Genomic DNA, 57,671 nt, shown 5'->3' with positions numbered 1-57,671 from the left:
GACCGACTCGCCGGGGACCTCGACGACTATCACGCCTTCCATGCCGCCCGCGCCGATCTGCTGCGGCGACTGTCGCGCAGCGGAGAGTCGCGGGCGGCGTACGACCGGGCGATCCGGCTCACCGGCAACTCAGCGGAGCGGTCCTACCTCACCCGACGACGCGACCAACTGGCCGACTGACCGAGGCGTTCATATGGTCAGGTTCGGTGTACGTCTCGCCGCGAGCCTTGGACGCCCGCATCACGGGGGTTAGTCCTTGTCCGCCTTGGACACCATCGCGAAGGCGTCGATCCACAGCCGCAGTCGTTCCGGCGGTTGGCCGATGAGATAGGTCGCCCGCAGCTTCGCCGGGAGATGCCGCAACAACCGGGCGACCTCATCGATGTGCTGCCGCAGTTGCGATACCTCGGAGTTGGCGAAGATCTGATGCACCACATCGGAATCGCCGTTGCCTTCGGTCTCGGATCGGGCCGAGGCGAGCTTCGACTCCCAGGCGTCCACATTGGCGGCCAGCTCGTGAATACCGATGTGGCGCTGGTCCGCCAGTCGAGCCTCCAATCCGGACAACGAGACGGGTGCGTATTCGCCTTCACCCAAATAGATCAGACCCATCTCCAACGGTTCCTCGGCCAGATGGAGTTTGATCAGCCGCTCGAGGGTGCGCTTGCTGATCCATTCGCGTCCCTCGTCGTCGATGTCGTTCTTCCACCATTCCAGGACCGTCTCGGCGACCCGACCGTAGGTGTCGATCAACCATTGATTCGCGGGAATGTCCTCCGGCCCCACCTCATAGGACACCGTGAACCGGCTCGCCTGTGCGATGTTGTTGCTGCTGACCAGCAGTTTGCGACCGAGGTGGTACGGCGGATTCTGGATGGCGATCTGGGCGCGGAGATTGTGGATCGGCCGTCCGGCCAGCGACCATTCCTGCGTCACCTCCATCAACTTGGCGAAGGTCGCCTTGTCCTTGGGGCGGTTGTACTCGTCCCAGATCAGCACCTTCGGCTCGGACCCCAGGAGCGCTCGTGAGAACAACACGTCCAGGGTGCCGTCGGATGAGGGAACCGGCACACAGAGGTCCTCCAGATTCGTTACCGGCAACGAGAAGTAGACCGGTGGCCGCCCGACTTCCTCGGCGGTCACTTGCTTGGCGATCTCCGTCTTGCCGCAACCGGGTGGGCCTTGCAGCAGGACCGCCCAGCGACGGCGAATGGCCGTACGCAGGAGCCGCCGCACCGGGTCGGCGACGCGGGACGGGTTCGCCGCACCGACGGACTTGGCGATACGACTCAGGATCGTCGACGTCTGGTCCTTGGCACGCTTACCATCCCCTGTGGATTCACTGAGCCTGACCCGGGAACCATTGAGCAGCGGCAGTCCCCAGATGAGCGGAAGCCCCTCTTGCGCACAGTCGAGGATGTGCTGCATGGTTCGGGGTGACAGGATCTGCCGCAGCGGCGGCGACAACGACGCCCAGGTGCGAAACACCTCGGTCAGGTCCCAGTCTGGATACCGCTGGGCGAGCTTCCGACGCCAACCGGTGTCGTTCGCGGTGATCCTGATGGTCACCATCCGGTCCAGGACCGCGAGATCACTGCGCCGCGCGCTGGTCTCGATCACCGACTCGTTGTCGGTCAGGAACACCCCGACGCAGCCCAGGGAACGCAGGTCATGCTCGCCCAGCGTCCAGTTGCAGGCGATCTGCATGAGCTGGGACTGGATGAGGTCGCCCGCCTGCAGCGAATCGTCGATCAGCAGGACGAAGGGACTGCCGGGCCGCAGTTGACGCATGATGAGTTGCCGAAGCGCGAGTTCGCCCGACTCGGTGCGCACCGGTGCGTTCACCAGCAGGTCGTCGGGGGTCAGGTTCGCCGCGGGAACGAGCACCACCTCGGTGCCGGGGTGCCGTTCGGGAATGTGGGACAGGAACGTGGCGGTCTTGCCGATGCCGTGTTCCCCGAAGACCTGACCGGTCTGTCCCATCGAGATCATCGCGTCGATGAACCGTTCGAGTCGCGGAGCCTGAAGATCCTCCGGCGGCACCGGGTACGTCGCGGTCGGGGTCCACCTTGGTTCGCCGCTGACGACGGACTGCGCTGAGGTCGAATCGGTGACGGTCACTGCTGTGTTCTCCACTGGGTCGAGGCGGCTGGTCATGTGTGGTGGGAAATCCGGTGGCAGGCCATCGGGGGTAGTTGGCGTTCGGGCCAGTCGTCGCCGCCCTCGGTGATCAACCAGATCCACCGGTCGGGGTCGCGAGGCTTGACGATCGGGGCGTAGCCGTCGGTCACCATGATCGCGGCGTCGAAACGCGTGTCGAAGAGTTCTCCGTCGATCGCGTACCGGCCCTCGGCGTAGTCGACGACGTTCTGGAAGCTGGTACCGCCGCCACCGAGGACCGGCTGTCCGGGTACGAACGGCATGACCGTACCGTCAAAACTCAGCCAGTGAGTCTCCACGCCGTCGGTCTGCCCGACCAGGGTGGTCAACCATTGGACGACCTCATCGGGCATGGATCCGGAGGTGTCGATCGCGATCAGCACCACTTTGACGCGTTCGCGGCCCCGCCTCGACAACATCGGTTCCATGCCGAGGGACAACATCACCGCGCCGAGCTTCTTCGGGTAGACCAGCCGTTCGCCGTCCCGCAGCTTCGAGGCCAGAGTGTCGATGAGCCAACGCTTCCACCATTCCACCTTGCGGGTGGCGGGTGTCTCGCCGCGCAACGCCGCCAGGCCGAGACTGCCCCACAGACGCCGCAGGCGGTCGCCACCGCCCTCGGTGCGGTCGGCCATTTCCAGCAGTTCCTCCCTGGCGAAGGTGTTGCCGTTGCGCGCCTGTCGCATCACCTCGGCGAGCACGTCCGCGCCCAGTCGGCCGACCGTCTCGTCGTCCAAGGGAACCCCCTCGCCATCGCAGTCCTCGCCCATGTGAATACAAAGGACCGGTGGGATCGGGGGGTTCGTCATCCTTCGAAGCTCGGCGTACACCGACATGTCGGTGTCCACGAATTCGCGGTAGGCCAAGGGTTCCAGACCCTGCTCCTGGAGATCCGACACATACATGCCGTGAATCGTCCGTGGATCGATGCCGACCTGCTCGGAGGAATCCGTCATGTCGGCGTCGCGATGCACCGGAAGGCCGGTGCGTCCCAGCCTGGTCAGCACCACGTGGTTGATCGTCACCTCGGTGGCCACGGTGAATATCGGGTCACTCCGCAGCTCCTTCTCCACGTAGAGGTGACGCTGGATCAGATGGCGGGCTTCGTGGTACAGGATGAACTTGACGCCTTCGGGGCCCAACGCGACGAAGAAGTCCGGGTTGTACAGCAACATGCAGGTGCCGTCACCGGTGGCGGCGACCGCGGCGGTGGGGATCGCGGTGGTCGGTATCTGGTAGTGGCACTTGGAGTACAGCCACGATGCCACGGCGCTGTCGGCGATCCCGAAGTCCAGCAGCACGGTCTCCTTGATCCGGCGGGCCTCCTCCACCACCTCGGGAGCGGCCGGGTCGTGCGCTTGGAGTGCTTTGCGGTCGGTCAGGTCGATACGTGGTCGGGAGGGTCTCACGGTGGCCTTCACAGTGGTATTCATGATCGGGACCTCAGCTCGCGGCCGCTGCGGTCGTCAAGAGTTCGGCGACGCTGCCGGGGAAGTCCGGCACCATGCGGGCCGCCAGTATCCACGCCTGAGGGTCGTCGCCGATGGTGGCCGCCATCAACGGCGCCAGCCGCTCCGGGGGCGTCATCCTCAGGACGGCGCTGACCGGGTGGGCGTGTTGAAACACGTCGTCCCAGGTGATCCGGCCCGCATCGAGCGCCACCCGGATCCACCGGCGGCCCTTGCTGTCGGAGGAGTCCGCGGGGTTGTCCTTGAGGACCTTGGCGACGTCCACTCCGGCCATCAGCTTCGTGTACGCCCGGTGGATCCGGCTCGGCAGGATGGTCTCCGCCTCCTTCACCAGCGAAGCGGGACAGTGCTGCGCCCGGCTGAGTCGCCACACCGCGTCCGGCGAGAACGGCGTCCGGCGATGCGCGGCTTCCAGCGCCGCCCAATCCCAGTCGTAGGTCTCCTTCGACAGTTCCGCCAGATCCGTTCGGGTGCGCCACGCGTTCGTCTGTCCGTCGGGACCGGTCTCCCACTCGACTTCGGCACGAAGCTCCTCGAGGGCGGCGTCGAGGTCCTCGCGGTTCAACAATTCCAGGACCTGTGCTCGGCTCTGGGTGTAGAAGGCTCTCACCGGTTTGAGCTCGGTCGTTTCCCGAACCGCGGTCGCACCGAAGCGTTGCCAGACGTCCAGGAACACGCGTAGCTGCGGAACCCGGCCGCGCACCACGATCTCGTAGGAGTACCCGTCGCCGGTCAGCATCAGCTTCCGGTGCTGTTCGGCCGTTTCGCAGGCGGCGAGTCGTTGCACCGGACCGGGTGCGGGGCCCGTCGACTCGCGCACGGCGATCCAGGCGTCCTGGGCTCGCCCCGGAACGTCGGTGTGGGCCCGCCACGTGTCCCGGTGGTGTCCTCGGTGGAACAGGTCGCGCAGGGTCTGCTCGTCGAGCAGCGGTATCAGTCGACTGTGGGCACTGTCCGGGGCGGCGTTGAGCAGGCATATCAGGGCGGCTCGTCGACCGCTGAGTGTGCCGGAGATCTTGGGCGCGCCCTTGACCGCGGGCCAGGTCGCGTCGCCTTCTCCATCGCGGGTGTCGGCCGCCTCGCCGAGCAGTTCGCCTATGGTGCCGCCGAAGCGTGCCATTCTGGAGGCCACGGTGAGCCAGGCATTCGGGCTGTCGCCGAGGTGCCGGCCGACTAGATCGGCCAGCGCCGTTTGGAACTCCTGCCACGACGGCCCATAGGAGTCGCGTGTGGATAGTGTGATCTCCAGTGCCGCGATGGCCGGTTTCGCGGTGTGGAGCACGTCCTCGGCGCTGACGCCCACGCCGAGTCCGTGTTTGACCAGTGCTCGGGTGATCTTGGCGCGACTTCTGGACGGCCAGTCGGCGGTCAGCAGGGAGGCGTCGACGGGGGAACCGTGCTTGGCGACCGCCTCCGGGTGTCGACCCAGCAGCGCGAGCCGAAAGTCCTCCGGAATGTCCTTCATGGAGGCTAGTGCGGCGGCGGCGAGCTCTCCGAAGGGGCGGGTTCGGTCGGCCTCGCGGAGGAGCTCCCAGTCGAGGTCTTCGCGGACGTCCAGGGTGTCGCGGTGGGCGCGTAGTCGCTTGACCGGCCCGGATTCCCAACCGTCGTCGAGGATCGGTTCATGGAGTTCCTCGATCGCGCCACGGGTGCCTTCCGCTTCGGCGAGCGCGCGCCGAAGATCGGTGTCGTCATCGGTGGTGATCAGCTGCGCGGCGATCTCGGACACCGTCGGTTCCAAGCCGCTCCGGTCGAGCGCGGTGAGGTCGCCGTGTTCGTGGATCGACAGCAGGCCGCGCAACTGTTCGGCGCGGGTGAGCTTGACGCTCGGGTGCGTCAAGATCCGCGACACCTGTTGCGGGAACGGCGAATACACCAGGGCATTGGAGGTCTGACGGTGGGAGGTGACCTCCGCTTCGCTCGCCGCCGCGGCGATCCGGCGAAGCCGCAAGTCCAAGCGCGTATAGCCGCCGAACATGCTGCGAAGCACCGCCACACGTCCACTCGCCGCCAGTCGTTCTCGCACGTCGCTGCGCGCTATCAGTGTCCCGTTGGCCAACAGACGATCGATGATCTTGTCATCGAGATTGGACAGTGCGGCGTCGACGAGCAGATCACCGATCAGGGGATCCTTGCCGATCTCCTGATTCGCCAGCAGATCGAGCAGCAGCTCGGGTCGTTCGCCACCGAGCACGGCCTTGATGAGGGAGATCGGCAGGACTCTCGCGGTCTCCAGTGGGCCTCGATACGAGTCGGTCAGCAGATCCGCGTGTCCGTCGAGGACGCGACTCCAATCCGTGATGACGGCCGATCCGAGCAGCGGGACTATGACGTCGTTGTTCATCTGGGGGGTTTCCTCGCGGTGTGTCGAGTCGGCTGCGACGCCGTGATGCGATGGGCCGCCGAACGCGGCCGGTCGGTCAGCCCGTGGCCGCGGCGGCGGTGGTGAGCAGCTCGGTGACGGTGCCGGTGAAGTCGGGCAGCATTCGCACCGCCAGAATCCAGGCGTCGGGGTCGTCTCCGATCGTCTGGCTCATGAGTGCGGCGAGCGCGGCCCGTCCCTCGTCCGCCCCTTTCACCTTGAGCTGGGCCAGGACCGGTCGGGCCGGATGGGCGTGTTGGAGCGCTTGCGCCCAACTGAGCTTCCCGGCGGCGATCGCCACCGGTATCCACTCGTCGAGATTGCGGTCGACATCGTCGGCGGGGTTGTTCTTGAACACTGTGGACACCTTGGTGTCTGTCATCAGCTGGGTGTAGGCGCGGTGGAGGCGGCTGGGCAGGATCGCGCTCGCCTCGGCTTTGAGCTCCTGCGGACAATATGCCAGCTGCGCCATCCGCCAGACCGCGTCATGATGGAACGGTTCCCGGCGATGAGCCGACAAGAGGGCGTCCCAGTGCCAGTCGTGATCCTCGTCGGCCAGGCCCGCGCGGTCGGTTCTGGTGCGCCAGGACTGAATCTGGAACTCCGCGGTTCCGCCATTGTCGACGATGTTCTGCAACTCCCGCAGTGCCCCATCGACATCGGTGCGTTCCAGCAGCTCTTCAAGAGTCCTGCGCGCTTCCTGATAGGACTCGAAGGTCAACGGTTCGTACGGCAGCAGGTCGAACACCGTTTCCGGGCCGTGAGCCTTCCACACGTCCAGGAACAGTTTTAGTTGTGGAATCCTGCCTTGTGTGGCCTTGAACAGGTAGCGGACCTTGCGTCCGATATGGTCGGTGACGAGCTGGGCGTCGCAATGTCGCAGATCGGTGATCCGCCAGTGTTGCGGTCCCGTGTACTGGACCGCCTGCCGCACGACGTCGGTGTTCCGCAACCAGGACTTCCGTTGCGCCTCAGTCGAGGCGGGTTGCGTCAACAACTCCCGCAATAGCCCGGGAGTCAAACGGGTGAACCTGTCGATGGCCTCGACATCCAACACACCGCCGCCGACATACCACAGCTCGGCGTCGGGATCGTCCGAAGCGAGCACCATGTCGATCCACTCCGGCCGCCAGCGGCAGTGGTTGAGCAGGTCCAGTCGGGTCATGTAGGACATGTGCGGGAACATGGCGGCGTGCGCGGCGCTGTCGGCGACGTCCAGCAGTGCCACGAAGGCCTTGTCCGCGCGGGTGGGTTCGAAGTTGTCCAGGCCTTCTCTGGGCCTGCTGGGAAACGCGCCCGACGGCGTTTCCGAGGCGGAAGCAGCGGCCTCCAACAGCTCCGGAACCGTGCCGTCGAAGTGGGGGAGCAGTTCTCTCACCGCTCGCCATGGCCGCAGTTCCGTGCCGAGGTGCTTCGACACCAGCTCGGCCACCATTTCGGAGAATTCCCCGGCCGCGGCCTTGTGGGCGTCGCTGTGCGATTCGCGAGGGGGCACGCTCTCCAGCACCGCCATCGCGGGCCGACCCTGCCGCAACGCCTCGGTCGCGGAAATGCGTCGCCCGAGCTCATCGACGATCAGCTCTCGGGTGGCCTTCGCGCGGCTGCGTTTGGGGCAGGGCTGGATCAGGAGGGCGGCGTCCAGGCGGGCGGCGTTCTCGATCACGACCGAGGGGTGTCGGGTGAAGAGCAGATCCCGCAGTTCGTCGGGGCAGTCATCGCGCTTCACCAGCACATGGCTCGCTCCTTTGGTGAAGGGCTTGCGGCGCCCCGCCGCGACCAACACGTCCCAGTTCAGCGGCTCGTGAAGTTCCAGCAGTTCGGCGTGTCCGGTCAGCTTCGTGTCGTACAGCTCCTCCAGGAGGCCCTCGTCGCCTTCGGCGACGGCGATGGCGTCATCGAGTCTGCCCAGTTCGCCATCGGTGGTGATTTCGTTGAGCAGCTTGGCGACGTTCGGCCGAAGGCAGGACACGTCGAGCGTCGACAACGCGGCGATTCCACCGTCGTTCTCGGCAAGGGATCTCGCGGCGAGCAGCTGCTCCGCGGTGGTCAACCCGGTTCCCAGCTTGAGAATCGCCTCTCGGACCATGGCCGGTACCGGGCTCACGACGGCGGCGCGCAACCGTTCCAAGTCTCGGTTGATCTGTCGCATTCGGACGGAGAAGTCCTCCGTCGACGCTGCCATCACCATGCGGCGCAGCCGCAGGTCCCAATCGTTGGACGTGTACGGAATGCACGTGCGTTCCAGCACCCGGGCATGCCCGGTGGCGGCGAGGCGTTCCCTCACATCCCGGCGTCCGCCCAGATGGCTGTTGCCCATTATCGCGTCGACGACGACGCCGTCCAAGTTGGCGAAAGCCGCGTCCAGCAGTGGTCGGGCGGACTCGGGCCTCAGGGTGACCGCTGTGTTGCCCAGCAGTTTGGCGAGCAGGCCTCGATCCCCACAGTCGAGGACCGCCTCGATGAGGTGCTCGGGCAGGTGCCTGCAGGACGGCAGCGCGTCGGCGAAGTTCTCGCCGAGGCCGACGGCCACCCGCTTCACATCGGTGAACTGTGAATTCTCCACCATCGCCAACAGGGCGAAGAGCTCGTTGTTGGACCGTGACATGGGTGCCGCTTTCGTCGAGTGACCTGAATCAGAATGCATGCTAGGGGCGTGGTGCGACAAGACGACCGCGCGGGACCCAGCATGCCGAACCGCCGATCTTCCGTCGCCGTAGGCACACTGGTATCCGAAGCGCCACATTGGAGTACATTGTGGTGCCGGTGCCGCCGATGTCCCTGCCGTTCGCTCAGCGCCCCACACGATTCCATTGGACCGCCATGGTGAACGCTCGGCGGGATCGACCGACCGGCGGTCGGTGTTCGAATCCGCCATCGATGGCGGGCGTTGCGGCTGGCCGAACACGTCGATATTCCCACGTCATCGCTCCGCGACTCCCATATCGGTGCGGCCGTCAGTCGACATGTGAGGGCCGGGCGGACGCGAGTGCTTCCACGTTCGACGTTGGTCGCTGTGTCGCACGAGACTCCTATACTTTCGCCGACCCCAACCCCCGCGGAACGCTGGAGCCGACGTGACCGAAGAACGCACATACCTCGAACTGTCCGAAGACGCCGGTTCGGCGCACAAGTTCTACGAGGTCGTCGTATCCGGCCTGAACGTCAGTGTCTCCTTCGGACGCATCGGTGCCCCTGGGCAGGAGCGAGTGTCGTCCTTCGACACGCCGCAGAAGGCCCGTGCGGCGGCCCAGCAGAAGATCAATCAGAAGCTGCGCAAGGGTTATGAACCCGCTCAACGCGGTGTGCGGCAGGCGCGTTCGATTTCGCGTCGAACCATGACGAGCGCCCGTTCCGGCGCGAAGCAGGCTCCCGTCCTGTGGAGGTTCGACAGCGGCGCCGCGGCCTTCGGCATCCACATCGACGACGATCGCTGCATGGTCGGCAACGAGCGCGGCGACATCTACACGGTGACCCACACCGGTGAGGTCGTCGGTCAGTTCCGGCTTCCGGACGGCGTGAAGTGCCTGGTCTCCGACGACTTCTGGCTGTACGCGGGCTGCGATGACGGCCGGGTGTACGACCTGTCGGGCAAGGTTCCCCGCGTCGCCTACGAGATCTCGGCCGATGTGGACATCTTCTGGCTCGATGTGGACGACGCGATTCTCGGTGTCTCCGACCGAAAGGGCCGCGTAACCGCCATCGACCACGAGGACGAGTTCCAGTGGGCGCGCGACGTCAACGGCAACGACGCGTGGATGGTGCGTTGCGACGCCGACGCGGTCTACCACGGCCATTCCAAGGGCGTCGCCCGTTACCGGGCCACTGACGGGACACCGATGTGGAAGACCGACGTTCACGGAAACGTCCTGTTCGGCTGGCAGGAGAGCGAGAGCGTCTACGCCGGAACCGGGGCCGGGGATGTCATTCGACTGGCCAAGGCTGACGGCATGATCCAGGCACGTTATCGCTGCGATTCCAGTGTGTACTCGTGCGCGACCTCACCGGAGGGCAAGTTCGTCTTCGCCGGAGACGATCGCTCGTCCATCTACTGCTTCGACGAGCACGGCGAGCGCCTCTGGAAGCTCGGCACCGGCTGCGGTTCCGCCTTCTCCATGCAGTACCACGACGAACGTGTCTACATTGTCACCACCAGCGGTGCCCTGGCCTGCATCGACGCGAGCCCGACCGCGATCAAGGCGGCCCAGTCCGGACAGGTGCCGACCGCGAACACCGTCAAGGCGCCGCCGACGCTCGCCCCGGTCGCGCCCAGCGTCGAGCTGGAAGTCACCTCGGACTCCAGCGGGGGCGTCGTCGTCGAATGCGTCCAGGAAGGACTGAAACTGCGGGTGCGCGCCGTGAGCACGGGGTACGAGTCCAGCTGGAACGTCCAGTTCCCCAAGGAAGTGCGTGAACCTGGAGCCCGTTACCTCGTCGACGGTCTGCGCTCGAGCGGTCGTGGCGGTTTCTACCGTTCCTATGGGGAGATTCGCCGACTGCGGTAGGCCATGAGCGAGAACGCGTTGTGGGCGCGGCGCGTTCTCACACCCCTTGGCTTCCGGCGTCGCCGACCGAAACCAGCGAGCTCGGTGGTCGTTATGGCTCGTAGCAGACCAGGAAGTCATCGTACTGATGTTCTCCAGGGCGGCCGTCGAGCTCCTTGAGGGCGTCGCGCAGGGAGCGCAGTTGCGTGACCGTCATCTGCAATGGCGGCTCGTCGGGCTGATATGTCGTTCCACGGGGGTACTCGTCTCCCGGCGTCGTCGTCATCTCGATGTGGCAGCCCAGGATGTGCCGCACGGGATGACTGTCGCAGAACGCGATCAACCGCTCGATGGTCTCGCGATACGCGTCCCAGTCGCGGATGTACAGCATCCCCGGGAGGAAGTTGTCGCCCGTCAGCAGCAGTTCCGAGGATCGGTCGTAGAAGACCGTGGCCGACGCGTGGTGCCCCGGACCTGGGATGACGTCGATGACCCGGCCGCCCAGGTCGAGCTCCCGGTTCGTCGTCGGCCAGTCGTCGAAACCGTAGAACTCCACGACCTCCTCCAGGCTGGTGCCGACCACTGTGGTGTTCGATCGCGAGGCGAACTGTCCGTCGGCCGCGCGATGGTCGCCGTGGCCGTGAGTGTGGGCGACGACCAATTCATACGACTCGCGGGGATGCCGTGCCAACCACTCCTCGATGAGCCGATCCACGACGTTCCGCAATGGAAAGTACTCGGGTTCCGGGGTGGCGCCGGTGTCGATGAGCATCGCGCGGGCGTTCCCGAACAGCAGGAACATGAACGGAGCCTCGAAGTGGACCGACATGTTCTGCCGCAGGATGATCGTGTGCGGATCGTACGCGTGGACCTGGATCTCGGGGGCGGGGTCGTGTTTGGCGGAGGACCAGCCCGCGTGCCAATGAACGTCCAGGCCATGCGGAACAACGGCGTGATCCATGAAGTTGATCATCGGCAGATCGTATAGCGAGCGCCGCATTCGTCAATCGATTTACGTTGATGGCAAGTTTCGCCGGTCGCCAAAGCGTGTTTCGTCACCTCAGGTCGTGCGAGGCGCGCGTCAGCGCGTCACTCGGCGAGGCGGAGTTACTGCATGCCGGTTTTCCACGCCTCTGGCGTGCCGAGCACGGCGGAGGAACGTCTCGCTGCGGAGCCCGGGCCACCACTGTGGGCGCCGAGATGGGTGTCCGTCCGAATCAGGCGGTCAGCCGTTCTCGGATCGCCAGTCCGGGGCCAAGACCGCCCACTCCTGCTTGTTGTATCGCCGACCCTCGTACGGCCAGCATTCCCGGGACTCGCCTTCGAGGGTCATGCCCAGGCGTTTCGCGACCGCCGCGCTGCGCTCGTTGTCGGCACGGCACTTCCATTCGGCGCGGTGCATGCCCCGCACTCGAAACGACCATTCCAACAGCGTCTCGCAGCCGGCGGTGATCAGACCGCGGCCTTCTGCGGAGGGCTCCAGCCAACAACCGACCTCGAAGTTTCCCCAGTCGGCGTTGAACGACACGAACAGCACGCCGCCGACCAGGCGACCGCCAAGCCAGATGCCGAACAGGCCGCCCTCGTCGGCGGCTCGCCGATCCGCATAGCGGCGCAGCAGGTTCCGGGCGGCGTCCACGTCCTTGGTGACGAAGGCCGCTCCCACCCAGGGGCGAATGTGATCCCGAGCGCGGTCCATGTGCTCCGCGAACTCCTCCGCGTGCCACACGTCCAGCGGGCGAAGCTCGGCGTCTTCTCGCAACGAAACAGCGAACACGGATTCTCCTGTTGACGGTGGTCGAAGCCGGGTGATCGTGGCCCGGTCGGGAACCTCGCCAGCATAACCGCACTCGCGTGGGACCCGCCAGAACCGGGAACGCCGCAGCCGGCGCTGATCCACAAGCGACCCTCGATTAGCGGTGGGTGTTCACCGGCCACGGGCCGCTTCAGCAGCTGTTGCGCATGTTCACATGTCGGCCCACATCGATATGAGGGCTCGGGTTCGCTAGTCTCCTGGGATGTCTGGAGAGTCTGAGGCCATCGCTCGCGTGCGCGAGATCTACACGCCCGAACGGTTCGCCACCATCGAGTATTCGCCCGATCTGGACGGGTTCGCCGATCCGGGTGAGGTCGTCTGGTCGTGGGTGCCCTTTGAGGAGGACCCGTCCCAGGGCAAGGACCGCCCGCTTCTCGTCGTCGGCAGGTACGGCAAGCGGCTCCTTGGGATGATGCTGTCCAGCAAGGGCGAGGACGACCACCCCGACTGGCTGCCGCTCGGCGCGGGCGCCTGGGATCGCAACGAACGTCCGTCCTATGTGCGCCTCGACCGGGTGTTCGCGTTCGACGAGGACGACATTCGTCGCGAGGGTTCCGTGCTCGACGCGGAACGCTTCGTCCACGTCGCGGCCGCGCTGATCCGTCTGCACGGCTGGGAGCCGGTCCGCCCGCGCTGATCGGGCGCCGATCGTTCGTCGAGTTCGCCCCGGGTGACGGTCCGCCGGGGTGAACTCGTCGGTCCTCGATTCGGACGTGGGGGCGAACCGTCAGCGCTCGGCCCGCTGTTCGAGCCTGTCGAGCAGACGCACCGCGCCCTCGTACTTCGCGCGCAACCGCGCTCGTAGCGGGCCCGGCAGCGCGGCGAGTCGGTTCGGGTCGGAGTTGTGGGCGATGTCGGCCCGTTTGATGAGGGCCGCTCCGGGCACTCGCGCGAGCCGGGTCAGGTAGTCCTCATGGGACTCGTCTCGGCGCTTCGTCATGGCGTCGACGAGTACGAGTACGGGGGCGGGCACGCCGTCGGCGCCCAGCGTGGACAGGGACGCCTCGGTGTCCTCGACGACGTCGTGCAGCAGCGCGGCCATCTGCTGGTGGACCGAGCCGCCGTCGGCGGCGACGCGTGCCGCGACGGCGCGCGGATGCCCGATGTAGGGGCGACCGGCCTTGTCGACCTGCCGGCGGTGTAGGCGGGCGGCGAGCCGTTCCACCTCGGTCAGCGACGGCTCGGGCGGGGATGCGGGCATGTCCTTCTCCTAGTCTCGACGCGATTCTACGGTGATCCGCCACTTCACGCCTAATATGTAGGCAGCCTAGTACTTGACAGGCCCATGCAAGTACCTGTTGGCTGTGCGGGTGAGTGTTCAGGACCACCGCGCCCTCGTCGCCGATCTCCGGCAGCTGTTGCGGGTACGGCTCATCGACCCGCTGGACATCGTCGCCGGAGAGGCGGTTCCCGACGCGTTCGCCACGATCGCGTCGGCGGCCGACGTCCAAGCGGAGGTCTGGGCCGTCCAACTGCTCGACGGCGGGTCCGTGATCGCGCGCCATGCCGCCGCGCGGATCGTCGCCGTCCTCTACCCCGGGGACGACGTCTTCGATCCGGCGGCGTCGTGGTGGGAGACGCCGCTGGGTCGGGCTATCGCGACGCGGGTCGGCCACCCTGGTGCCGAGGTCGTCTCGACGGCCACCGCCGCCGCGATGCTCGGCATCTCCCGGCAGGGGGTCGCCGATCTGCTTCGCCGTGGCAAGCTCAGCGCTCACCCCGACGGCGGGGTCGTCTCGGCCTCCGTCGCCCATCGACTGTCCACATTTGATCAACAAAGGAGCCCCCGTGCCCGAACCGACCGAGTTCACCGTTGACGCCAATGGAATCCCCGTCGTCGTCCGCGACTACGGTGGCGACGGCCCCGCCCTGATGCTCTTGCACGGAGGCGGCGGCCACATGGATCACTGGCTGCCTGTGGTGCCGTACCTGGCCGAGGAGTACCGGATCGTGACGCCGGAACTGCGCGGTCATGGCCGATCCGGCGACGGTCCGATAGCACTCGACGGCTTCCTCGCCGACCTCGAGGTGGTCCGTGATCACCTGGGACTCAACGATTTCGCGGTCGTCGGCCACTCGCTCGGCGGCATGCTGGCCGCGCAGTGGGCGTCGACGGGAAGCGGAATCGCCGCCGTTGTCAGTGTGGACGGACACCGTCCGGTTCAGACGGACGCGGCCCACTACCACGGACTCCCGGACGAGGTCGTGGCCGAGCTCCTGGCGGCTTTGAGCGCCGTCTTCGACGCCCAGGCGAGTTCGCTGGCGGACCCGGTTCCCGCCGAGATCGTCGCGATGGTCGGCGATCGCGGCTTCGTTCAACGCGACGGCGAGTGGTACTCCCGATTCAGCCTGGCGGACGCCACCGCCTTGCGTCATCAGCCCTGGTTCGTCGACTCGGTTCCCGCTTTCGGCCGGGTCAAGGTCCCGACGCGGGTGCTGATGGCGCGACAGAACCCGCCCGGCATGCCCGAGGAGTTCGTGCCCCTGATGGACGCGTTCCGAGCCGGTCTTCGGGACGACCTCGTGGCCGCGCGTCAGACGAACCCGCTTCTGTCCGCGATGGAGGTCGACGCCGGACACGACATGGTCATGGCGGAGCCCGCCGCGATCGCGGCGGGTGTCTCGGCCTTCCTGCGAGAGAACGGCATCGGCGGCGACCGCTGACGTCGTCACCGTGGAACCCGGCGACCGCGCCGTCGATTCGGCGGAGGTCGTCGGGCCTTGGTCATCGGTCACGCGTCCGGTTCGGACGCCGAGCCGGTGTTCACGTACCGCTCGAGTGCCCGCCACTTCTCGGCCTCGAACTCCTCTGCGGTGAGCTCGTTGTCGCGGCGGCGATCGACGACGCGATCCAGGGCCCACATCAGTGACACCCCGGGGTCCCTGCTGTACGCGTCCTCCCACAGGCTCTCATCGCCCGGCGCGGGAAGTTCTCTCTTGAGGGATTCCCACAGCCCGGAGCGCTGGTCTTCCGGCACATAGGGCACTCCGATGTGGAGTTTATCGGGATCCGACGGGTCATTCGGGTCGTAGATCGCCAGCAGCGGGCGGTGGCGAAGCTCGTGGTCCAGAGGCGAGCGGAGGTCGTGACGGACGCCGGTGTGATCTTGGAACGCGATCATCGCGGCCTGCCCGCCGTCGTCCGTCCAGTTGTGCGGGCGGGCGACGGCGATGAGCAGCCCGGGATGGGCGCGGTGGGGGAAGCCGTATCGGCGCCACAGGGTCATGACGCTGTCGACCAGGAGGGCCGCGCTGATCACCATCGTGGCCGCCATGGCGATGATCCAGACGACGACGTCCTCGACCGGGACCTGATAGGCGTCGATCGAGTGGTACCAGCCGAGTCCTGCGGCGGTAGCCGCGACGCCGATCCACAGGTAATGGGCACTGTGCCGGATCGCGTCCCACGTGATCCAGACGAAGGCGACCGCGACGACAGCCGCCGCCGGCCACAGTAGCGACTGCCAGTCGTCGGTGGAGCCGCCCCAACCGTCCTCGTTGGATGACCAGGTTATCGAGGACTCCTGATAGGCGGCGTGGTAGCACGACATCCACAGTAGGCACATCAGGCTCACGCCCACAGTGGTCCACAACGCGAGTCGCGGTCGGCGCAACGGTTCCATGGTGCCAGCCTTGGGGTCGATCAGCGAGAGAGTCCGCCTCATGCTAAGGCATATTTGACTATTCGGCTGTGTGATCGATACGGTGACCTGGCCGACGGTCGCACACGACTCCGATCCAGGGCGACCGGTCCCGGTGCATCGTCACCGCGCCGGGGCACGAGACCCGAGGCGGGTCGGTCGCTTCGTCGGGCGAGGAACGGCCGCACGGCGGGCTCGGGCCGACGGCCGACGCCGGAAGGATGGGATGTGCCATGAGTCGACGAACTGGGCGCCGTCGCGGCCCGACGTCCGGGTTCTTCGTGGCGGGACTGGTGTTGTTCGTCGTCGGTCTGATCTCGATTCGGTTGTTCGCTCCGAACCCGAACGACCTGGCGCCCGCCTTCCTCGCATTGGCGCTCTGGGTTCCGGCGGCGTGGACCGCGTTCTTCGGAGGACCGCGAAAACCCACGGTCGACGAGTGGGACCTCTATGGAGTCGACGCCATGGCTCGGATCGGTCCGCTTGAGGCCGATGGTTGCGACGAGTACGGCGCTCAGCTGTATCGAGCCTCGGCTCGCCTGTCGAACGGCGTCCGAGTTCGGGTCGAGACGGTCGGCTATTCACAGCACCAAGAGGAACAGTTGAAGGCCCTCGAGACCCTGCCCATTCGATACCTGCCGCAGACGAAGCGGGCGAGGATCCGATGGGACTTGGTGGAGATGCTCGTGGCGCGCGTCGATCCGATCGCGTCCGGGCGTCGGCGCTGAGGCCGGTCCAGCCGGAGGCGTTGCCGGCGGGATTCGATCCATCCATTGTGTTCGAGGTCTGATCTACTGAGTCGTTCGGATCGCTTTGCGATCGTTCCTGTGCGTTCTGGGGCGATTTCGTGCAGTTTTGGCAAACCCTGAGGGAAGGCGTGGGCGATCCGGCCAGGGTGCGTTCCGAAAAGGCGGGACAAGCGGGGTGAGCCCCCACGTCGGTCGCTATCGTGTGATTGACAACCTACTCAGCGTGACTAATCGGTCGCAATCCAACGCACGACCGTCAAGCGCACACGCGGATTGACGGTCGTTCCGTGCGGTCACCCATCCACAAAGGATATAGCGTGCGATACGCTCCGTTCGATCCATACCTGTTCCCCGTGCCGCCGGAAATCCACGCGTCGCCGGCCTACGTCGCGGCGCAACGTCCCGATCTGGCCCACGTCAGCGCGGACGGCCCGCCCGGTCCCACGGCACACCCGGGCGGCTCCACATGAGTCAAACGACCGACATCGGCGCACGCGCCGGACACCTCGTCTCGCTCCTGCCGGGTAAACGCGACTTCACCGAGATGCGCCGCGAGCCACGCACCAACCTGCTCGCCGGCCTCACCGTCGCGATCGTCGCGCTGCCACTCGCGCTCGGCTTCGGCGTCTCATCGGGACTCGGCGCCGCCGCGGGCATCACCACCGCGATCATCGCCGGTGCGCTCGCCGCCTTCTTCGGCGGCTCCAACCTGCAGGTCTCCGGCCCGACCGGAGCGATGACCGTCGTCCTCATCCCGATCGTGGCCGCCCACGGCGCGACCGGCGTCCTCACCGTCGGACTGCTCGCCGGAATCATCCTCGTGCTGCTCGCCGTCGCCAAGGCCGGTCAGTACATGAGGTTCGTTCCCGCGCCGGTCATCGAGGGATTCACCGTCGGTATCGCCGCGATCATCTTTCTCCAGCAGATACCCGCGGCCCTCGGCGTCACCGCCGACGGCGAACGCGTCATCGCCATCGCCTGGGACGCCGTCGCGTCGTTCTCCCGCGAGGTCAACTGGATCGAACCGATCATGGCCGCGGCCGTCGCGATACTCATGCTCGTCGGAGCCCGCTGGAAACCCACGATCCCGTTCTCGCTGCTGGCCGTGACGGCCGCGACGTTCGTCGCCGTCGTCTTCGACCACTCGATCCCACAGATCGGCGAACTGCCCGCGACACTGCCCGCGCCGAGTCTCGGGTTCATCGACCTGTCCGCCATTCCGGGCCTGCTCGGCGCCGCGCTCGCTGTCGCGGCACTCGCGGCCCTCGAAAGCCTGTTGTCGGCCACCGTCGCCGACGGCATGAGCGTCGGACAGCGCCACGATCCCGATCGCGAACTGTTCGGCCAGGGCATCGCCAACCTCGTCACGCCGCTATTCGGCGGCGTGCCCGCGACCGCCGCGATCGCTCGCACCGCCGTCAACGTCCGTTCCGGGGCCAGTTCCCGCCTCGCCGCGATGTCCCACGCGATCATCCTGGCGATCATCGTCCTCGTCGCCGCGCCACTTGTCGGGCACGTCCCGTTGGCGGCGCTGGCCGGGGTCCTCATCGCCACGTCGATCCGCATGGTCGAGGTCGGCTCGCTCCTGGCCCTGGCGCGATCGACCCGATCGGACGCCGTCGTCATGGTGCTCACCGCCGTCGCGACGATCGCGCTCGACCTCGTCATGGCCGTCCTCATCGGACTCGCCGTGTCCTGTGTGCTGGCGCTGCGCACCATCTCGCGCTCGGTCCGCATCGAAGAGCTGCGGCTCGACGGCAGCGACCACCACGCCGAGGAGACCGCGCTGCTGGCGGACCACGTCGTCGCCTACCGATTCGACGGCCCGCTGTTCTTCGCGGCGGCGCACCGGTTCCTGCTCGAGTTGACCGAGGTCGCGGACGTCCGGGTCGTCGTCCTCAGGATGTCGCGCGTCAGCACGGTCGACGCCTCGGGCGCGATCGTTCTACGCGACGCGATCGAACGACTCGAACATCGACGCATCACCGTCCTGTTGTCGGGCGTCCGTCCCGAACACGAACAACCGCTGACCGCGCTCGGCGTCCTCGGGCGACTGTCTGAAATGGATAGAGTGTTCGAGCACACCAGCGACGCCATCGCCGCGGCCCGAGTGCTCGCCCTGAATCGGCGCTGACGACAGTCCCCGGCCGCTTCCGGCGGCCGGGGCCCACTCCCGACAATCCCGCCGTCCACAACGCACCGATCGATTAGCGTAGGGCGGATCCACACGGGGGAGAGGACTGTCATGTCCAGACACAACGGCAAGGCGGGATCCGACCACATATCGGTCCTGTTCGTCGCCTCGGCCGCCGCCATCGGCGGCTTCCTGTTCGGCTACGACACCGCCGTCATCAACGGCGCCGTCGGCGCGATCGAGGCCGAGTTCGGGATCGGTTCCGTCGAGCTCGGCTTCGTCGTCTCGTCGGCGCTCATCGGTTGTGCCGTCGGCGCGTGGTTCGCGGGGCAACTCGCCAACAGACTCGGACGCGTCCGCGTCATGCTCTACGCGTCGATCCTGTTCTTCATCAGCGGCGTCGGCTCCGCGCTGTCCTTCTCCACGTGGGAACTGACGATCTGGCGCGTCGTCGGCGGCCTCGCGATCGGGGCCGCCTCCGTCATCGCCCCCGCGTACATCGCCGAGATCTCGCCCGCGAACCAACGCGGCAGGCTCGGCTCACTCCAGCAGCTCGCGATCGTCACGGGCATCTTCGTCGCGCTGCTCGTCGACTACGTGCTCGCGACCGTCGCGGGCGGGGCCGGTGAATCCGTGCCCTGGGGCGGGACGGCCTGGCGGTGGATGTTCGCGTCCGCGACGATCCCGGCGATCGCCTACGCCATCATGGCGCTGCAAATCCCCGAATCACCGCGCTACCTCGTCTCCAAACACGAGATCTCCCAAGCCCGCGACGTCCTGCGTCGACTCCTCGGCGGCAACGTCGACAAGCGCATCCGCGAGATCGAACGGTCGCTCGAGAGCGACAAACCCGTCCGCGTCTCCGACCTGAAGGGACCGCGCTTCGGACTCCAGCCGATCGTCTGGGTCGGAATCCTGCTGTCGGTGTTCCAACAGTTCGTCGGCATCAACGTCATCTTCTATTACTCGTCGGTGTTGTGGCAGGCAGTCGGCTTCACCGAATCCGACTCGCTCGTCATCACCGTCATCACCTCCGTGACGAACATCGTCACGACGCTCGTAGCGATCTCCCTCGTGGACAAGATCGGCCGCAAACCGCTCCTGCTCGGTGGCGCCGCCATCATGACGATCAGCCTCGGCACGATGGCCGTCATCTTCGCCACGGCCCCGATCGAACCCGACGCCACCGGGCAGCTCGAACCGGTCCTCGGCGACATGCAGGGAACGATCGCCCTGATCGCGGCCAACGTCTTCGTCTTCGGCTTCGGCTGTTCGTGGGGTCCGGTCGTCTGGGTCCTCCTAGGGGAGATGTTCGGCAACCGCATCCGCGCGTCGGCGCTCGCGCTCGCCGCCGCCGCCCAGTGGATCGCGAACTGGACGATCTCGACGACGTTCCCGTGGCTGGCCGACATCGGTCTCGGCCTGGCGTACGGCCTGTACGCGGGATTCGCGCTCCTGGCCTTCCTGTTCGTGTGGCGGGCGGTCAAGGAGACGAAGGGCAGGGAGCTCGAGGACATGGACAGGGTGCCGAGCACCCCATTACATGCGGCGGGCGCGCACCCACCCGGTGCGCGCCCGCCGACTCCCTCCAATATGGTCTCAAGAGGCCGTGTCGTCGCCTCTACTCGTGCGAGATCGCGTTCAGCACGTTGAGCCGGTTCGCCCGGTACGCCGGGATCATCGCGGCGAGGACCCCGATGACGACGGCGGCGACCAGGTAGAACGCCATTGTTCCCCAGGGCATCGCCAGGACGTCGACGAAGTCGTCCTTGAGCGCCTGCTGGACCGCGATGCCGAGGCCCGCGCCGATGCCCAGTCCGAGCAGGGAACCGAACAGCGAGATCACCACCGACTCGACCGTCACCATTCGAGTGACCTGGCCGCGTGTCATGCCGATGGCCCGCAGCAGACCGAGTTCCCTCGTCCGTTCGAGCACCGAGAGCGTCAGCGTGTTGACGACGCCGATGATCGCGATGAAGATCGCCAGGCCGAGCAGGATCTGTACGACGAGGAGGATCACGTCGAAGATCTGGGTGATCTGGTCGGTGAAGGCGCTCATGTCGGCGGCGGACACCTCGGGGTTGCTGTCGAGGAGACCGTTGATCTCCTCGATGACGTCGCCCTTGTCCGCGCCGTCGTTCAACTGGACGAAGGCCTGCGCGGGTGAGGACAGCGTGAACGCGTCCGCGTGATCGGCGGAGACGACCGGCAGTCCGTCCATGTCGGCGTCGAGGATCACCGCGACGGTCAACGTGACGGGCTCCTCGGCGGCCGAGAAGCTCACGTCGACGGAGTCGCCGACGTCCACGCCGAACTGTTCGGCCTGCGACGGGTACAGCGCGATGTCATCGGCGCCGAAGCCGGCGACATCGCCATCGGAAACCTTGTCGCCCAACAGGTCTACATACGCGGCCAGATCGTCAACGGCGTACACCGTCATGTCCTGACCGTCGAGTCGCGTGGTGTCGGCGTAGATGCCGACCACCTGGTTCACGTCGGGGAGGTCACGGGTCTCGGTGAGCACCTCCGGGCTGAACGTCGGCGGGTGCATTCCCGTCTGTGCCCCGGCGATGAGGATGTCCGCCGACACGTTCTCGTCGAAGAACTTCGCCATGCTCGCCTGGGCGGACGACAGCAGTACCCCGACGGTCGTCACGAGCGCGATGCCGATCATCAGCGCGGACGCGGTGATGGCCGTCCGGCGCGGGTTGCGCGCCGAGTTGCGGCGTCCGAGCTTGCCCGGCAGCGAGAACGACACGAGCCGACCGATCGCCGAGACGAGTGGTTTCGCCAGCACCGGGGTGAAGATCGCCGCGCCGATGAACAGCAGCCCGGTCGCCCCGAGTATTCCGAGGAGACGGTTGTCCCCGTCGCCGAGGCCCCCGGACAGACCCGCCCACAGCAGTCCGCCACCGGCGACGAGCATCAGCCCGCCGATGATCGCGAACCAGCGCACGGGACGGACGGTCGCGGCCGCGTCGCGCAGTGCCGCTATCGGTGGAATGCGGGACGCGTTGATCGCCGGAAGGATCGCCGCGATCATCGTGACGCCGATGCCCACTCCGACGGCCGCGAGCGCGGCTGACAGCGGGATCTCCAGGGTCGCGTCGAGTGACTCACCGGCGGTGCCCGCCAGGAGGGTCGTTCCGAGGTACCCGACGCCGATCCCGAGCGCGAATCCGATCACGGCCGAGAACAGGCCGATGACGAACGCCTCCAGCAGGACCGAGCCGGTGACCTGGCCGCGAGAGGCGCCCATCGCGCGGAAGAGCGCGAGTTCGCGGGTGCGCTGGGCGACGATGATCGAGAAGGTGTTCACGATCAGGAAGACGCTGACGATCAGCGCGACGGCGCCGAAGCCCAGCAGCAGGTAGTTGAAGAACGACAGGATCGACTGGAACGCGGTGCTCTGTTCCTCGGCGAGCTCGGCGCCCGTCTGGACGGTGTAGTCGCCGCCGAGCGCGTCGGCCAGGCGGTCGCGCAGTTCGTTGACTCCGACGCCGGGGTCGGCGTCGACCATGATGTTGGTGTAGGAGTCCGGGGTCGTCATCAGAACCGACCGTGCGGTGTCCAATGTAAACCAGATTGATTGTTCGCCCGCGATGCTGCCGCGTGCTCCGGAGTAGCCGGCGATTCCGACGACCTCGTACTCGACCGGTTCGGGAGCGAGCGTCAGGATCGGGATCGTGTCACCGATCTCGTAGCCGGTGGCGTCGGCGAGGGTCTCGTTGACGACGATCTCGCCATCCGCCTCGGGGCCGCGCCCGTCGCGCAGCTCCAACGCGCCGCCGGTGCCGGTCCAGTTCTGGCCGATCGTCGGCGCCCCCATCATCGGAGGGACCTTGCCGTTCTTGCCGACGACGCGGACGAGACCGGTGCCGTCTTGGACGAGGCCCGTCGTCTCCGAGACGCCGTCGACGGCGTCGATCTCGGCGACGACGCTCTCCGGGATCGGGGCGATCTCGCCGTACGGGCTCGCGCCGTCCGCCTCGGCCGTGACCTGGACGTCGACGTCGTCGAAGACCGTGGAGAACATCGACTCGACGCTTTTGCCGAGCGACGCGTTCAGCACGAGGGACCCGGAGATGAACGTGACGCCGAGAATGACGGCGATTCCCGACAGCAGCAGTCGGGCCTTGCGGGAGAGCAGGCTCTTGAAGGTCGCGCGCAACATCAGCGGTTCTCCTCCGACGCGTGCTGCACGATCTCCTCGAAGCGCTTCAGTTCGTCCAACACGCGGTCGGCCGTCGGGTCGAACATCTCGTCGACGACCTGGCCGTCGGCCAGGAACAGCACCCGGTCGGCGTAGGACGCCGCCATCGGGTCGTGGGTGACCATGACGATCGTCTGGCCGAACTTGTCGACCGATTCGCGCAGGAACGTCAGCACGTCGGTTCCCGAGCGGGAGTCGAGGTTCCCGGTCGGCTCGTCGGCGAAGATGACCTCGGGTCGTTGGACGAGCGCCCGGGCGCACGCGACGCGCTGCTGCTGCCCGCCGGACAGTTCGGCCGGGCGGTGGTGCAGGCGGTCGGCGAGTCCGACGGTGTCGATGACCTGCCGGAACCACTCCTGGTCGGGCTTGCGCTTGCCGATGGACAGAGGCAGCAGGATGTTCTCCTCGGCCGTCAGAGTCGGCAGCAGGTTGAACTGCTGGAAGATGAAGCCGACCTTGTCACGGCGCAGCTTCGTCAATCTTTTGTCGGACAACCCGGTCACCTGAGTTTCGCCGATGTGGACGGAACCCTTGTTGGTGAAGTCGAGGCCGGCGAGGCAGTGCATGAGCGTCGACTTCCCCGAACCCGACGGCCCCATGATCGCGGTGAACTTGCCGCGCTCGAAGTTCACGCTGACGCCGCGCAAAGCGATCACCTGCGCTTCTCCGGCGCCGTAGACCTTCCAGACGTCGACCGCGCGCGCCGCGGCGTCAGCGTCGGAGATCGTAGTCGAAATGGTCACAGTGGAACCCTCCCGGTCGTGACGGACGTGCCCTGATGGACTTGCGCGCTCAACGCTATGTGCTGGTCGAGACGAAACCGTCGTACACGCGCATGATTTCGGCGTCCGCTTCGGAGGAGGTCCCGGCCCGACGTGCGACCGGGTACGGACCGGTCCTCAAGGAGGGCTGGGGAGGTCGGGTCTCCTACTTGAGGAGGAGACCATGGGTCATCGCTTGGGCTTGACGAGCCCGGTCTCGTAGGCCAGGACGACGGCCTGGACCCGATCGCGCAGGCCCAACTTCGTCAGCACGTGGCCGACGTGGGTCTTGACGGTGGTCTCGCTGACGGTCAGCTCGCGGGCGATCTCGGCGTTGGACATGCCCGCGGCGACGAGGACGAGGACTTGACGTTCCCGCTCGGTGAGGACGTCCAGGCTCGGCGGCACGGCGCCGTCCGGGTCGGGCAGCCGGTCCACGAACTTCTCCAGGAGCCGCCGCAGGATGCGCGGGGCGACGATCGCCTCGCCTCCGGCGACGGAACGGATCGCCGCCACCAGGTCGTCGGCGGGGACGTCCTTGGCGAGGAAGCCGGCCGCCCCGGCGCGCAGCGCTCCCACGACGTACTCGTCGAGGTCGAAGGTCGTGAGGATCAGGACTCGCACCGGCAGCTTCGCGGCGACGATCTCCTTCGTGGCGGCCACGCCGTCCATCCGGGGCATTCGAATGTCCATGAGCACCACGTCGGGAAGGAGCTTTCGCGCGAGCTCGATGGCCTCCTTGCCGTCCCCCGCCTCGGCGACGATGTCGATGTCCTCTTCGGAACCGAGGACCATCCGAAACCCCGTCCGGAGAAGGGGCTGATCGTCGACGAGCAACACCCGGATGGGGCGGGGGGTGTCCTCGACGCTCACGTGATGTCTCCTTGTTGATTGCCGAGCAGCTGGGTGGACGCCTCGATCGGAATCACCGTGTGGACACGGAATCCACCGCCGGGGCGTGGTCCCGTTCGTAGGGTGCCACCGTACAGGGCGACACGCTCGCGCATGCCGACCAGTCCGTGACCGACCCGTCCCGTTCCGCCGCCGTCCACGCGCGGGCCGCCGCCGTTGTCGCCGACGTCGAGCTCGATCCGATCCGATTCGTATCTGATGTGGACAGTCGCTCGGGCTTGCCCGGCGTGCTTGAGGGTGTTCGTCAGTCCCTCTTGGATGATGCGGTACACCGTCAACGCGATGCCGGGATCCAGCGGGTACGGCATTCCGTCGACGATCAGGCTCACGGGCAGGCCCGTGTCGCGGATCTGGGCGACGAGCGAGTGGACCGCGTCGAGGCCAGGCTGCGGCGTCAGCTCGTCCTCCGGCTCCTCCTCGCTGGTGCGCAACACGTCCAGCAGGCGACGCATCTCCCGCAGCGTCGCCCGGCCGGTCTGCTCGATCGTCTGAAGGGTCTCGTCGGCCTTCGCCGGGTCCTTCGCGAGCACGCGCCGCGCGCCCGTCGCGAGTACGCCCATCACGGCGACGTGGTGCGCCACGACGTCGTGCAGCTCGCGGGCGATGCGGCGGCGCTCGTCGGCGACCGCCTGCGCGGCCATCGCCGCCTGGTTCTCCTCGGCGAGGTGCGCGCGATCCTGGAGCTCGACGAGTGTGCGTCGCCTGTTGTATACCGCTCGGCCGATGCCGAAGAGGATCGACGCGGAGATGTAGTTGAAGATCAGCGCCGACGTCGCGGACATGCCGAGCTGCTGCTCCGGAATCACCGTCACGATCAGCACCGTCAAGGTTCCCCAGATCACAGCTGATCCGGCGAGGGCCTGGCGGATCGACAGATAGGCCGCGACCGTATAGGCGAGCACGAAGATCGAGTAGTTCAGCGACACCCACGCGGCATTGTCCAATGTGCCTGCCACTTGGAGGGCGGCGGTGAGGACCACCGCGAACCAGAGGTGGACTCGGCGGATCACGATCGGAATCGCCCCGGCCGACACCCACAGCGCCGTCGTCAACGACGGTTCCGGCACGCCCTCGATGTCCCCCGAGACGACGATGGTCAACCAGCTGCCCAGGGCGAAGGCCACCGCCAACAGCGTGTCCCCGACGATCGGGTGCCCGCGGAACCACGCCCACACGCGATGCGCGGGACCGGCCGCCACGGGCGTCGTCGATTCCTCTGTCGTCACGCCCGGAACCGTATAACCCGGACGGGGCGAGAACCTCACCGGTGCGGCGGATCTTCGTCTCCTTCTCAAGTCCGAGAACGGCGCCCGAAGTCCTCGGCGAACACCTCGATCGCGGCGGGATCGATGCCGTCGCCCTCGACGGATCGCGGATGCGTCAACATGTGCTCGCACACGCGAGCCCAGGCGTGACCTGCGGACTTCGCCACCACCGCGGCCGAGGCTCCCGCCGCTGCGGCGATGACGACGTTCATCACGGGGACGAGCCGACCGCTCGCCATGAGCGCCTTCCCGGCCGTCAGTTTGGCGATCTGTTTCGCGGACATCTTCACGACCGCGGCCGAGGTCGCGCCCGCCGCTCCACCGGTCACGAGCACAGCCGCCGCGAGTTTCGCGAGCTGTCGCTTCTGGATCGGAACACCGTACGCGGCGCTGATCTGCGCGAACATTCGCGTCACGGCCGCGGTGACGAGCGCCAGATCCGCGAACGGAATCGGCGTGGCCCCGGCCGCGGCCGAGGTGAGGGCGAATCGGTTGACGATGGCGCGGGCGGCGCGTCTTTTACGCTCCAAGTCGAGCCGTTGCGCCGCCGTCAACGCGTCGTGCACCTCGGTTGGCACGGCCCGGAACGTCGCGTCCAAGAGCTCCGTCAGACCGTGCGCGGGATCGCCGAGCTCCTCGTCGGCGAGCGCGTTGACGGTGAACACCTCACCCGAGGGCGTCGTCGGCAGTCCGCGCGCGCGGATGCTGTCGACGAGTTCGGTCGTCGCGCGCGTCAACGTTCCGGCGGGCGTCTTCCGAACACGGGTGAGTATCAGCATCACCGGCACGCCGAACGACGCCAGGTGCGAGACGATCGCGGCGGACGAGTCGACGAAACGGTGCCCTTGGGCGTTCTCGACGAACCAGACCACGTGGATGCGCTCGGCGATCGGACGCTTCCGATTGTCGGCGAACATCTGGGTGATCTCGCGCAGCAGCGTGCGTTCCGCGCCGCCGATCTCGAAACCCGGGGTGTCGAAGATGCCGAGGGGTTCACCCTCCCGGCCGTGGTACTGGATGTGGTCCGTGACGGAGTCGCCCGTGCCCGTCGCCGCGAGTTCGACCCCGAACACCGCGTTGAGGAGGGTGCTCTTGCCGACGCCCGTGTTGCCGAACACGGCGATGTTGACCGTGCCGAGCTCGCGGCGGGCACGCGCCAGCTCCTCGTCGAAGTGCTGTTTGACGCCGTCGAAGTCCATCGACGGTGAATCCTTCGTCATGCCCGGCCTTTCGCTGGTCGAGGTAACCCTGCCACATGGGTAACGCCCGGCGGCCGGTTTCCCTTCCTGCTCTGGACGACGGACCGTGTCAGGCGTCGTTCGGGGCGATGGTGTCGAGCGCCGCGAGGATCGCCTCGCCCGCGCGGGACGCGTCGTCGACGGTCGTCCGCCAATTGCTGAACGCGGCACGCGCCGCCGGTACGCCGTGAAGCTCCGTCGGGGTCACGAACGTCGTTCCACCCTCGTTGACCGCGTCGATCCACGCGGTCAACCTGGCCGAGGTCGGGTCGTCGGCGAGGGTGAAGCAGACGATGTTGAGACGTGGGGGCGCGAGCGTCCGCACGCGCCGGTCCGCGACCAGCCGGGCGTGCAGTTCCCGGGCGCCCGCCAGGCCTCGCTCGACGACGACCCGGTGCCCGTCGGCGCCGTAGGCGGTGAGCGTGAACCACGCGGCGAGGGCGCGGAGCCGACGCGAGGTCTCGGGCGTAAGGTGCGCGAAGTCCGGTTCCCCTCCGGCGTCGCGCAGATACGCGGCGTCGTTGCGGAAGACCCGCCGCTGCAGGTCGGGACGACGGGTGAACTGGATGGCCGAGTCGTATGGGACGTTGAGCCACTTGTGGAGGTCGACGCAGACCGAGTCGGCGGCGTCGAGGCCGGTGACCAGTTTCGCGGTGTCGGGAGCCAGGGCCGCGAACGCGCCGAAGGCCCCGTCGACGTGCAGCCAGAAGTCGTGGTCGCGTTTCAGGGCCGCGATCGCCGCCAGGTCGTCGCTGTCGCCGGTGTTGACGGTTCCGGCGTTGGCGACGACGATCGGCGGGGTGGTGCCCCCGGCCGTCTCGCGCAGCGCGATGGCGAGCGCGTCGACGTCGACGGCCTCCCGCCGAGGCAGTGTCGCGACATGCCGCAGCGCCGATCGGCCCATGCCCAATATTGACAGTGCCTTATGGATGCTGGAATGTGGACTTCCGGAGAGGACTCGGACGGGCCCGAGCGCGTGCGCCCCGTCGTCCGACAGCGTCACTCCGACTCGATCGGCCAGCCACTCCCGCCCGATCGCGAGTCCGACCAGGTTCGACATCGTCGCTCCCGACACGAAGGCGCCCGAGTGGTCGTCGCCGAGGTCGAGCAGCTGTCGCAACCACGCGACGGCCTCGCGCTCCACGGCCGCGGCGGCCGTCCCAGCTCCGCCCGGTCCCGCGTTCTGGTCGAAGACGCCCGTCAACCAGTCACCGACGAGCGCGGCCGGGGTGGTGCCGCCGGTGACGAAACCGAGATACCGGGGCCCGGCGCTGCCGGTCATCGCCGAGGCGTAGCGGGCGTCGAAGCGAGCGAGCCCCTCGATCGCGCCGATCCCGCTGCGCGGCAAGGGTTCCGGCGCCGCGCTCGCGATGGTCGGCAGTGTCGGCCGTTCAGGCAGACCGGTCAGCACCCGGGTGGCGTAGTCCGTGACTCGCTCGGAGATCTTGCTCCACTGTGCTGCATCGAGGTCGGCGAGGGTCTCGGGTGTGTCGTCCATGGTGCTCCGTTTCGTCGCCGCCGTCGAGGTGCGTGGTGGGCTCGTCTGTCACGCTACGCCGGGACGCCCGTACGACCGTCGTCGTGGCCCACGCTCCGCCCCGTTCAGTCGGTCGAACTGTCGGCGGTCTCGGGGTGGCGCCGTGCCCCGGTCAGTTGCGGGATCGGTGGGATCCGACCCAGGCGATCCGACACGCCCGCGCCCAGCGGGCCGATCACCGCGAGCACCAGCACGTAGCCGGCGATGAACGGGGCGAGTTTCGGGTTGAGTCCCGCCGTCGCGGCCATCGTCCCGAGGATCAGCGCGAACTCACCGCGCGCGAGGAGGGTCGTCGCGATCGCCATGCCCGGCTCGGGGCCCATGTGGTGCAGCCGTGCCGACAGCACTCCGGCCGCGATGTTCATCGCCATCGTGATGGCCACGGCGATCAGGACGGGAGCGGCGGCGGCGAGCAGATCGCCGGGGTCGATGGACAGCCCGAACACGAAGAAGAAGATCGCGCCGAACGCGTCGCGAAGCGGATGGACGAGCTCCCGGATACGGTCGCCGGAGCTCGTGCCGCCGAGGATCAGCCCGACCATGAACGCTCCGATCGCGTCGGCGACGCCGAGCTCCTCCGAGACCCCGGCGATCAGCACGGCCGCGCCGAGGAAGCTGATGACGAGGAGTTCGTCGTCGTCCACTTTGATCAACTTGCCGATGACCCGAGTGCCGAATCGCGCGATGAGCGCCAGGGCGAGGAGGAACCCGAACGCCTTCGCGACCTGAAGCGTCGCCTCCATGATGTCATCGGCGCCGCCGAGGATCGGTTGGATCGCCGCGAGGTACAGCGCGAGGAAGATGTCCTCCACCACGATCACGCCGAGGATCAGCCGCGTCTCCGGTCTGCCGATGCGACCCAGGTCGACGAGCAGTTTCGTCACGATGGCCGACGACGAGATGCCCACGACCCCGGCCAGCACCAACGCCTCGCGGGTTCCCCAGCCGAGCGCGAAGCCGAACGCCAGCCCCGCGCCGACGTTCAGCCCGAGATAGATGCCTCCGGCGGCGACCATGCGGCTGCCGCCCGCGCGCAGATCGTCCAGGTGGAATTCGAGGCCCAGATAGAACAACAGGAGGACCAAGCCGAGCGCCGACAGCATCTCGAAGTCGTGCGGGTCGGCGACGAGGACGATGCCCGGAGTGTGCGGCCCGAGCAGGATGCCCGCGAGGATGAACAGTGGGATCGTCGGTAGCCCGATTCGTCGACCGATGCGCGCGAGGAACGCCGCCGCCACGAAGGCTCCGCCCATGGCGAGCAAGGTGTCCGCGTGCCCCATGCCGTCCCCCCACGTGCGTTGTCCGAACGGAACCGTCGAGAGTGCACGACGTCGCTGGAGGGACCGGTGACACCGCCCCGGCGCGCGCAGAAGTCACCCGTGACCGCCCCCCGTCCACAGAGACTGAGGGATCGACCCGGTAAAAGGCGACCGCCACGCCGACGGGAGTGCGAGATCGTGCGATTCCGAGGAACGGGCTTCCTCACGCCCCGGGCACGGCCGTGGGCAGCGGGTACGGCGGCGGCGTGCCGCCGAATTCGGGGCAGCGGGTCTGGTGCGCGCACCAGTTGCACAGGGGGTTCTTGCGGGGCGGGAAGTCCCCGGCCGCGGCGGCGGTCGTGATGGCCCGCCACAGGGCGACGACCGTCCGCTCGACACCGCGCAGTTCGTCCTCGGTCGGCGCGTAGTCGATGACCTGGCGGTCCTTCAGATACAGCAGGCGAAGCATCGCCGGAACGACGCCGTTGAGGCGCCACAGCACGAGCGCGTAGAACTTCAGCTGGAACAGCGCCTGTGCCTGGAACGCCGGGCCCGGCGCCTTGCCCGTCTTATAGTCGACGACGCGAACCTGACCGGTCGGAGCGACGTCGACCCGGTCGATGAACCCGCGCAACGGTACGTCGTCGGCGACGGTCACCTCGACGAGGCGTTCGCGGTCGGCCGGGGCGAGCCGAGTCGGATCCTCCACATCGAAGTACGCCTCGACGAGTCGGCGAGCCTCCGACAGCCACGCCGTCTCCGCGGCCGGGTCGTCGAACAGGTCCGTCAGGCCATGCTCGTCGGTCTTCAACCGAGACCACTCCGGCTCCAGGAGCGCGACCGCGGCCGTCGTCGTCCGGTCGTAGGCCTCCAGGTCGTAGAGCCGCTCCAGCACCGAGTGGACCAGGGTGCCCTTCACCTGCGCGGGTGTCGTGGGCTCGGGGATCCGGTCGATCGCCCGCAGCCGGTACAGCAGTGGGCACGTCTTGAAATCGGACGCTCGCGAGGGCGACAACGCGGACGGCGGGGTCGCCGTCGGCGCGGCGTCGGGCGCGGAGGCGGACGTGGCGGTGGTCGGCGTCGGCATGGCGACACCATATTCCACGGCTCCGACAAGCCGCGCCACGCGCGAGACCGGGAGCGCTGCGGGGTCGCCGACGGACCTCGCACGTACCATCGCAGTGATGGACGACAATGCGTCAACGGTGACACGATCCGGGTTCCGCATCGGACGGGTGCGCGGTATCCCCGTCATGATCAGTCCCAGCTGGTTGATCCTCGCCGTCCTCATCACCGTCGTCTATTCCGACGTCGTCCGCGCGCTCCTGCCGGGATACTCCGACGCCATCGTCTACCTCGTCAGCTTCGGCTTCGTCGTGACGCTGTGCGGATCGGTGTTCCTGCACGAACTGGGCCACGCCCTCGTTAGTCTCCATTATGGAATCCCGGTGCGTCGGATCACATTGGAGATGCTCGGCGGCCACACGGAGATGAGCACCGAGGCGGATCGCCCCAAGGTCGAGGCGCTCATCGCGCTCGCCGGTCCCGCCGTCTCCGCCGTGCTCGGCGTGATCGGCATCGGGGCGCTGGCCCTCACCGAGCCCGGCACGCTTCCCGGCCAGTTCGCCTTCCAGATCGCGGTCTGCAACGTCCTCGTGGCGATCTACAACGCCCTGCCAGGGTTGCCGCTGGACGGTGGCCGCGCGCTGCGGGCGGGGGTCTGGGCCGTCACCGGAGACCGCCACGCCGCGTCGCGTATTGCGGGGTGGACCGGTCGAGTCGTCGCCGCCGCGACGGGCCTGCTCGGCGTCACCTTGTTCTACCTGGGTTGGCTGAGCCTGATCGGCGTCATATTCACCGTGCTGATCGCCGGGGTGCTGTGGGTCGGGGCGACCCGATCGATCCAGCTCGGACAGCTCGGTTCCCGGTTCCATCTGCTCGACACGGCCTCGCTCATGCGTCCCGTCGTCGAGGTTCCCGGCGACACCCCGCTGGCCGAGGCGCTGCGTCGCATGAAGGAGGACGACGCCGGGGGAGTGGTCGTCGTCGACGCTTCGGGTAATCCGGTGTCGCTGCTCCACTCGGAGGCGGCCGAGGCCGTCCCGGCGGGACGACGGCCGTGGATTCCGGTGGCGGACGTCTCCCGGGCGATCGACGAACGCAATAGCTGGCCGCTGGGGCTGCGAGGCGAGGACGTCATCGCCGCGATGCGCGAACATCCGTCCACTGAGTACGCTGTATTGTCTGGTCCGTCCGTGCGCGGCGTCGTACGCATGGCAGACGTCGCCGACGCGCTCGATCCCCGGCTTCCCGCCCCCGCACCTCGTCGTGCGCGCCCGGCGGACGGGGCCCCCACCGACGACCAGAAGGACACCGACTGATCATGGCAGCCCGCAGCGGTCCATTCGAGATAGGCGACCGGGTTCAGCTGACCGACCCGAAGGGCCGGATGCACACGATCGTCCTCGAACCCGGGAAGACGTTCCACACTCACCGCGGCGGCATTCCCCACGACTCGCTCATCGGACTTCCCGAGGGCAGCGTCGTGACGTCGACGTCGAACACGCAGTACCTCGCCCTGCGACCGCTGCTGTCCGACTTCGTGCTGTCGATGCCGCGGGGCGCGCAGGTCATCTACCCGAAGGACTCGGCGCAGATCGTCGCGATGGGCGACGTCTTCCCCGGCGCCACGATCGTCGAAGCGGGCGCCGGTTCGGGCGCGCTGACGTGTTCCCTGCTGCGCGCAGTGGGGGAGAGCGGCCATGTGCACTCGTTCGAATTGCGCCCCGACTTCGCCGAGGTCGCCCGAGCCAACGTCGAGGCGTTCTTCGGTGGACCCGTCAAGAACTGGACGCTGACGACCGGCGATTTCGCCGACTGCGAACTGACCGGGGTCGACCGGATCATCCTCGACATGCTCGCTCCGCACGACATGTTGGACACTGTGGAGAAAGCGCTGCTGCCGGGGGGCGTCTTCGTCGGGTACGTCGCGACCACGACGCAGATGTCGGACCTCGTCGAGGCCTTGCGCGAGCGCGGCGGATACACCGAACCCCGTGCCTTCGAGACGCTCGTGCGCGACTGGCACCTCGAGGGGCTCGCCGTCCGCCCGGACCATCGGATGATCGCGCACACCGCCTTCCTCGTGACGGCGCGAAAGCTCGCGCCGGGCACGGTCGCGCCGACCCGTCAGCGGAAGCCGAGCAAGGGCGCCCAGGCGTACGCCGAACGGAAGAAGGCACAGCGCGCCGGCGAGGCGGCGCAGGCGGCCGAGGCCACGGGCGAACCCACGGGTGAGGCCACCTCTTAATCCTCGGCCGTTCTCCTCGGACCGGCGCCGGTCGTCAGTCGTCGGCGCCGGGACCGGCGACCGGGGCGTCGTCACCGACACGCCGGACGTGGATGCACTCGCCCGGGCAGTCCTTGGCCGCGTCGATGACATCGAGCCGCAGGTTCGCCGGGACGTCGATCCGAGCACCCTCGGCGGTCCGCAGTTCGCCGTCCTCACCCTTGACATAGGCAAGTCCGTCGATGTCGAACTCGAATACCGTTGGCGCGTACTGAACGCACAGGCCGTCGCCGGTGCATAGGTCCTGATCGATGTGAACGGTGAGTTGATCGCTGTCGCTTGCCACGAATCCAGATTATGCCGCCCCGCCTCTGGCAAACCGTCGGTGTCTCCGCTTACGCTGTTGAGTCACAACCGGTTACGGTTGACGCAGGATCCTCTACCGGGAGGTGGTACGCATGCCACGTAACGACGACGACCAGACTCGCGCCGATAACGTCGAACGCGAAACGAAGGACCTCTCGACCCAGGTTGCCTACCTACAGGAGGAGCTTGCGCTCGCCCGGAGAAAACTGACCGAGACGCCTCGGCACGTGCGCTTGATGGAGGAGCGCCTCGCCGCGACCCAAGCCCAGATCGAGCGGATGTCCGATCAGAACGAGCGACTCGTCGCCACGCTGAAGGACGCCAGGGAACAGATTGTCACCTTGAAGGAGGAGATCGACCGCCTGGCGCAGCCTCCCAGCGGCTACGGCGTCCTCATTGACGTTCTCGACGACGGTAGCGTCGACGTCTTCACGGGTGGCCGAAAGATGCGCGTGTCATTGTCCCCGGCCATCGAGCCGGAAACCCTGCGCAAAGGCCAGGAGGTCCTCCTCAACGACGCGCTCAACGTCGTGGAGAGCCTCGGTTTCGAGCGCACCGGCGACGTCGTCACGCTCAAGGAGCTGCTGGAGACCGACGAGGGCTTCCCGGACCGGGCGCTCGTCACATCCCACGCCGACGAGGAGCGAGTCGTTCGCCTGGCGGACAGCCTGATCAATGCCCCGTTGCGAGCCGGTGACTCGCTGCTGGTCGAACCGCGCTCGGCTTACGCGTACGAGCGCATTCAGAAGAGCGAGGTCGAGGAACTCGTTCTCGAGGAAGTGCCCGATGTGGACTACGAGTCGATCGGTGGCCTCGACGGCCAGATCGAGCTGATCCGCGACGCCGTGGAGCTCCCGTTCCTGCACGCCGAGCTCTTCGCCGAGTACGAACTGCGTCCGCCGAAGGGCGTCCTGCTGTACGGCCCGCCCGGTTGCGGCAAGACCCTCATCGCCAAGGCGGTGGCGAACTCCCTTGCCAAGAAGGTCGCGGAGGCTCGCGGTGACGACGGGCCCGACCGAGGGAAGAGCTACTTCCTCAACATCAAGGGTCCCGAACTGCTGAACAAGTACGTCGGTGAGACGGAGCGGCACATCCGCCTCGTCTTCCAGCGTGCGAGAGAAAAGGCCAGCGAAGGTCAGCCCGTCATCGTCTTCTTCGACGAGATGGACTCGGTCTTCCGCACCCGTGGCTCCGGTGTGTCCTCCGATGTGGAGAACACGATCGTTCCTCAGCTGCTGTCCGAGATCGACGGTGTGGAGGGGCTGGAGAACGTCATCGTCATCGGCGCCTCCAACCGTGAGGACATGATCGACCCGGCGATCCTGCGGCCCGGTCGACTCGATGTCAAGATAAAGATCGAGCGCCCCGACGCCGAGTCGGCACGCGACATCTTCTCGAAGTACATCACCACGAAACTGCCCCTCAACGACGTCGACGTCAGCGAGCACGGCGGTTCCCGTGAGGCCTGCGTCGACGCCATGATCCAGGCGGCGGTGGAGCGCATGTACACCGAGACCGAGGAGAACCGCTTCCTTGAGGTGACCTACGCCGACGGCGACAAGGAAGTCCTGTACTTCAAGGACTTCAACTCCGGCGCGATGATTCAGAACATCGTCGACCGCGCCAAGAAGATGGCCATCAAGGAATTCCTGAACTCGAGCCGTCGCGGCATCCGGCTGCACCACCTGTTGGACGCCTGCGTCGACGAGTTCCGGGAGAACGAGGACCTTCCGAACACGACCAACCCCGACGACTGGGCGCGCATCTCCGGCAAGAAGGGCGAACGGATCGTCTACATCCGTACGCTCGTCTCCGGCAAGGGCGACGAGTCGGGCCGCGCCATCGACACGGTGTCCAACACCGGTCAGTACCTGTAGATCCCACTCGATCACGACCGAACGCCGAGCGATTCGCTCGGCGTTCGGTCTGTCCACATCCACTCGAAGGCGCGAGCCGTCGATGAGCGGCGACCAGTGCACCGGGTCGCGGTTGTGGGGGAGATGTCGTGTTCGGAAGCGACCGGCCGCTTCCTACCTCCGGCGGAAGGTCGCCCGCCAGCGCCGCACGGGTGGCTCCTCGCCGTCGTACAGCGACTCGATGGCACCGTCGTCGCACTCGTCGGGGGCGAGCGCGGCGACTTCGGCCCGCGTCAGGGGCCACGGCATCGCGCTGCTCGGTTCGTCCTCCTCGCGGGCACGGGCGATGACCACGAGGGTTCCGCCAGGTGCGACGAAGCCTCGAATCGCGTCGATCGCCTGCCTCCGTGCGGCTCCGGTCAGGGTCTGGACCGTGTAGATCTCGACGACCAGATCGAATTGCCACTGTGGAGCATTGAGCAGGTCTGCGGTGATGAAGGAGATGTCGCGTTCGGCGAATCGACGTTTCGCGGTCTCGACAGCCGTGGGTGACACGTCGAACGCCGTCACCGCCCAGCCGAGTTCGGCGAGATGGGCCGCGTCGTCGCCGAAGCCGCATCCGACGACGAGCGCGCGTCGTCCGGCGCCGTCGGCCACCTGGCCGACGAGCAACGGGTTCGGTTCGTCGTCGGTCCACGGCACCGTGGCCGCGCCCCGCGCCGAGTCGGCGTACAGCCGCTCGAACCAGCCGACGTCGTCGCCGTTCTCCAACGCCTCGGCGGCGTACTGGCGTGCGGTTGCGCGGGTCTCGTCTTCCACTCGCCTAACATAACAGTCGTACTGTTAAGCGCGGCCGCTCGGCGCCGTCGATCAGGCGGTGCCGTCGTGCTGGGCCCGCCACATCTTCCAGGCACTGGCCACCATGTCCTTGAGGTCTCGGCTGGCTCTCCAGTCGAGCAGGCGGGTGGCCTTGTCGACGTTGGCGGCGGCGCCGGCGGTGTCGCCGGGGCGTCGCCCGACGACCTCGTGCGGCACCGGCAGTCCCGTCACGGCGCGAACCGTCTCCAGCAACTCCATGACGGTGTAGCCGCGGCCGGTGCCGATGTTCAGCACGTCGCGAACGGTGTTGGACTCGACGTGCGCCACTGCGGCGACGTGCGCCTCGGCGAGGTCGAGGATGTGGATGTAGTCGCGCAGCCCACTGCCGTCACGCGTGTCGAAGTCGGCGCCGGTGAGCGTGAACGGCTCGCCGGCGTCGATCGCGCGGAACAGGACGGCGATGACGTTCGCGCCGCCGACCTCGGCGAGTTCCGGAGCCGCCGCTCCGACCGGGTTGAAGTACCGCAGCGCCAGGTAGGACAGATCCTGCGCGGGCGCGACGTCGGCGAGGATGTGCTCGGCCATGAGCTTCGTCTGGCCGTAGGCGCTGATCGGGGTGACCGGCACGTCCTCTCGGAGCGCGTCGCCGGACGCCGCGCCGTACACGGCGGCGGAGGACGACTGCACCAGATGGCGCACCCCCGCGTCCTCCATCGCCTCGAGCAGCGTGATGAAACCGCCCACGTTCTGCTCGTAGTACCACAGGGGACGTTCGACGGACTCGGGAACGGATTTGCGGGCTGCGAGGTTGATGACACCCGTGACCCCGTGTTCTCGCATCGCCGAGGTGAGCGTGTCCCGGTCGCCGAGGTTCCCGCTCACCAGCGGCACGCCGTCGGGAACGCGATTCTCGGTGCCGCTGGTCAGATCGTCGAAGACGACCGAGGAGTACCCGGACTCCGACAACCGCCGCACCACATGTGATCCGATGTAACCCGCTCCGCCCGTGACCAACCACGTCATGATTCCCGTGCCCTCCTCGATTCGGCGTCAGCAACCATACCTGGCCGGGGTTCGACGCCCGATCCGCGCGACGGCGCCCTCGAAACGCGGCACGATCGTCGGGTCCGGCGGCCCCACGCGTGGGCGTCACGGCGGATAGGCTCACAGGTATGACCGTTCGTCGCATCATGGGCACCGAAGTCGAGTACGGAATCTCCGTTCCGGGGCAGCCCGGGGCCAACCCGATGGTGACCTCATCGCAGATCGTCAACGCCTACGGGGCGCGTCCCGAGCTCACCAAGGGGGGCAGGGCGCGGTGGGACTACGAAGAGGAGTCCCCCTTGCGCGACGCACGGGGCTTCACGTACACGGGCGCGCTGTACGATCCGGCCGAGGCATTGGCCGATGAGGACACCGGGCTGGCCAACGTCATCCTGACCAACGGCGCTCGGCTCTATGTGGACCACGCGCACCCCGAGTACTCGGCGCCCGAGACGACGAACCCGCGCGACGCGGTGCTATGGGACAAGGCCGGTGAGGTCGTGATGGCCGAGGCGGCCCGCCGAGCCGCGACCGTTCCCGGCAGCCCTCCGATCAACCTGTACAAGAACAACACCGACAACAAGGGCGCCAGCTACGGCGCGCACGAGAACTACCTCATGGCACGGGCGACCCCGTTCGCCGACATCGTCAGCCACTTCACGCCGTTCCTCGTCACCCGGCCCGTCTTCGCGGGCGCCGGTCGCGTCGGCATCGGTCAGGACGGCAGCCGCGCGGGCTTCCAGATCTCCCAGCGCGCCGACTACTTCGAGGTCGAGGTCGGCCTGGAGACGACGCTCAAGCGCCCGATCATCAACACCCGCGACGAACCGCACGCCGACGCCGACCGCTACCGCCGTCTGCACGTCATCATCGGCGACGCGAACCTGTCCGAGATCTCGAGTTACCTGAAACTCGGAACGGCCGCGTTGATCCTGTCGATGATCGAGGCGGGGGAGCTGGACGGCGACCTCGCGATCGCCGAACCCGTCAACGAACTCAAGGCGATCAGCCACGATCCGACGCTGCGGCACCTCGTTCGCATGCGTGACGGTCGCAAGATGACGGCCGTGCAGATCCAACAGGAGTACCACCGCAAGGCCTCCGCCTATGTCGCCGACAGGTACGGCGACGACGCCGACGCGGAGACCGTCGAGGTCCTGAGCATGTGGGGCGAGACGCTCGACAAACTGGCCCGCGACCCGATGGAGTGCGCGACGGAACTGGACTGGGTCGCCAAACTGCGTCTGCTCAACGGATATCGCGAACGCGAGAACCTGGACTGGGACTCGTCCAAATTGGAGCTTGTGGACCTCCAGTACTCGGACGTGCGCCCGGGCAAGGGCCTGTACAACCGGCTCGTCGCGCGCGGCGCGATGAAGACGCTGTTCACGCCCGAGCAGGTCGCCGAGGCCATGATCAATCCGCCGACCGACACGCGCGCCTACTTCCGCGGCCGGTGCCTGGCGAAGTACCCGTCCGAGGTCGTCGCCGCCAGCTGGGACTCGCTGATCTTCGACGTCGGCCGCGAATCCCTCGTGCGCGTTCCGATGATGGAACCCGAGAAGGGCACGAAGGAGCACGTCGGAGCGCTGTTCGACCGGTGCCCGAGCGCGAAGGACCTGCTGGACATCCTCACGGGAGGCGAATGATCGGGCGCGATTCAGCCGTGAGCGGAATCGGGGACGGCGGTCGCCGTCGTCGCGCAGGTGACGGACGTGCCCGCACTGAGCGGGGGCACGGGAATGTCCGGCATTCACGGTAACGTTGGAGCATCACACAGTCGCCCACGGACATCGATGGGGACTCACACTGGAGGGTTGACGCATGGCAGACAAGGGCAACGGCGGGCAGTCGCAGTCGCAGCGCGCCAAACAAACCACCGATGAGGAAACCACCGAGGCCGTCGTCGATCCCGAGATCGCGGAGCGGCACGAGGAGATCGGCGAGGACGTCGACGATCTGCTCGACGAGATCGACAGCGTCCTTGAGGAGAATTCGAGCGACTTCGTCCGCTCCTATGTCCAAAAGGGCGGCCAGTAGCCCCGTATCGACTCGGGTCGATCGCGCTCGGCGGACGGCCCAGGGTGCGACTCACCACCACAGTGGTGGGTCGCCCCGTATAGCTGCATATTGTGGAGAGGTGATTATGTGAACGACAAGATGCGTTTCCCAGGTCGGTTGCCGGACGCGTTCACCGCGCCCGGTTCGTCGTCTTTCGTCGAGTTGCTGCATCAGGTGGCGCCGCACCTTCTTCCCGGCAGACAACCCTTGCCTCCGGGGGACCTGAGCAACATGGCTCCACATGGCACGACCATTGTGGCCTTGCGTTTCCGGGACGGCGTGGTCATGGCGGGCGACCGCCGCGCGACCCAGGGCAACATGATCGCCAGCCGCGACATTCGCAAGGTGTACCCCGCTGACGGCTACTCGCTCATCGGCATCGCCGGTACCGCCGGTATCGGTATCGAGATGATCCGCCTGTACCAGGCCGAGCTGGAGCACTTCGAGAAGTTGGAGGGCGCTGCGCTCAGCCTGCACGGCAAGGCGAACAAGCTCGCCAATATGATCCGCGGCAACCTCGGCATCGCGATGCAGGGCCTCGCGGTCGTGCCGTTGTTCGCCGGGTTCGACCTGGACGCCGACTCTCCCGACGAGGCTGGCCGGATCTTCAGCTACGACGTCGCCGGTGGTCTCTACGAGGAGCGCGACTACGACGCGATCGGGTCGGGTTCGCTGTTCGCCAAGGCGGCGTTGAAGAAGCGGTTCTCTCCCGACGGCGATGCCGAGGGCGCGATCCGGATGGCGGTCGAGGCGCTGTACGACGCGGCCGACGACGACAGCGCCACGGGCGGCCCGGATCTGACGCGCAAGCTGTTCCCCGTCGTCATGACGGCGACCTCCGAGGGCAGTGCGCGAGTCGGTGAGGCCGAGATCGAGCAGGTGGCCAGGGCCGTCGTGGAGGCCCGCATGGAGAACCCGGGCGGTTAGCACCTGGCGGTGTTGTCCGAGCAGACGTCGATACAGGAGACTTGATAACCGTGGCTATGCAGTTTTACACCTCGCCCGAGCAGATCATGCGGGATCGCTCGGAGTTCGCTCGAAAGAACATCTCGCGTGGCCGTAACACCGTCGTGTTGAGCTACGCCGGCGGCGTGTTGTTCGTCGCCGAGAACCTGTCCAACGCGCTGCACAAGATCAGCGAGCTGTACGACCGCGTCGGTTTCGCCGCCGTCGGTCGGTACAACGAGTTCGAGAATCTGCGTGCGGCCGGTGTGCGGATGGCCGACTTCCGTGGGTACGCCTACGACCGCCGTGACGTGACGGCCCGGCCGCTCGCCAAGGCGTACGCCCAGACGCTCGGCGCGATCTTCACCGAGCAGACGAAGCCGTTCGAGGTCGAGATCTGCGTCGCGGGCGTCGCGGCGCGTCCGGAGGACGACGAGCTGTACCGCCTCACCTATGACGGCTCGATCAACGATGAGCCGGGCTACCTCGTCATGGGTGGTCAGGCGGATCGGCTGGCGACCATCATGAAGGAAGACCACCGACTCGACATGGACCTGTCCGAGGCGTTCGCGTTGGCGTTGAAGACGCTGGGCAGCGCCGGCGGCGAGAACAACAAGGTTCGGAACATCGGCGCGGAACGCCTCGAGGTCGCCGTTCTGGAGCGGGACCGCGAGGGCCGCGCGTTCCGTCGGATCACTGGTGCGGCGTTGACGGCGCTCCTTCCCGAGGGCATGACGAGCTCCGACGACGACGCGCCGAGCGAGCCGCAGAGCGACGAATCGGCGACGGACTGATGTGACATCGGTGGGCCGACGGCGGGGCGACCCGCGGTCGNCCCACCAGCGCATGTGGACCGAACGGCTGTACGGTGTGGACTTCCGGGCGCCGGGATTCGCCTCGGTTCGGCTCACGGGCACGAAATTACGGCTGTTGCGAGGCTGCCGAATGTCACATACACCCGGTAGTGTCATCACATGGACCGGCGAATATTTGGGATTGAAACCGAATTCGGTGTGACATGTACCTTTCGGGGTCAGCGTCGGCTGTCCCCCGATGAAGTCGCGCGGTATCTGTTCAGGAGAGTGGTCAGTTGGGGCCGCTCCAGCAATGTCTTCCTTCGTAATGGTGCCCGGCTGTACCTCGATGTCGGTTCCCACCCCGAGTACGCCACGCCCGAATGCGACTCCATCGACGATCTCGTCCGGCATGATCGCGCCGGTGAACGGGTCCTGGAGGGGCTACTGATCGACGCCGAGCGGCGCCTGCACGATGAGGGCATCGCCGGTGAGATCTTCCTGTTCAAGAACAACACCGACTCGGCCGGCAACTCGTACGGTTGTCACGAGAACTTCCTCGTTTCGCGGCACGGTGAGTTCGGCCGCCTGGCGGACATTCTCATTCCGTTCCTGGTGACCAGGCAGTTGATCTGCGGCGCCGGGAAGGTCCTGCAAACCCCCCGTGGCGCGCTGTACTGCCTCTCCCAGCGCGCCGAGCACATCTGGGAGGGCGTGTCGAGCGCGACGACCCGGTCGCGCCCGATCATCAACACCCGCGACGAACCGCACGCCGACGCCGAGCGGTATCGGCGGCTGCACGTCATCGTGGGCGACTCGAACATGAACGAAGTGACGACGATGCTCAAGGTCGGCGCTGCCGACCTCGTCCTGCGCATGATCGAGACCGGCGTGGCGATGCGCGACATGACCTTGGAGAACCCGATCCGGGCGATCCGCGAGGTGTCACACGACATCACCGGTCAGCACAAGATCCGCCTCGCCAACGGCAAGGAGATGAGCGCCCTCGAAATCCAGCGCGAGTACCTCAGCAAGGCGATCGAGTTCGTCGAACGGCGCGGAGCCGACGGCGTGACGAAGCGGGTCATCGACCTGTGGGATCGCGTTCTGACGTCGGTCGAGTCGGGCGACCTCGACCAGGTGTCCCGCGAGATCGACTGGGTGTCGAAGTACCAGCTGATCGAGCGGTACCGCGCCAAGCGCGACCTGCCGCTGTCGTCGTCGCGAGTCGCCCAGCTCGACCTGGCGTATCACGACATTCGTCGAGGTCGTGGCCTGTACACGCTGCTGGAGCGGCGCGGTGAGGTCGATCGTGTCGTCCGCGACGTCGAGATCTTCGAGGCGAAGGAACGTCCGCCGCAGACGACGCGCGCTCGCCTTCGCGGCGAGTTCATCAAGAAGGCCCAGGAGAAGCGCCGCGACTTCACCGTCGACTGGGTCCACCTGAAGCTCAACGATCAGGCGCAGCGAACGGTCCTGTGCAAGGACCCGTTCCGGTCCCGCGACGAACGCGTCGACAAGCTCATCGCCTCCATGTGACGTCCAACGTGTCGGGTTCACCGACACGTCGAAGCGCCCGGCCCCATCGGCCGGNCGCTTCTCTCGTCGGTCGGGCATTTCATGTTGTTCGATGGGTCGTGGTCGTCCGGGCGCGCGTGTGAGACCCTTGCCCGGTGAGCCACGACGCATCCGACGACAAACCCACCACGGGCGACAAGGGGTCCGACCCGGACAAGCCGCGCCGTCGTTTCTCGACCAGGATCGGGAAGGGCCTCGAGCCGCGCTCCGACAAGGCCCCGTACCTGGAGCGTCGCCGAAAGAAGGTGCGTGAGGAGATCGAACGCAACCGGCGAGGCGAGTTCGTCGTCCCGACCTGGGTATTGGTCGTCGCGCTGATCGCGGTCATCGCCGGTTGGGCCGCGCTGATCCTCCTGCCTTGAGCCGAGCGGTCGGACGACGCGCCGCCCGACACTCGCCGATGGCGTCCGCGCACTGACGACCTTCGCTTGGTGTCTCGCGGTTCCCGGAGTCTTAAGCGCGGGAGCGCAGGGTCGTCAGCAGCGACGCCGCGTGCCGACCCGCGGCCGCGCAGGCGAGGAAGTACGGCAGGTCCTCGTCCAGGGTTCGGCCCATTGTAGACAGTTTGACGGGCAGGTCCCGCATCGCCTCGACGAGGCCGCCAACCCCGACGTCGACTATCCGATGCATCGCCGACAGCGGCCGCAACTGCTGCCGCACCGACACCGCCAGCGCCGGATCGAGCCCCTGCGGCACCGGGAGATCCGCGCTCGCGAGCGCGACCCGGCCGTACGCGGTGAGACTGTGGTGCGACACGCCGACATGCCGTTCACGGGCGTCGGCGTCGGAGATCCTCAGCGAGCCGATCGGCGTGCCCGCCAGCGCGGCGACGGCGTTCACGGCGTCACCGCACACCGTCCCGGAGAATCCCCAGGTCGTTCCCGTGCCGAGGTTTCCGGGGCCCTGCGCCACGATCGCGATGTCCGCCTCGCACACTCGACGGGCCGCGATCAGTCCGGTATGGATGTTGGTGGCCTCGTGGTCGCCACCGAACGCCTGCCCCACGGTGACGACCCCCGACAACGCGTCGGACAGTCCGTCGAGGGTCAGGGAGAACCAGGCCGGCAACGCGCCGCCGTCGGTCATCACGTACGCGACCCGCGCGTCCGGCTGGTCGGCGTGAATACCCGCGACTATCGCGGGAAGCGCCGAATGGAGGTCCGCGATGACGACGGGCATCCCGCCGATGTCCTCCGCGCGCATCGCCTCGCGGTGCGGCGAGTCGTCCTCGTCAACGGCCATCACCATCGCCTGCTGCGGCGTGTACCGGCCCTTGACGATGTGTCCGGGCCCGTCCACGTCCTCCGGCAGACGATCGGGAATCGCCACGATCAGCGCGTAACCGCCCGTGCCGAGGCCCTTCGCCAGAGCGTTGCAGTTCAACAGGACCCGGTCGCCCTCCCGCGGCTCCCCGACCATCTCGGTGTACGCCAGGGCGCGCGCCGTCTCCCGGTCGTCCCCCGAACGCTTGACTATGGACACTTCTACTTCCGCGCAGCCACGCCAACTCCGGCGCAGTTTGGTCACGGTTCCGTATCGCCACCTCAACACGGCGGTCACGGTAGCATCCGCCGCCGCGACAACGAAACGGCGAGCCGCGCCGCCGTGGGGGCGGGACCGGTTTGCCGCGCTCAAGCAGGCGGGTTACCGTCATTGACGTGTCGCGTCTTCGCACTGAACGCCTAGTCAACCTCGTCATCTGCCTGCTCTCGAGTCGCCGGTTCCTCACCGCCGACAAAATCGCCGCCACCGTGCCCGGCTATGAGCACGACCCCTCCGATGCCAAGGCACACGAGGCGTTCCAGCGCAAGTTCGAACGAGACAAGGCGGAACTGCGGCGACTCGGGGTTCCACTGGAGACCGGCACGGACTCCGTCTTCGACCCCGAACACGGCTACCGGATCGCGCGTCGCGACTACGAACTGCCCGAAATCGAGCTGACGCCCGACGAGGCGGCCGTCCTCGGGGCCGCGTCCCGTCTATGGCAACACTCCAAACTGGCCGGCCACGCGGGCGACGGACTGTGGAAGCTGCGCGCGGCGGGAGTCGACGTCCGAGGCGGCGACGAACCCGAGGTCGCCCCGGTCCTGACCGTCGACGAGGCCTTCGCACCCGTCATGACGGCGGTGGGGGAGCGGCGTGAGATCCGCTTCGAATACCTCGGCATCGCCGACGACGCCGGGACGAAACGTCGCGTCCAACCATGGGGCGTCGTCTGCTACCGGGGACGTTGGTACCTCGTCGGCCACGACCTCGACCGGAACGCGACCCGCTGCTTCCGCCTGTCCCGCGTCCTCGGCCACGTCAAGACCCACGGCAAGGCCAACGCGTTCACGCCACCCGCCGACGTCGACCTGATGGAACACGTCGCTAGCTTCCACCGCGCCACTCCAGAACTGCCCCCGCGCCGCGCGACCATCCTCGTCGCCCCGGGAAAGGCCGCGGGCATTCGCCGACGCGCAGAACAGATCGGACCCCGCCGCGATGGCGGCGACCCGATAGTCATCTCCTTCACCGACCCGCGCCGCTTCGCGTGGACGCTCGCCAAGTACGGATCGGACGTCACCGTCCTCGACCCACCAGAAGTCCGCAAGGAGCTGGCGAGCGTCCTCGCCGATATCGCCGCCATGTACCGCCCCACCGCCGAGACCGCAGCGACCCCCGTGGAGGCCGTCCGATGACCAGCGCGTCCCACCTGTCCCGGGTCCTCAACCTGGTTCCGTACCTCCTCACCCGGCCCGGCATCCAGATCGAGGAGGCGGCAGCCGACCTCGGCATCACCGTCGCCGAGCTCCGGGACGACCTCACTCTCCTGTGGATGTGCGGGCTGCCCGGTTACGGACCCGGCGACCTCATCGACATCGCCTTCGACGACGACACCGTCACCGTCACCTACGACGCGGGCATGACCCGTCCCGTCCGGCTGTCACCCGACGAGGCGCTCGCGCTCGTCGTGGCCCTGCGGATGCTCGCCGACACCCCGGGCCTCGCCGATCGAGACGCCGTCCGCCGCACCCTCGACAAGGTCGCCCTCGCGGCCGGCGACGCGGCCGCGGCGGCGTCGCGCGTCAGCGTCGCCGCGACCATCGACGAAGCCAACGTCGGCCGATTCCGGGGGATCGTCGCCGACGGGCACGCCGTCCGCCTCACCTACTACAGCGCCGGACGCGACCGCTCGTCCGAACGCGTCGTCGACCCGATCCGCGTCGTCATCGCCGACGACCACGCCTACCTGCACGCCTGGTGCCGCAGGGCTGAGGACGTCCGCCGATTCCGGCTCGACCGGATCGACGCGCATCGCGTCCTCGACGAACCCGCCGTCGTCCCGGTGCACGCCCGGGACGATCACGACGCGCCGGGCGCGGCGTTCGCCGCCGACGCGACCCTGCCGCAGATCGTCCTCCGCGTCAACCGACACGCGAGGTGGGTCAGCGAGTACTACCCGTGCGAGGACGTCGTAAAGCAACCCGACGGGCACTGGCTCATCACGCTGCGCGCCCGAGACCTGGACTGGGCCAAACGCTTCGTGTTGGGCCTCGGCACCGACGCCGAGGCGATCTCACCACCTCGACTGCGCGAAGCGGTCGCCACCGAGGCGACGGCCGCGCTCGCGAGCTACGACGACTGACACGACCCGCCGGGCGCATCGGGGCCGGCGCGGTGTCCTCTAATCTGGGGACATGATGTGGTGGATGATCATCAGTCTCGCGGCCGCCGTGGCGTTCGTGCTGCTGGCGGGGGTGCTGGTGTGGCGTCAGCTGCCGGCCCTGAGGACGGCGCTGATCGGTACGGAGGAACGTGTCGAGGCGGTCCGTCGGCTTCAGGCCCGGTTGGAGAAACTGCAACCGCGCATCGCCGAAGTTCAATCGAAACTGCCACGATCGGGCGACTGAACCATTCTTCGGACTTTTCGCCACGTTTCGGTAAAGATCCCCTTCGGATGAGCCGAGCGGTGTTGACGAATCCGCCGGACGCGGCCATGCTTGCCTTCGCGACGTGACCGGCACGTGCCACCCTCGTGTTCGTCGTTGGACCCGCATACGATGGGGCTTCTAGCCCCCGTCAACACAAGAGGAGCCATCATGTTCTCCGGCGCTGTTAAGCCTTGGCACATCGTCGTGCTCGTCATCGTTCTCGTGCTGCTGTTCGGAGCGAAGAAGCTGCCTGGTGCCGCCCGCGGCCTCGGTCAGTCGCTGCGAATCCTCAAGTCGGAGACGAAGTCGTTGCGCGAGGACAAGGACAAGGACGATGACGACCTGAAGCCCGCCGACGCGCGCGCCGACGCCAAGCACGCGCGCGAGCCGCTGCGTCAGACCACCATTGACGGCGAGGCGACTGTCTCCAGCGAGAAGACGCGCGAGCAGGCCTAACCCCTCGAGCGTTCGGACAGCTTATTCATGGCTATCTCATTGCGACGCCGCGGCAAGAAGACCAACTTCGCCAAGGCTGCCGACGGCTCCATGAGCCTGATGGACCACCTGCGCGAACTGCGAGGTCGGCTATTCAAGGCGTCTATTGGCATCGTCGTCGGCCTGATCGCCGGATATACCGTCGCCCAACCGGTACTCGCGTTCTTGAACGCCCCCTATTGCGACTTCATGCAATCCCAGGACGGGGCGCTCGCTGACCCGAACTGGAAGTGCGAGTTCAACCTCGGGTCACCGATGCAGGGTTTCATCCTGGACCTGCGAGTCGCTCTGGTCATCGGCGTCATCATCTCGGCTCCGGTCTGGCTGTACCAGATGTGGGCGTTCATCGCCCCTGGCCTGCACAAGAACGAGCGCCGGTACACCTACTACTTCGCGGCCGTCGCCGGCCCGCTGTTCATTGCGGGCGCCATCCTGGCGCACTTCGTGATCGGCAAGAGCCTCGAGTTCTTCATTCCAACCGCGTACGACGTCGTCGTCAACATGAGCGACTACTTCGACTTCGTCACGGGCGTCATGCTGTTGTTCGGCGCCGGTTTCGAGTTCCCGTTGGTCATCGTGTTGATGAACGTCATCGGCATCGCCAGCGCGAAGAAGCTGCTCAGCTGGTGGCGGGTCACGGTCTTCCTGATCTTCCTGTTCTGCGCGGTGGTGACGCCGTCGCCGGACCCGTTCGGAATGACGGCGTTGGCGTTGGCCATGTGCGTGCTGTACTTCGCCGCCGTCGGGTTCGCCTTCCTCAACGACAAGCGTCGATCCCGGAAGAACGCCGACTGGGACAACATCGACCCCGACCAGGCGTCGGACATCGACGAGGTCGCACCGGTGGCCGAGCCGGAAGCCGTCGCCGATCCGGATCCGCTCGCGGAACCGAGCGAGATCGACGAGCCCGGACGTGATCGTCGCCGATACGACGACGACGCGACCTGACGAACGAAGCCGTTAGCGTCGAGACATGACGAAGGCGGGTGGCCCTTATACGGGTCACCCGCCTTCGCTGTCGCGGCGTCATCGCCCCAATGACGCCGCGCGGTTAACGGATATTGCTTAGTCGGCCTCGGCGGCGACGTCGAGCTCCGCCTTGGCTTCGCCGTCGACGATGGCGATCTTCGTCGATGTGGGGGTCTTCGCGGTCACCTTGGCGACGCGGACGCTGAGCACGCCGTTGTCGAGGGACGCGGAGATCTGCTCGGCGGTCGTGCCTTCCGGAACGGTGAATCCACGACGGAAAGCGCCGTATCGCAGGCCACGCGCGAGGTACCGGTCGCCGTCGGCGAGTTCGCTCTCGGCGCGTTCACCGGTGACGGTGAGCTTGCGTCCGTCGAGAGTGACGTCGACGGCGTCGGCGGGCACGCCCGCGATCGCCAGTTTGATGACGACGTCGTCGCCATCGGTCACCACGTCGGCGGCGGGTTTGAAGTTCTTGTTGTCGTTTCCGAACGCCTCAGCGATGAGCTGGTCGAACTCGCTGTTGACTCGCGAGGACAGGTACCACGGCTGACGGTAACGAACGAGCATCTTGGATTGCCTCCTAGGCTTCCTACTTTTGGCGCTCTCCCTGCGAGATCGCCAACGCCCTGTATGACAAATCGAGTGGTCGAGTTATTTCAATGTGTGTCGACCGTCTCTTGGAGTGTCTACATCGTTACGTCATGGTGATGGCGCTCACCGACATTGGGGTCAACGCATGTCCACGTATCGCTATGCCGGACTGCCGTCGGTGTCACACCGCGGTTCCGGTCTCGTTCGACATATTCGAGAGAGTCGATCTTGTAGCGCGTTTCGCGGTCACATCGTCGACGTCGGATCGCCTGCGCGCGTTGGATGATGGCGCGTGGCGGTACTGATCACGGTGCGAGAGGAGGATTGACGCGAGGAGCCCTCGGAGTGGTCCACGCGTGGTCCGACCTGCGCGAGCGCCCGCCCGCTGCGTTCCCGACCGGTATGGCCATTCTGGACGGCGAGCGTTCGTGCCGCATCGACGACGGATAGGCGCTGAACCTTCGCGGTGGTGGACTTTGGCGGCGCTGGGCTCTCGCGGTGTGGTCGAGCACCGAGCCTCGGATACCGGGAGTCGTCACCGAGTTCGTTACCCCTGAGGCGCTTCCGGCGAGCCGCGGCCCTCGTGACGGTCGCGTCGGGTTCATGGGTCGTGGTTCACGGCCGATGGCCGAGTCGCGGCCACCCGGATGTGGGCCGGGTGGCCGCGACGGTGGGTCAGCCCTTGACGCAGACGACCTGCTTGAGCCGCGCGACGACTTCCACGAGGTCGCGCTGTGCCGCGATGACCTCGTCGATGTCCTTGTAGGCCGACGGGATCTCGTCGACGACGCCGGAGTCCTTGCGGCACTCGACGCCTTCGGTCTGCGCGGCGAGGTCGTCGGCCGTGAACAGCTTGCGTGCCTTGTTCCGGCTCATCCGCCGTCCGGCGCCGTGCGACGCCGATTCGTACGCCGCGCGGTTGCCGAGCCCGCGGACGATGAACGACGACGCGCCCATCGATCCGGGGATGATTCCCATCCGGCCCGCCCCGGCGTGGATGGCGCCCTTACGGGTGACGAGGACGTCCTGCCCGTCGTGCTCCTCCTCGGCCACGTAGTTGTGGTGGCAGGAGATCTCCTTGTCGAACTTGACCTTCGGGAACTGCTTGGCGACGACCTGCCGCAGCAGCGCCATCATGACGGCGCGGTTCCGACGCGCGTACTCCTGCGCCCAGAACAGGTCGTTGCGGTATGCCTCCATCGTCGGAGTTCCGGCGATGAACACCGCCAGGTCGGGATCGGGAAGGTCGGCGTTGTGGGGCAGGTTCTTCGCCCGCTCGATGTGGTATTCGGCGAGCTTGTTCCCGATGTTGCGCGAACCCGAGTGCAGCATGAGCCACACGTCGCCGTCGTTGTCGAGGCAGACTTCGATGAAGTGGTTGCCACCGCCGAGCGAACCGAGTTGCTGCATCGCGCGGCCCTTCAGCTGCTGTGCGATCGGCTTGGCGAGATCGTCGAATTCCGACCAGAAGTCGTACCAGCCACGGAAACCCGTCGACAGCTGGTCGAATTCGAGGGACCGCTTGTGCGCTCCGCGTCCGACCGGGATCGCGTTCTCGATCGCGCGCCGCAGCCGCGAGAGGTCGTCCGGCAGGTTCTCGGCGGTCAGTGACGTCCGCTGCGCGGTCATGCCGCAGCCGATGTCGACACCGACGGCGGCGGGGGAGACGGCTCCACGCATCGCGATGACGGATCCGACCGTCGCGCCCTTGCCGTAGTGGACGTCGGGCATGACCGCGACGCCCTCGACCCAGGGGAGCGCCGCGATGTTGTGCAACTGGCCCAAGGCTTCCGGTTCGACTTTCGACGGGTCTCCCCACAGTCGAATGGGTGCTCCCGTGCTGGCGAGATCGTGGTGGGACATCGCGTACTCCTCTCCTCGGACGGCATCGTGCGGTGTCTGGAAGAGTGTGCGTCAGCGGTGCCGGTCGCCGCGAGTGAATTTACCGTTGACTATCTCGTCGTGACCACGATGGAGTGTTCGCCCACGGTCGGATCCGTCGTCACGGAAAGGATTCTCGTGTCGGGGTCAAAGGAGACGGTGCACGCGCCACAGTCGACCGTTCCGCCGTTGCCGAAGACGTCCGGCAGGTAGATCTCGGTCGGCGCGGTCACTCCGTCGACGCTGGTGAACGCGACGGACAGTCGCAACGCGTCCGCGTCGTACTCGATCAGGGTCGGGGTTCCGGCGATGGCGCGGGGATAGGCGCGATCGAGTGTGCTCACCAACGGTTGACGTTCGCCGTTGCCGCCGTAGGGCCCCCAGGGTCCGGGGTCGCTCGACCAGTACGCCCAACCCATTCCGGCCGTATCGGCGATGTCCGCGATCTTGTCCACGAAGTCCAGGCCGCCGGGCTGGGTCGCGTCGAGCCCGAACTCCCCGAGGAAAACGGGCGCGTTCCACCGTTGCGCGACGCGCAGCACGTTGTCGCGCCACCAGCCGACGGTCGTGTCGACGGGGGCCTTGCCATCTCCGTCGTAGTGGCCTCCGAGGTCCATCGGCAGCGGGTACAGGTGCGGAGCGAAGACGATCCGGTCCTCACCGGGGCGGGGGTCGTCGAAGACCGGCAGCGACGACGGCAGGCCCCAGTTGACGCCGACGGCCTGCGGTTCGAGGAAGATCCACCCGTTCTCGTCGACCCGTCGGATGCGGTCGATGCAGGTCTCGTACAGGGCCGCGAGCGGTCCGTTTTCGAACGCCGTCGCCTGGACGCTGCCACCCCACGGCTCGTTCATGAGGTCGTAGCCCAGAACCGTGTCGTCGTCGGCGAAGTACTCCGCGACGTGGCCCCACGCGTCGGCATAGCGCCGCATCAGGTCCGTCGCGGCGTCACCGGTTCCCCAGAAGTTGTCGAAGGCGCGGATGACGCCGGGCTCGAGGTAGTAGAACTCCCACTGGTCCTGCTTGCCGACCGGCAGGCCCTCCATCTCCGTCGCCCAGTCCGGAGCGCCGTTGCCGACGTTCCCCTCCGGAGTGATCGCTCCACCGTAGAGGTCCTGATGCATGTCGAGGATGACGTGATAACCCCGGTCCCCATACCATTCGACTCGCTCCGCGACCTTCGCCAGATACGTGTCGTCGTACGCGCCGGGCTCGGGTTCGACGGTCCTCCACTGGAGAAGGAACCGGACGACGTTCGTTCCCATGTCGCGGTACTCGCGCTCCACCTCGGATTCGTCGAGGATCGGCAGACCGTCCGGTGTGCTCTTCGCGCTCGACGCGGTGTTCAGCCCGCGCAACAGGAGTGCGCGTCCCTCGTCGTCGGTGATGAATCGGGGCGCCATCGTTGGGGGAGCGTCCCGCAGCGCCGAGGCGGCGCCGCCGAACAGCAGAATTCCCACGACGGCGAGGACGGTGGCAAGTCGGGCACGTCGCATCGGGCACCTCGTCTCGGCGGCGTTGTGAGTCAACACACGCTAGCATGGCTAACATGAAGATTGTTCGCGATAGCCGTGTGGGTTCGGCGGCGACGACCGCGCTCATCCTTGTCCTCCTCGCCGGCAACGGCTGGTTCCTCACCACCGTCATGGCACGCCTCGGCTACCTGACATTGCCCGCTGCCCTTGGTCTTCCCGCGGGCCTCCCCGGCCTACGGTTCTGGCCCCTCGGCGAAGTCGGCGTCCTCCTCACCATCGGCGAATCCGTCGCCGCGCTCGTCTTCGTCGCGGTCATCGCCGCCTGGATCGGCGGGACCGTCACGCGACACGTCGACGCCAGACCACTTCGGCTGTTCGGCTCCGCGGTGGCCGCCGCGATCGTGGCCGGCGTCACCGCGGGCGCGATCCGCCTGGTCGTCACGTCATTCATCCAGTCGACCGGTCCCGGTGTCTACCTCGGATACGTCGCGGCCGTCACCGTCATCACGGCGATCTGGGGCCTCCTCGCCGGAATCCTCATCGGAGCCGTCACCGCGTCCGTCGGCTCCCGTCGCCCCATCGAGGTGATCGACGAAGCCTGAACCGGCGCACCACGCCGCGTGCTGCGCGCACGCGCGCTCCCACAACACCTTCACGTCGGAACCCGATATGGACGGTGCGCCGAGTCCGAACACTCCATGAAGGACATTGGCGAGCTCCGCCGCGTCCTCGATCAACCGCGTCGACTCCCAACCCGACGCACCCACCACCGTCAACGTCCGCGCCCGCAACCGCGCGTGCCGACCACCATCACTCGACTGAACCGACATCAAACCCACGAACGGGGACTCCGGCGACGTCGACAACTCCTCGCAACGCGCCACGAAATCCACGACCCGGCGAGGAACCGGCCGCACGTCGAACGACCGCACCGTCCCCGCCGGATCCGGTCGACACCGCCACACCCGGCCGCCCACGTCCTCCAAGTGGTGAGCGCGACCGGCCTGCAGAACCACGCCCTCCCGCAACGGAAGCGGCTCCACGAAAGCGTTCCCCAGACCGACGTCCACCAGATACGGCACGCCGTCCACCCGGGCCACGAGCGCCATGTGATTCCCCCACGCCGAATCGCCCACCTCCGCCCGATTCACGGCGGCCTCCACGACGGTGACATCGAAACCCAAGCCCCGCAACAACAACGCGAACGAACCGTTCAACTCGAAACAGAACCCACCACGCCGCGAAGCCACCACCTTCGCCCACAACGCCGCCGAGTCCAGGCTCACCCCGCGCCCCAACTGCATGTCGACCGTCTCATACGGAACCGACCGGACATGCGCGCCGTGCAACCGCGCCAACCACCCCACCGACGGCACCACGTCCGACACCGAGCACATACCGTCACGGTAAATTCGCTCTAGATAGGCGTTGAGCTGACAACCGTCCAACATCACCGCACTGTATCGACGAACGTCACCACACCGCCCGGCCGCGATCGACGGGCAGCGACAGGAGCAGGACCGATGACCAACCGCGCAACGACCGACACCACCAGCGGCGTCATGATCGACGCGCCCGACACCCTCGACCGGGACGACGCCGTCTGGGTTCGCCGCGACGACACCGGCTACACCGCCTGGGTCCACATAGCTCAACTGGCGCCGCTCGTGCCCGCCGACGGCGACATCGACCTACGAGCGCGCCAACGCGTCCACACCCAATACCGCGCCACCCGCACCATCCCGATGCTGCCCGCCCGCATCGAACACCACGCGTCCCTCCGCCCAGGCGATCCCCAAGCCAGCATGCGCGTCACCATGCGATACACCCACGACGGAACCCTCACCGGCCACGAACTCGCCGACGCCACGCTCACCGACGCGCACTCCGTCACCTACGCCGACACACCCGCGATCCTCGACGACCCGAACCACCCCCTCAACCCCGTCCTCCGCGACGCCCACGCCCTCACCACGACACTCCTCGAACGTCGCAAACAATCCGGAGCGCTCGCCCTCTACGACCTGTTCAAGGGATACGCCACAAACGAGGAAGGCCAACTCGTCAAACTCGCCGGCCACCAACGCAACGTCGGCTACGTCATCGTCTCCGAACTCATGATCGCCGCCAACGCGGCCATCGCCACCTGGTGCGCCGAACACGACCTGCCCATCCTCTTCCGCAACCACCGCATCGCCGCCGTCGCCGGCGACCGGCAGGACATCCTCGACGAACTCACCACCGCCCACACCGTCAGCGAAGCGACCCACTACGAGACGCTCCGCACCCGCATGAGCATCGTCAACCGAGCCGCCACCTACGACCCCGCGATATTCGGCCACTTCGGACTCAACCTGCCCGCATACGCCCACTGCACCAGCCCACTGCGCCGCTACTCCGACCTCATCAACCAACGCATCCTCATGAGCGCCCTCTCCGACAAACCGACCCCGCACGCGCTCCCCGCCCTCGGCGACATCGCCACCCACATCAACGACACCATCCGAGCCGAACGCGTCGCCCGCTCCGAACACTTCAAACAAGCCGCTCGACACGACGTCCAACGCCGCCTCGGAGCCGACGACCTCACCGCGTTCACCAGCGCCGAACTCCACCGCGCGATCCGCATCGCCACCGAACAGGACCAACCCGCGCCACCACCACTGGCCGCCGAGATCCGACGCCGCCTCGACGACAACACCCTTCCCCTGCGCGACTGGTACGAAATCCTCCTCAACGCCCCGCACACCTGGACGAACCTCCGCGAACACGTCAACACCGCACTATCCAGCCAACCCCACTCAGCCCCGACCCTCCTCAACATGCACGCACAAGCCGTCCTCGGCGGCCCCGTCACCGGCGACCACCTCCGCTGGACCATCACCCACGCCGGAACCCCACAACACCCCCGCTTCGAAGCCCGCCTCACCCTCCAACTCGACGACACCGTGGAATCCCCACCCCGCACCCACCGGACAAAGAAGGACGCCAAAGCTCACGCCGCGCTCGCGCTCCTCGCCCGACTGGCCGGAGTGCCCGACACGTCACACGACCTGCCCCCCGGCGCCGTTGCCGCAGCTCAACACGGCACTCTCGAACCGATCCCCGCCGATCGCAACGACGTGATGGCGGTCAACGAGTACGCCCAGATCGGTGCCGTCTCGGGCCTTGAGTGGACCTTCTCCAGCGAAGGACCACCCCACGAACCCGTATTCACCTGCCGGGCGACCGTCGACGCCCGGTCGGGGACGCACACCGGCATCGGCACCGGAGCGAGCAAGCAACTCGCCAAGGCCGCAGCCGCACAACAGCTGCGACACCTCATCGAAAGCGAACTCACCCGTGACAGCGTCTCCACCCCATGACCCCGAACACGCGATCCGCGCCCTGAGCCAACACGCGACGGCCGCCGCACCGCTGCTACTCGGCAGCCGGATAACCGCCGGCGACGTCACGATCCGCGTCACCGAGGTCGAGGCGTACGGAGGCGTCGGCACCGACCCCGGCTCGCACTGCCACCGCGGCAAGACCAACCGCAACGCCAGCATGTTCGGCCCACCAGGGCACGCCTACGTCTACTTCACCTACGGCATGCACCACTGCCTCAACGTCGTCTGCCAACCCGAAGGCACCGCGGGCGGTTGCCTGATCCGCGCGGGCGAAGTCGTCGACGGCCACGAGCTCGCGACGCAACGTCGTCCCGGCGCCGCCGCCCGCGACCTCGCGCGCGGTCCCGCCCGCCTCACCGTCGCCCTCGGCATCGACCGACGCCTCGACGGAACCCACCTCCTGGGCGACGGCCAGATCGAACTCTCCCTGCGCGACACCGACATCGGCCACATCAGCAGCGGACCCCGCACCGGCGTCGGCGGCGACGGCGCCCTCACGCCATGGCGGTTCTGGCTCACCGACGACCCGACCGTCAGCCCGTACCGCCCCCATCAACCCAAAAACCGGTCGCGAACCCCACGAGCACATGCGTAAGAATTGACCTCGTGAACATTCTCGACGACCTCCAGTGGCGTGGCCTCATCCAGGATTCCACCGACATCGACGCTCTGCGCGCCCACATCGACGAGGGTCACCGCACCTTCTACGTGGGTTTCGACCCGACCGGGCAGAGCCTGCACGTCGGCCACCTCACACAGGCCCTCACCGCCCGCCGCCTCCAGCGGGCGGGATTGCGTCCACTCCTGCTCGTCGGCGGAGCCACGGGTCTCATCGGCGACCCCCGCGAGACCAGCGAACGTCAACTCAACCCGCGCGAAACCGTCGAGGGTTGGGTCGCCGACATCCAGGAACAGGTCCGCCCGTACGTCGACCTCACCGGCGACAACGCCGCGACCCTCGTCAACAACGCCGACTGGACCGGCGAACTGACGGCGCTCGACTTCCTCCGCGACATCGGCAAGCACTTCTCGGTCAACCGCATGCTCGCCCGCGAGGTCGTCAAGGCGCGACTGGAGAGCGGTATCAGCTTCACGGAGTTCTCGTACCAGATCATCCAGTCGAACGACTACTACGAACTCCACAAGCGACACAACTGCACGATCCAATTCGGAGGATCGGACCAGTGGGGCAACATCGCCTCCGGCGTGGACTACGTCCGACGCCGGGGAGCCGGCCCGGTTCACGCCTTCGTCACCCCACTCGTGACGAAGGCCGACGGAACCAAGTTCGGAAAATCCGAAGGCGAGGCCGTCTGGCTCGACTCGAGCCTCACCAGCCCATACGCCTTCTACCAGTTCTGGTTCAACACCGCCGACGAGGACATCGCCAAATACCTGCGCTACTTCAGCTTCCGCGACCACGACGAGATCCTCGAACTGGAGAAGGCCACCGTCGACCGCCCGGCAGCCCGCGCGGCGCAACGCGCGCTCGCTGAGGAGTTGACGGCGCTCGTGCACGGCGCGAACGAGTGCGCACAGGTGATCGCCGCCAGTCAGGCGCTGTTCGGTCGCGGCGAGTTGGGCACCTTGTCGGAGGCGACCTTGGAGGCGGCCCTGCGTGAGGCCGGCGCCGTCGAGGTCGATAGGAACGACGTTTCCGGGATCGCGGCGCTCTTTAAGGAGTCCGGTCTCGTGAAGTCGGTGTCGGAGGCGCGTCGCACGGTCACCGAGGGTGGCGCGTACGTCAACAACGTCCGCGTCGAGGACGCCGACGGTCCGTTGACCGACGAGCAGTTGCTGTTCGGTCGGATTGCGGTGCTGCGTCGGGGCCGAAAGAACATCAGCGGCGTGATCATGCGTTGAGCTGCGGAAACGGGGCGGTCGCCGGATAGGGGACCCCCCTCGTTTTCGGGGGTTTTGGGGCCGTGTAATGTTCTAACTGCCTGCGGGGCACCGGACAAGACCGAAAGCCGCGACAAGCGGCCGGATGTACGGCTTGCAGGCAGACTCCCGCCAAACTTGGACAGGGTAGCATCGCGCTCTCACTTCGGAAATTTTCCGGGGAGGGTCTTGCGAAGCGAAACTCGGTCTGGTAGGTTGGTGGGGTTGTGCTTCATCGGATGGCCTTTGTTTGTGGGGGTTGTTTGGTGTGGGTGTGTTGTTTGAGAACTTAACAGGGTGTTTTTGTGATGGTCAGTGTGTGGGCCT

50 protein-coding genes and 1 pseudogene (1 of these 51 running past the window's edge) are annotated in these 57,671 nt (G+C 67.1%); 27 read left to right on the top strand and 24 right to left on the bottom strand.

The window, feature by feature from the left end:
• Positions 1-180 carry the final stretch of an RNA polymerase sigma factor gene (locus ACM9NP_RS03775; RefSeq protein WP_415645152.1) on the top strand. 1,059 nt of this gene lie to the left of the window's left edge, so only the last 180 of its 1,239 coding nucleotides appear in the window; its start codon lies beyond the left edge, outside the window; the stop codon is at positions 178-180.
• 69 nt (positions 181-249) lie between these two features.
• Here the strand turns inward: ACM9NP_RS03775 and ACM9NP_RS03770 are convergent, their stop codons facing one another.
• From ACM9NP_RS03770 to ACM9NP_RS03755, 4 genes are all read right to left on the bottom strand, one after another.
• Entirely contained in the window at positions 250-2,157 is a 1,908-nt protein-coding gene (locus ACM9NP_RS03770; RefSeq protein WP_415645151.1) for an AAA family ATPase, read from the bottom strand.
• A complete protein-coding gene (locus tag ACM9NP_RS03765) occupies positions 2,154-3,593 on the bottom strand; it encodes a DUF2201 family putative metallopeptidase (RefSeq protein ID WP_415645150.1) in 1,440 nt (479 codons plus the stop codon). Before ACM9NP_RS03765 ends, ACM9NP_RS03770 begins: the two co-directional genes overlap by 4 nt.
• Positions 3,594-3,603: 10 nt before the next feature.
• Complete coding sequence (locus ACM9NP_RS03760) at positions 3,604-5,973, bottom strand: hypothetical protein (RefSeq protein WP_415645149.1); 2,370 nt, start codon at positions 5,971-5,973, stop codon at positions 3,604-3,606.
• A gap of 76 nt (positions 5,974-6,049) precedes the next feature.
• On the bottom strand, positions 6,050-8,596 hold the full coding sequence (locus ACM9NP_RS03755; protein ID WP_415645148.1) for a hypothetical protein: 2,547 nt from the start codon (positions 8,594-8,596) through the stop codon (positions 6,050-6,052).
• A 469-nt stretch (positions 8,597-9,065) separates the two neighbouring features.
• Here ACM9NP_RS03755 and ACM9NP_RS03750 point away from each other — a divergent pair, with 469 nt between their 5' ends.
• Positions 9,066-10,493 (top strand): WGR domain-containing protein, encoded by a 1,428-nt coding sequence (locus ACM9NP_RS03750; protein WP_415645147.1) that lies wholly within the window; start codon positions 9,066-9,068, stop codon positions 10,491-10,493.
• A gap of 91 nt (positions 10,494-10,584) precedes the next feature.
• On the opposite strand, the gene ACM9NP_RS03745 is transcribed toward ACM9NP_RS03750, so the two are convergent.
• Both ACM9NP_RS03745 and ACM9NP_RS03740 read right to left on the bottom strand, forming a co-directional pair.
• Positions 10,585-11,445, bottom strand: coding sequence for an MBL fold metallo-hydrolase (locus ACM9NP_RS03745; protein ID WP_415645146.1), 861 nt, complete (start codon positions 11,443-11,445; stop codon positions 10,585-10,587).
• Between the two features lie 252 nt (positions 11,446-11,697).
• Complete coding sequence (locus ACM9NP_RS03740) at positions 11,698-12,249, bottom strand: GNAT family N-acetyltransferase (protein ID WP_415645145.1); 552 nt, start codon at positions 12,247-12,249, stop codon at positions 11,698-11,700.
• A gap of 241 nt (positions 12,250-12,490) precedes the next feature.
• Here ACM9NP_RS03740 and ACM9NP_RS03735 point away from each other — a divergent pair, with 241 nt between their 5' ends.
• Complete coding sequence (locus ACM9NP_RS03735) at positions 12,491-12,925, top strand: type II toxin-antitoxin system PemK/MazF family toxin (RefSeq protein ID WP_415645144.1); 435 nt, start codon at positions 12,491-12,493, stop codon at positions 12,923-12,925.
• A 90-nt stretch (positions 12,926-13,015) separates the two neighbouring features.
• On the opposite strand, the gene ACM9NP_RS03730 is transcribed toward ACM9NP_RS03735, so the two are convergent.
• Complete coding sequence (locus tag ACM9NP_RS03730) at positions 13,016-13,489, bottom strand: HD domain-containing protein (RefSeq protein WP_415645143.1); 474 nt, start codon at positions 13,487-13,489, stop codon at positions 13,016-13,018.
• Positions 13,490-13,598: 109 nt separating this feature from the next.
• On the opposite strand from ACM9NP_RS03730, the gene ACM9NP_RS03725 reads away from it, so the two are divergent.
• Positions 13,599-14,105 (top strand): hypothetical protein, encoded by a 507-nt coding sequence (locus ACM9NP_RS03725; RefSeq protein ID WP_415645142.1) that lies wholly within the window; start codon positions 13,599-13,601, stop codon positions 14,103-14,105.
• Complete coding sequence (locus ACM9NP_RS03720) at positions 14,077-14,952, top strand: alpha/beta hydrolase (RefSeq protein ID WP_415645141.1); 876 nt, start codon at positions 14,077-14,079, stop codon at positions 14,950-14,952. The genes ACM9NP_RS03725 and ACM9NP_RS03720 overlap by 29 nt, the downstream gene beginning before the upstream one ends.
• Before the next feature lie 68 nt (positions 14,953-15,020).
• Here ACM9NP_RS03720 and ACM9NP_RS03715 read toward each other — a convergent pair whose 3' ends face one another.
• A complete protein-coding gene (locus tag ACM9NP_RS03715; RefSeq protein ID WP_415645140.1) occupies positions 15,021-15,953 on the bottom strand; it encodes a hypothetical protein in 933 nt (310 codons plus the stop codon).
• Between the two features lie 209 nt (positions 15,954-16,162).
• Between ACM9NP_RS03715 and ACM9NP_RS03710 the strand changes: the two genes are divergently transcribed.
• The 4 genes from ACM9NP_RS03710 (at position 16,163) to ACM9NP_RS03695 (ending at position 20,465) form a co-directional block, all read left to right on the top strand.
• Positions 16,163-16,657 carry a hypothetical protein gene (locus ACM9NP_RS03710; protein ID WP_415645139.1) on the top strand — a complete coding sequence of 165 codons (495 nt, stop codon included), beginning with the start codon at positions 16,163-16,165 and terminating at the stop codon, positions 16,655-16,657.
• Positions 16,658-16,995: 338 nt separating this feature from the next.
• On the top strand, positions 16,996-17,148 hold the full coding sequence (locus ACM9NP_RS03705; protein ID WP_415645138.1) for a hypothetical protein: 153 nt from the start codon (positions 16,996-16,998) through the stop codon (positions 17,146-17,148).
• The gene (locus tag ACM9NP_RS03700; RefSeq protein WP_415645137.1) at positions 17,145-18,812 is read left to right on the top strand and encodes a SulP family inorganic anion transporter; all 1,668 of its coding nucleotides are present in this window, start codon (positions 17,145-17,147) and stop codon (positions 18,810-18,812) included. Before ACM9NP_RS03705 ends, ACM9NP_RS03700 begins: the two co-directional genes overlap by 4 nt.
• A 111-nt stretch (positions 18,813-18,923) precedes the next feature.
• Positions 18,924-20,465, top strand: a complete 1,542-nt coding sequence (locus ACM9NP_RS03695; protein ID WP_415645136.1) for a sugar porter family MFS transporter — start codon at positions 18,924-18,926, stop codon at positions 20,463-20,465.
• Here the strand turns inward: ACM9NP_RS03695 and ACM9NP_RS03690 are convergent.
• From ACM9NP_RS03690 to ACM9NP_RS03655, 8 genes are all read right to left on the bottom strand, one after another.
• The gene (locus tag ACM9NP_RS03690) at positions 20,434-22,986 is read right to left on the bottom strand and encodes an ABC transporter permease (protein ID WP_415645135.1); all 2,553 of its coding nucleotides are present in this window, start codon (positions 22,984-22,986) and stop codon (positions 20,434-20,436) included. The two genes, ACM9NP_RS03695 and ACM9NP_RS03690, sit on opposite strands and share 32 nt — an antisense overlap.
• On the bottom strand, positions 22,986-23,762 hold the full coding sequence (locus ACM9NP_RS03685; protein WP_415645307.1) for an ABC transporter ATP-binding protein: 777 nt from the start codon (positions 23,760-23,762) through the stop codon (positions 22,986-22,988). Before ACM9NP_RS03685 ends, ACM9NP_RS03690 begins: the two co-directional genes overlap by 1 nt.
• A gap of 213 nt (positions 23,763-23,975) precedes the next feature.
• Positions 23,976-24,659 carry a response regulator gene (locus ACM9NP_RS03680; RefSeq protein WP_415645134.1) on the bottom strand — a complete coding sequence of 228 codons (684 nt, stop codon included), beginning with the start codon at positions 24,657-24,659 and terminating at the stop codon, positions 23,976-23,978.
• On the bottom strand, positions 24,656-25,924 hold the full coding sequence (locus ACM9NP_RS03675) for a sensor histidine kinase (protein ID WP_415645133.1): 1,269 nt from the start codon (positions 25,922-25,924) through the stop codon (positions 24,656-24,658). Before ACM9NP_RS03675 ends, ACM9NP_RS03680 begins: the two co-directional genes overlap by 4 nt.
• 65 nt (positions 25,925-25,989) lie before the next feature.
• Positions 25,990-27,183 carry a GTPase family protein gene (locus tag ACM9NP_RS03670; RefSeq protein ID WP_415645132.1) on the bottom strand — a complete coding sequence of 398 codons (1,194 nt, stop codon included), beginning with the start codon at positions 27,181-27,183 and terminating at the stop codon, positions 25,990-25,992.
• A gap of 88 nt (positions 27,184-27,271) precedes the next feature.
• Positions 27,272-28,699 (bottom strand): pyridoxal phosphate-dependent decarboxylase family protein, encoded by a 1,428-nt coding sequence (locus tag ACM9NP_RS03665; protein ID WP_415645131.1) that lies wholly within the window; start codon positions 28,697-28,699, stop codon positions 27,272-27,274.
• Between the two features lie 104 nt (positions 28,700-28,803).
• Positions 28,804-30,018: a cation:proton antiporter gene (locus ACM9NP_RS03660; protein ID WP_415645130.1), complete on the bottom strand. Its 1,215-nt coding sequence runs from the start codon at positions 30,016-30,018 to the stop codon at positions 28,804-28,806.
• Positions 30,019-30,220: 202 nt separating this feature from the next.
• Positions 30,221-31,084 (bottom strand): RecB family exonuclease, encoded by an 864-nt coding sequence (locus tag ACM9NP_RS03655; protein ID WP_415645129.1) that lies wholly within the window; start codon positions 31,082-31,084, stop codon positions 30,221-30,223.
• Positions 31,085-31,181: 97 nt separating this feature from the next.
• On the opposite strand from ACM9NP_RS03655, the gene ACM9NP_RS03650 reads away from it, so the two are divergent.
• Both ACM9NP_RS03650 and ACM9NP_RS03645 read left to right on the top strand, forming a co-directional pair.
• Positions 31,182-32,378 carry a M50 family metallopeptidase gene (locus tag ACM9NP_RS03650; protein WP_415645128.1) on the top strand — a complete coding sequence of 399 codons (1,197 nt, stop codon included), beginning with the start codon at positions 31,182-31,184 and terminating at the stop codon, positions 32,376-32,378.
• Positions 32,379-32,380: 2 nt separating this feature from the next.
• Positions 32,381-33,307, top strand: a complete 927-nt coding sequence (locus tag ACM9NP_RS03645; protein ID WP_415645127.1) for a tRNA (adenine-N1)-methyltransferase — start codon at positions 32,381-32,383, stop codon at positions 33,305-33,307.
• A 34-nt stretch (positions 33,308-33,341) separates the two neighbouring features.
• Here the strand turns inward: ACM9NP_RS03645 and ACM9NP_RS03640 are convergent, their stop codons facing one another.
• The gene (locus ACM9NP_RS03640; RefSeq protein WP_415645126.1) at positions 33,342-33,632 is read right to left on the bottom strand and encodes a ferredoxin; all 291 of its coding nucleotides are present in this window, start codon (positions 33,630-33,632) and stop codon (positions 33,342-33,344) included.
• 112 nt (positions 33,633-33,744) lie between these two features.
• Between ACM9NP_RS03640 and arc the strand changes: the two genes are divergently transcribed.
• Positions 33,745-35,529 (top strand): proteasome ATPase, encoded by a 1,785-nt coding sequence (gene arc / locus ACM9NP_RS03635; protein ID WP_415645125.1) that lies wholly within the window; start codon positions 33,745-33,747, stop codon positions 35,527-35,529.
• A 153-nt stretch (positions 35,530-35,682) separates the two neighbouring features.
• Here the strand turns inward: arc and ACM9NP_RS03630 are convergent, their stop codons facing one another.
• Entirely contained in the window at positions 35,683-36,327 is a 645-nt protein-coding gene (locus ACM9NP_RS03630; RefSeq protein WP_415645124.1) for a class I SAM-dependent methyltransferase, read from the bottom strand.
• A gap of 51 nt (positions 36,328-36,378) precedes the next feature.
• Positions 36,379-37,350, bottom strand: a complete 972-nt coding sequence (gene galE, locus ACM9NP_RS03625; protein WP_415645123.1) for a UDP-glucose 4-epimerase GalE — start codon at positions 37,348-37,350, stop codon at positions 36,379-36,381.
• A gap of 149 nt (positions 37,351-37,499) precedes the next feature.
• Between galE and dop the strand changes: the two genes are divergently transcribed.
• The 6 genes from dop to ACM9NP_RS03595 all read left to right on the top strand — a co-directional run bounded on the left by dop (position 37,500) and on the right by ACM9NP_RS03595 (position 43,111).
• Entirely contained in the window at positions 37,500-39,020 is a 1,521-nt protein-coding gene (gene dop / locus ACM9NP_RS03620) for a depupylase/deamidase Dop (RefSeq protein WP_415645122.1), read from the top strand.
• Positions 39,021-39,195: 175 nt separating this feature from the next.
• The gene (locus ACM9NP_RS03615) at positions 39,196-39,411 is read left to right on the top strand and encodes a ubiquitin-like protein Pup (RefSeq protein WP_415645121.1); all 216 of its coding nucleotides are present in this window, start codon (positions 39,196-39,198) and stop codon (positions 39,409-39,411) included.
• Between the two features lie 120 nt (positions 39,412-39,531).
• Positions 39,532-40,359, top strand: coding sequence for a proteasome subunit beta (prcB, locus tag ACM9NP_RS03610; RefSeq protein ID WP_415645306.1), 828 nt, complete (start codon positions 39,532-39,534; stop codon positions 40,357-40,359).
• Positions 40,360-40,409: 50 nt separating this feature from the next.
• Entirely contained in the window at positions 40,410-41,171 is a 762-nt protein-coding gene (gene prcA / locus ACM9NP_RS03605; RefSeq protein WP_415645120.1) for a proteasome subunit alpha, read from the top strand.
• A gap of 180 nt (positions 41,172-41,351) precedes the next feature.
• On the top strand, positions 41,352-42,710 hold the full coding sequence (gene pafA / locus ACM9NP_RS03600; RefSeq protein WP_415645119.1) for a Pup--protein ligase: 1,359 nt from the start codon (positions 41,352-41,354) through the stop codon (positions 42,708-42,710).
• Positions 42,711-42,931: 221 nt separating this feature from the next.
• Positions 42,932-43,111: a hypothetical protein gene (locus ACM9NP_RS03595; protein WP_415645305.1), complete on the top strand. Its 180-nt coding sequence runs from the start codon at positions 42,932-42,934 to the stop codon at positions 43,109-43,111.
• 91 nt (positions 43,112-43,202) lie between these two features.
• Here ACM9NP_RS03595 and ACM9NP_RS03590 read toward each other — a convergent pair whose 3' ends face one another.
• Positions 43,203-44,300: a DUF3866 family protein gene (locus ACM9NP_RS03590; RefSeq protein ID WP_415645118.1), complete on the bottom strand. Its 1,098-nt coding sequence runs from the start codon at positions 44,298-44,300 to the stop codon at positions 43,203-43,205.
• Positions 44,301-44,407: 107 nt separating this feature from the next.
• Here ACM9NP_RS03590 and ACM9NP_RS03585 point away from each other — a divergent pair, with 107 nt between their 5' ends.
• From ACM9NP_RS03585 to tatC, 5 genes are all read left to right on the top strand, one after another.
• Positions 44,408-45,430: a helix-turn-helix transcriptional regulator gene (locus ACM9NP_RS03585; protein WP_415645117.1), complete on the top strand. Its 1,023-nt coding sequence runs from the start codon at positions 44,408-44,410 to the stop codon at positions 45,428-45,430.
• Positions 45,427-46,377, top strand: a complete 951-nt coding sequence (locus tag ACM9NP_RS03580) for a helix-turn-helix transcriptional regulator (protein WP_415645116.1) — start codon at positions 45,427-45,429, stop codon at positions 46,375-46,377. The genes ACM9NP_RS03585 and ACM9NP_RS03580 overlap by 4 nt, the downstream gene beginning before the upstream one ends.
• Before the next feature lie 64 nt (positions 46,378-46,441).
• On the top strand, positions 46,442-46,642 hold the full coding sequence (locus ACM9NP_RS03575; RefSeq protein WP_415645115.1) for a hypothetical protein: 201 nt from the start codon (positions 46,442-46,444) through the stop codon (positions 46,640-46,642).
• Between the two features lie 189 nt (positions 46,643-46,831).
• Complete coding sequence (gene tatA, locus ACM9NP_RS03570; protein ID WP_415645114.1) at positions 46,832-47,119, top strand: Sec-independent protein translocase subunit TatA; 288 nt, start codon at positions 46,832-46,834, stop codon at positions 47,117-47,119.
• A gap of 27 nt (positions 47,120-47,146) precedes the next feature.
• Positions 47,147-48,106: a twin-arginine translocase subunit TatC gene (tatC, locus tag ACM9NP_RS03565; RefSeq protein ID WP_415645113.1), complete on the top strand. Its 960-nt coding sequence runs from the start codon at positions 47,147-47,149 to the stop codon at positions 48,104-48,106.
• Positions 48,107-48,223: 117 nt separating this feature from the next.
• On the opposite strand, the gene ACM9NP_RS03560 is transcribed toward tatC, so the two are convergent.
• From ACM9NP_RS03560 to ACM9NP_RS03550, 3 genes are all read right to left on the bottom strand, one after another.
• Positions 48,224-48,694, bottom strand: a complete 471-nt coding sequence (locus ACM9NP_RS03560; RefSeq protein WP_415645112.1) for an Hsp20/alpha crystallin family protein — start codon at positions 48,692-48,694, stop codon at positions 48,224-48,226.
• 699 nt (positions 48,695-49,393) lie between these two features.
• Complete coding sequence (locus tag ACM9NP_RS03555) at positions 49,394-50,581, bottom strand: RtcB family protein (RefSeq protein WP_415645111.1); 1,188 nt, start codon at positions 50,579-50,581, stop codon at positions 49,394-49,396.
• 89 nt (positions 50,582-50,670) lie between these two features.
• A complete protein-coding gene (locus tag ACM9NP_RS03550) occupies positions 50,671-52,095 on the bottom strand; it encodes a cellulase family glycosylhydrolase (RefSeq protein WP_415645110.1) in 1,425 nt (474 codons plus the stop codon).
• 53 nt (positions 52,096-52,148) lie between these two features.
• On the opposite strand from ACM9NP_RS03550, the gene ACM9NP_RS03545 reads away from it, so the two are divergent.
• Positions 52,149-52,676: a hypothetical protein gene (locus ACM9NP_RS03545; RefSeq protein ID WP_415645109.1), complete on the top strand. Its 528-nt coding sequence runs from the start codon at positions 52,149-52,151 to the stop codon at positions 52,674-52,676.
• 141 nt (positions 52,677-52,817) lie between these two features.
• Here the strand turns inward: ACM9NP_RS03545 and ACM9NP_RS03540 are convergent.
• Positions 52,818-53,378 (bottom strand): annotated as a pseudogene (locus ACM9NP_RS03540) (arylamine N-acetyltransferase family protein); the annotation flags it as partial.
• Between the two features lie 219 nt (positions 53,379-53,597).
• Between ACM9NP_RS03540 and ACM9NP_RS03535 the strand changes: the two are divergent.
• From ACM9NP_RS03535 to tyrS, 3 genes are read left to right on the top strand one after another with little or no spacing between them, the layout of a single operon-like run.
• The gene (locus tag ACM9NP_RS03535; protein WP_415645108.1) at positions 53,598-55,439 is read left to right on the top strand and encodes an RNB domain-containing ribonuclease; all 1,842 of its coding nucleotides are present in this window, start codon (positions 53,598-53,600) and stop codon (positions 55,437-55,439) included.
• A gap of 13 nt (positions 55,440-55,452) precedes the next feature.
• The gene (locus ACM9NP_RS03530; protein ID WP_415645304.1) at positions 55,453-56,058 is read left to right on the top strand and encodes a DNA-3-methyladenine glycosylase; all 606 of its coding nucleotides are present in this window, start codon (positions 55,453-55,455) and stop codon (positions 56,056-56,058) included.
• An 11-nt stretch (positions 56,059-56,069) separates the two neighbouring features.
• A complete protein-coding gene (gene tyrS / locus ACM9NP_RS03525; RefSeq protein ID WP_415645107.1) occupies positions 56,070-57,326 on the top strand; it encodes a tyrosine--tRNA ligase in 1,257 nt (418 codons plus the stop codon).
• Positions 57,327-57,671 lie beyond the last annotated feature (345 nt).

Source organism: Stackebrandtia soli (assembly GCF_965137155.1).
In the GTDB taxonomy this organism is placed as follows: Bacteria; Actinomycetota; Actinomycetes; order Mycobacteriales; family Micromonosporaceae; genus Stackebrandtia; species Stackebrandtia soli.
This window is presented reverse-complemented; position numbering and strand designations above follow the sequence as displayed.

Coding starts and splice junctions, on each gene's coding strand:
- ACM9NP_RS03670 (WP_415645132.1), bottom strand. CDS start 27,183: ATGACGAAGGATTCACCGTCGATGGACTTCGACGGCGTCAAACAGCAC.
- ACM9NP_RS03550 (WP_415645110.1), bottom strand. CDS start 52,095: ATGCGACGTGCCCGACTTGCCACCGTCCTCGCCGTCGTGGGAATTCTG.
- ACM9NP_RS03765 (WP_415645150.1), bottom strand. CDS start 3,593: ATGAATACCACTGTGAAGGCCACCGTGAGACCCTCCCGACCACGTATC.
- ACM9NP_RS03560 (WP_415645112.1), bottom strand. CDS start 48,694: ATGCTCGTTCGTTACCGTCAGCCGTGGTACCTGTCCTCGCGAGTCAAC.
- ACM9NP_RS03710 (WP_415645139.1), top strand. CDS start 16,163: ATGAGTCGACGAACTGGGCGCCGTCGCGGCCCGACGTCCGGGTTCTTC.
- ACM9NP_RS03535 (WP_415645108.1), top strand. CDS start 53,598: ATGACCAACCGCGCAACGACCGACACCACCAGCGGCGTCATGATCGAC.
- ACM9NP_RS03655 (WP_415645129.1), bottom strand. CDS start 31,084: ATGCCGACGCCGACCACCGCCACGTCCGCCTCCGCGCCCGACGCCGCG.
- ACM9NP_RS03645 (WP_415645127.1), top strand. CDS start 32,381: ATGGCAGCCCGCAGCGGTCCATTCGAGATAGGCGACCGGGTTCAGCTG.
- ACM9NP_RS03575 (WP_415645115.1), top strand. CDS start 46,442: ATGATCATCAGTCTCGCGGCCGCCGTGGCGTTCGTGCTGCTGGCGGGG.
- ACM9NP_RS03695 (WP_415645136.1), top strand. CDS start 18,924: ATGTCCAGACACAACGGCAAGGCGGGATCCGACCACATATCGGTCCTG.
- ACM9NP_RS03715 (WP_415645140.1), bottom strand. CDS start 15,953: ATGAGGCGGACTCTCTCGCTGATCGACCCCAAGGCTGGCACCATGGAA.
- pafA (WP_415645119.1), top strand. CDS start 41,352: ATGGACCGGCGAATATTTGGGATTGAAACCGAATTCGGTGTGACATGT.
- ACM9NP_RS03650 (WP_415645128.1), top strand. CDS start 31,182: ATGGACGACAATGCGTCAACGGTGACACGATCCGGGTTCCGCATCGGA.
- ACM9NP_RS03665 (WP_415645131.1), bottom strand. CDS start 28,699: ATGGACGACACACCCGAGACCCTCGCCGACCTCGATGCAGCACAGTGG.
- ACM9NP_RS03745 (WP_415645146.1), bottom strand. CDS start 11,445: ATGATCAACTTCATGGATCACGCCGTTGTTCCGCATGGCCTGGACGTT.
- ACM9NP_RS03730 (WP_415645143.1), bottom strand. CDS start 13,489: ATGCCCGCATCCCCGCCCGAGCCGTCGCTGACCGAGGTGGAACGGCTC.
- ACM9NP_RS03660 (WP_415645130.1), bottom strand. CDS start 30,018: ATGGGGCACGCGGACACCTTGCTCGCCATGGGCGGAGCCTTCGTGGCG.
- ACM9NP_RS03770 (WP_415645151.1), bottom strand. CDS start 2,157: ATGACCAGCCGCCTCGACCCAGTGGAGAACACAGCAGTGACCGTCACC.
- ACM9NP_RS03755 (WP_415645148.1), bottom strand. CDS start 8,596: ATGTCACGGTCCAACAACGAGCTCTTCGCCCTGTTGGCGATGGTGGAG.
- ACM9NP_RS03615 (WP_415645121.1), top strand. CDS start 39,196: ATGGCAGACAAGGGCAACGGCGGGCAGTCGCAGTCGCAGCGCGCCAAA.
- dop (WP_415645122.1), top strand. CDS start 37,500: ATGACCGTTCGTCGCATCATGGGCACCGAAGTCGAGTACGGAATCTCC.
- prcB (WP_415645306.1), top strand. CDS start 39,532: ATGCGTTTCCCAGGTCGGTTGCCGGACGCGTTCACCGCGCCCGGTTCG.
- ACM9NP_RS03700 (WP_415645137.1), top strand. CDS start 17,145: ATGAGTCAAACGACCGACATCGGCGCACGCGCCGGACACCTCGTCTCG.
- ACM9NP_RS03760 (WP_415645149.1), bottom strand. CDS start 5,973: ATGAACAACGACGTCATAGTCCCGCTGCTCGGATCGGCCGTCATCACG.
- ACM9NP_RS03545 (WP_415645109.1), top strand. CDS start 52,149: ATGAAGATTGTTCGCGATAGCCGTGTGGGTTCGGCGGCGACGACCGCG.
- ACM9NP_RS03735 (WP_415645144.1), top strand. CDS start 12,491: ATGTCTGGAGAGTCTGAGGCCATCGCTCGCGTGCGCGAGATCTACACG.
- ACM9NP_RS03580 (WP_415645116.1), top strand. CDS start 45,427: ATGACCAGCGCGTCCCACCTGTCCCGGGTCCTCAACCTGGTTCCGTAC.
- tatC (WP_415645113.1), top strand. CDS start 47,147: ATGGCTATCTCATTGCGACGCCGCGGCAAGAAGACCAACTTCGCCAAG.
- ACM9NP_RS03690 (WP_415645135.1), bottom strand. CDS start 22,986: ATGTTGCGCGCGACCTTCAAGAGCCTGCTCTCCCGCAAGGCCCGACTG.
- ACM9NP_RS03555 (WP_415645111.1), bottom strand. CDS start 50,581: ATGTCCCACCACGATCTCGCCAGCACGGGAGCACCCATTCGACTGTGG.
- arc (WP_415645125.1), top strand. CDS start 33,745: ATGCCACGTAACGACGACGACCAGACTCGCGCCGATAACGTCGAACGC.
- tatA (WP_415645114.1), top strand. CDS start 46,832: ATGTTCTCCGGCGCTGTTAAGCCTTGGCACATCGTCGTGCTCGTCATC.
- galE (WP_415645123.1), bottom strand. CDS start 37,350: ATGACGTGGTTGGTCACGGGCGGAGCGGGTTACATCGGATCACATGTG.